Source organism: Escherichia sp. E2562 (assembly GCF_005781075.1).
Taxonomy (GTDB): domain Bacteria; phylum Pseudomonadota; class Gammaproteobacteria; order Enterobacterales; family Enterobacteriaceae; genus Escherichia.
Genome location: NZ_VATM01000010.1, coordinates 115,344 through 172,590, shown reverse-complemented (window position 1 = coordinate 172,590; position 57,247 = coordinate 115,344). Strand labels below are relative to the sequence as shown.

At 50.1% G+C, this 57,247-nt stretch carries 59 protein-coding genes and 1 other annotated feature (1 of these 60 running past the window's edge); of the genes, 39 read left to right on the top strand and 20 right to left on the bottom strand.

Translation table 11 applies throughout. The features are described 5' to 3' along the window. Positions 1-441 precede the first annotated feature (441 nt). From atpI to phoU, 16 genes are all read left to right on the top strand, one after another. Positions 442-822, top strand: coding sequence for a F0F1 ATP synthase subunit I (atpI, locus tag FEK43_RS15960; RefSeq protein ID WP_130206826.1), 381 nt, complete (start codon positions 442-444; stop codon positions 820-822). Between the two features lie 8 nt (positions 823-830). Beyond that, positions 831-1,646 carry a F0F1 ATP synthase subunit A gene (gene atpB, locus FEK43_RS15955; protein ID WP_000135618.1) on the top strand — a complete coding sequence of 272 codons (816 nt, stop codon included), beginning with the start codon at positions 831-833 and terminating at the stop codon, positions 1,644-1,646. A 46-nt stretch (positions 1,647-1,692) separates the two neighbouring features. Further along, positions 1,693-1,932 (top strand): F0F1 ATP synthase subunit C, encoded by a 240-nt coding sequence (gene atpE / locus FEK43_RS15950; RefSeq protein ID WP_000429386.1) that lies wholly within the window; start codon positions 1,693-1,695, stop codon positions 1,930-1,932. Between the two features lie 61 nt (positions 1,933-1,993). After that, complete coding sequence (atpF, locus tag FEK43_RS15945) at positions 1,994-2,464, top strand: F0F1 ATP synthase subunit B (protein WP_001052219.1); 471 nt, start codon at positions 1,994-1,996, stop codon at positions 2,462-2,464. Positions 2,465-2,478: 14 nt separating this feature from the next. After that, entirely contained in the window at positions 2,479-3,012 is a 534-nt protein-coding gene (gene atpH, locus FEK43_RS15940) for a F0F1 ATP synthase subunit delta (RefSeq protein ID WP_001288587.1), read from the top strand. 12 nt (positions 3,013-3,024) lie between these two features. Then, positions 3,025-4,566, top strand: coding sequence for a F0F1 ATP synthase subunit alpha (gene atpA, locus FEK43_RS15935; protein WP_001176745.1), 1,542 nt, complete (start codon positions 3,025-3,027; stop codon positions 4,564-4,566). Between the two features lie 50 nt (positions 4,567-4,616). After that, the gene (gene atpG / locus FEK43_RS15930; protein WP_000896501.1) at positions 4,617-5,480 is read left to right on the top strand and encodes a F0F1 ATP synthase subunit gamma; all 864 of its coding nucleotides are present in this window, start codon (positions 4,617-4,619) and stop codon (positions 5,478-5,480) included. Positions 5,481-5,506: 26 nt separating this feature from the next. Beyond that, positions 5,507-6,889, top strand: coding sequence for a F0F1 ATP synthase subunit beta (gene atpD / locus FEK43_RS15925; RefSeq protein ID WP_000190506.1), 1,383 nt, complete (start codon positions 5,507-5,509; stop codon positions 6,887-6,889). A gap of 20 nt (positions 6,890-6,909) precedes the next feature. Continuing rightward, positions 6,910-7,329, top strand: a complete 420-nt coding sequence (locus tag FEK43_RS15920; protein ID WP_001251965.1) for a F0F1 ATP synthase subunit epsilon — start codon at positions 6,910-6,912, stop codon at positions 7,327-7,329. A gap of 386 nt (positions 7,330-7,715) precedes the next feature. Further along, complete coding sequence (gene glmU, locus FEK43_RS15915) at positions 7,716-9,086, top strand: bifunctional UDP-N-acetylglucosamine diphosphorylase/glucosamine-1-phosphate N-acetyltransferase GlmU (RefSeq protein ID WP_130261122.1); 1,371 nt, start codon at positions 7,716-7,718, stop codon at positions 9,084-9,086. Positions 9,087-9,248: 162 nt separating this feature from the next. Next, positions 9,249-11,078, top strand: a complete 1,830-nt coding sequence (glmS, locus tag FEK43_RS15910) for a glutamine--fructose-6-phosphate transaminase (isomerizing) (RefSeq protein ID WP_131161515.1) — start codon at positions 9,249-9,251, stop codon at positions 11,076-11,078. Positions 11,079-11,522: 444 nt separating this feature from the next. After that, positions 11,523-12,563 carry a phosphate ABC transporter substrate-binding protein PstS gene (gene pstS, locus FEK43_RS15905; RefSeq protein WP_135408384.1) on the top strand — a complete coding sequence of 347 codons (1,041 nt, stop codon included), beginning with the start codon at positions 11,523-11,525 and terminating at the stop codon, positions 12,561-12,563. A gap of 85 nt (positions 12,564-12,648) precedes the next feature. Next, the gene (gene pstC / locus FEK43_RS15900) at positions 12,649-13,608 is read left to right on the top strand and encodes a phosphate ABC transporter permease PstC (RefSeq protein ID WP_000741620.1); all 960 of its coding nucleotides are present in this window, start codon (positions 12,649-12,651) and stop codon (positions 13,606-13,608) included. Beyond that, complete coding sequence (gene pstA / locus FEK43_RS15895; protein ID WP_001251991.1) at positions 13,608-14,498, top strand: phosphate ABC transporter permease PstA; 891 nt, start codon at positions 13,608-13,610, stop codon at positions 14,496-14,498. The genes pstC and pstA overlap by 1 nt, the downstream gene beginning before the upstream one ends. A gap of 90 nt (positions 14,499-14,588) precedes the next feature. After that, positions 14,589-15,362 carry a phosphate ABC transporter ATP-binding protein PstB gene (pstB, locus tag FEK43_RS15890; RefSeq protein ID WP_000063126.1) on the top strand — a complete coding sequence of 258 codons (774 nt, stop codon included), beginning with the start codon at positions 14,589-14,591 and terminating at the stop codon, positions 15,360-15,362. A gap of 14 nt (positions 15,363-15,376) precedes the next feature. Then, positions 15,377-16,102 (top strand): phosphate signaling complex protein PhoU, encoded by a 726-nt coding sequence (gene phoU / locus FEK43_RS15885; protein WP_130206818.1) that lies wholly within the window; start codon positions 15,377-15,379, stop codon positions 16,100-16,102. 59 nt (positions 16,103-16,161) lie between these two features. On the opposite strand, the gene cbrC is transcribed toward phoU, so the two are convergent. Further along, complete coding sequence (gene cbrC / locus FEK43_RS15880; protein WP_135408386.1) at positions 16,162-16,749, bottom strand: PF03691 family colicin E2 tolerance protein CbrC; 588 nt, start codon at positions 16,747-16,749, stop codon at positions 16,162-16,164. 196 nt (positions 16,750-16,945) lie between these two features. After that, on the bottom strand, positions 16,946-17,611 hold the full coding sequence (yieH, locus tag FEK43_RS15875; RefSeq protein ID WP_135408388.1) for a 6-phosphogluconate phosphatase: 666 nt from the start codon (positions 17,609-17,611) through the stop codon (positions 16,946-16,948). Positions 17,612-17,777: 166 nt separating this feature from the next. Here yieH and adeP point away from each other — a divergent pair, with 166 nt between their 5' ends. Beyond that, complete coding sequence (gene adeP / locus FEK43_RS15870; RefSeq protein WP_064525932.1) at positions 17,778-19,115, top strand: adenine permease AdeP; 1,338 nt, start codon at positions 17,778-17,780, stop codon at positions 19,113-19,115. A gap of 53 nt (positions 19,116-19,168) precedes the next feature. On the opposite strand, the gene yieF is transcribed toward adeP, so the two are convergent. The 12 genes from yieF to rpmH form a co-directional block, all read right to left on the bottom strand. Beyond that, the gene (yieF, locus tag FEK43_RS15865) at positions 19,169-19,735 is read right to left on the bottom strand and encodes a class I chromate reductase YieF (RefSeq protein WP_135408389.1); all 567 of its coding nucleotides are present in this window, start codon (positions 19,733-19,735) and stop codon (positions 19,169-19,171) included. 21 nt (positions 19,736-19,756) lie between these two features. Next, the gene (locus tag FEK43_RS15860; RefSeq protein WP_135408390.1) at positions 19,757-20,506 is read right to left on the bottom strand and encodes a 4'-phosphopantetheinyl transferase superfamily protein; all 750 of its coding nucleotides are present in this window, start codon (positions 20,504-20,506) and stop codon (positions 19,757-19,759) included. A 155-nt stretch (positions 20,507-20,661) separates the two neighbouring features. After that, entirely contained in the window at positions 20,662-21,621 is a 960-nt protein-coding gene (gene yidZ / locus FEK43_RS15855) for an HTH-type transcriptional regulator YidZ (protein ID WP_135408391.1), read from the bottom strand. Next, on the bottom strand, positions 21,596-22,771 hold the full coding sequence (gene mdtL, locus FEK43_RS15850) for a multidrug efflux MFS transporter MdtL (protein ID WP_131161519.1): 1,176 nt from the start codon (positions 22,769-22,771) through the stop codon (positions 21,596-21,598). The genes yidZ and mdtL overlap by 26 nt, the downstream gene beginning before the upstream one ends. Positions 22,772-23,078: 307 nt before the next feature. Further along, positions 23,079-24,326 carry a low affinity tryptophan permease TnaB gene (tnaB, locus tag FEK43_RS15845; protein WP_135408393.1) on the bottom strand — a complete coding sequence of 416 codons (1,248 nt, stop codon included), beginning with the start codon at positions 24,324-24,326 and terminating at the stop codon, positions 23,079-23,081. Positions 24,327-24,417: 91 nt separating this feature from the next. Further along, positions 24,418-25,833 carry a tryptophanase gene (gene tnaA / locus FEK43_RS15840; RefSeq protein ID WP_130206804.1) on the bottom strand — a complete coding sequence of 472 codons (1,416 nt, stop codon included), beginning with the start codon at positions 25,831-25,833 and terminating at the stop codon, positions 24,418-24,420. Between the two features lie 222 nt (positions 25,834-26,055). Next, a complete protein-coding gene (gene tnaC / locus FEK43_RS15835; RefSeq protein ID WP_001364348.1) occupies positions 26,056-26,130 on the bottom strand; it encodes a tryptophanase leader peptide in 75 nt (24 codons plus the stop codon). Between the two features lie 243 nt (positions 26,131-26,373). Beyond that, positions 26,374-27,738 (bottom strand): tRNA uridine-5-carboxymethylaminomethyl(34) synthesis GTPase MnmE, encoded by a 1,365-nt coding sequence (mnmE, locus tag FEK43_RS15830; protein WP_001282361.1) that lies wholly within the window; start codon positions 27,736-27,738, stop codon positions 26,374-26,376. Between the two features lie 105 nt (positions 27,739-27,843). Continuing rightward, positions 27,844-29,490, bottom strand: coding sequence for a membrane protein insertase YidC (yidC, locus tag FEK43_RS15825; protein ID WP_064525945.1), 1,647 nt, complete (start codon positions 29,488-29,490; stop codon positions 27,844-27,846). Positions 29,491-29,492: 2 nt separating this feature from the next. Then, positions 29,493-29,750 carry a membrane protein insertion efficiency factor YidD gene (gene yidD / locus FEK43_RS15820; RefSeq protein WP_001307474.1) on the bottom strand — a complete coding sequence of 86 codons (258 nt, stop codon included), beginning with the start codon at positions 29,748-29,750 and terminating at the stop codon, positions 29,493-29,495. Further along, positions 29,714-30,073 (bottom strand): ribonuclease P protein component, encoded by a 360-nt coding sequence (gene rnpA / locus FEK43_RS15815; RefSeq protein WP_000239730.1) that lies wholly within the window; start codon positions 30,071-30,073, stop codon positions 29,714-29,716. The genes yidD and rnpA overlap by 37 nt, the downstream gene beginning before the upstream one ends. A 16-nt stretch (positions 30,074-30,089) precedes the next feature. After that, on the bottom strand, positions 30,090-30,230 hold the full coding sequence (gene rpmH / locus FEK43_RS15810; protein WP_000831330.1) for a 50S ribosomal protein L34: 141 nt from the start codon (positions 30,228-30,230) through the stop codon (positions 30,090-30,092). A gap of 606 nt (positions 30,231-30,836) precedes the next feature. Here rpmH and dnaA point away from each other — a divergent pair. The 6 genes from dnaA to yidA all read left to right on the top strand — a co-directional run bounded on the left by dnaA (position 30,837) and on the right by yidA (position 38,423). Continuing rightward, positions 30,837-32,237 carry a chromosomal replication initiator protein DnaA gene (dnaA, locus tag FEK43_RS15800; protein WP_000059100.1) on the top strand — a complete coding sequence of 467 codons (1,401 nt, stop codon included), beginning with the start codon at positions 30,837-30,839 and terminating at the stop codon, positions 32,235-32,237. 4 nt (positions 32,238-32,241) lie between these two features. After that, positions 32,242-33,342 carry a DNA polymerase III subunit beta gene (dnaN, locus tag FEK43_RS15795; protein WP_000673464.1) on the top strand — a complete coding sequence of 367 codons (1,101 nt, stop codon included), beginning with the start codon at positions 32,242-32,244 and terminating at the stop codon, positions 33,340-33,342. Next, positions 33,342-34,415 carry a DNA replication/repair protein RecF gene (recF, locus tag FEK43_RS15790; RefSeq protein ID WP_130261115.1) on the top strand — a complete coding sequence of 358 codons (1,074 nt, stop codon included), beginning with the start codon at positions 33,342-33,344 and terminating at the stop codon, positions 34,413-34,415. The genes dnaN and recF overlap by 1 nt, the downstream gene beginning before the upstream one ends. Positions 34,416-34,443: 28 nt before the next feature. Continuing rightward, positions 34,444-36,858, top strand: coding sequence for a DNA topoisomerase (ATP-hydrolyzing) subunit B (gene gyrB / locus FEK43_RS15785; RefSeq protein WP_130206798.1), 2,415 nt, complete (start codon positions 34,444-34,446; stop codon positions 36,856-36,858). Between the two features lie 239 nt (positions 36,859-37,097). Then, positions 37,098-37,496, top strand: coding sequence for a YidB family protein (locus tag FEK43_RS15780; protein WP_205712815.1), 399 nt, complete (start codon positions 37,098-37,100; stop codon positions 37,494-37,496). 114 nt (positions 37,497-37,610) lie between these two features. Further along, positions 37,611-38,423: a sugar-phosphatase gene (gene yidA / locus FEK43_RS15775; RefSeq protein ID WP_130215106.1), complete on the top strand. Its 813-nt coding sequence runs from the start codon at positions 37,611-37,613 to the stop codon at positions 38,421-38,423. Positions 38,424-38,466: 43 nt separating this feature from the next. Here yidA and FEK43_RS15770 read toward each other — a convergent pair whose 3' ends face one another. Next, the gene (locus FEK43_RS15770) at positions 38,467-39,123 is read right to left on the bottom strand and encodes a hypothetical protein (protein WP_135408395.1); all 657 of its coding nucleotides are present in this window, start codon (positions 39,121-39,123) and stop codon (positions 38,467-38,469) included. Between the two features lie 277 nt (positions 39,124-39,400). On the opposite strand from FEK43_RS15770, the gene dgoR reads away from it, so the two are divergent. The 7 genes from dgoR to FEK43_RS15735 all read left to right on the top strand — a co-directional run bounded on the left by dgoR (position 39,401) and on the right by FEK43_RS15735 (position 46,342). After that, a complete protein-coding gene (dgoR, locus tag FEK43_RS15765) occupies positions 39,401-40,090 on the top strand; it encodes a D-galactonate utilization transcriptional regulator DgoR (protein ID WP_135408397.1) in 690 nt (229 codons plus the stop codon). Between the two features lie 75 nt (positions 40,091-40,165). Beyond that, a complete protein-coding gene (gene dgoD / locus FEK43_RS15760) occupies positions 40,166-41,314 on the top strand; it encodes a galactonate dehydratase (protein WP_135408399.1) in 1,149 nt (382 codons plus the stop codon). A 57-nt stretch (positions 41,315-41,371) separates the two neighbouring features. Further along, positions 41,372-42,427, top strand: coding sequence for an alcohol dehydrogenase catalytic domain-containing protein (locus tag FEK43_RS15755; protein WP_138158628.1), 1,056 nt, complete (start codon positions 41,372-41,374; stop codon positions 42,425-42,427). A 10-nt stretch (positions 42,428-42,437) separates the two neighbouring features. Further along, complete coding sequence (idnO, locus tag FEK43_RS15750; protein WP_135408403.1) at positions 42,438-43,205, top strand: gluconate 5-dehydrogenase; 768 nt, start codon at positions 42,438-42,440, stop codon at positions 43,203-43,205. Between the two features lie 64 nt (positions 43,206-43,269). Then, positions 43,270-44,289: a TRAP transporter substrate-binding protein gene (locus FEK43_RS15745; protein ID WP_135408405.1), complete on the top strand. Its 1,020-nt coding sequence runs from the start codon at positions 43,270-43,272 to the stop codon at positions 44,287-44,289. A gap of 89 nt (positions 44,290-44,378) precedes the next feature. Beyond that, positions 44,379-44,855: a TRAP transporter small permease gene (locus tag FEK43_RS15740; RefSeq protein WP_138158627.1), complete on the top strand. Its 477-nt coding sequence runs from the start codon at positions 44,379-44,381 to the stop codon at positions 44,853-44,855. 206 nt (positions 44,856-45,061) lie between these two features. Beyond that, complete coding sequence (locus FEK43_RS15735; protein WP_135408409.1) at positions 45,062-46,342, top strand: TRAP transporter large permease subunit; 1,281 nt, start codon at positions 45,062-45,064, stop codon at positions 46,340-46,342. 2 nt (positions 46,343-46,344) lie between these two features. On the opposite strand, the gene cbrA is transcribed toward FEK43_RS15735, so the two are convergent. After that, entirely contained in the window at positions 46,345-47,415 is a 1,071-nt protein-coding gene (gene cbrA / locus FEK43_RS15730; protein WP_135408411.1) for a colicin M resistance lipid reductase CbrA, read from the bottom strand. 100 nt (positions 47,416-47,515) lie between these two features. Between cbrA and FEK43_RS15725 the strand changes: the two genes are divergently transcribed. Continuing rightward, a complete protein-coding gene (locus FEK43_RS15725; RefSeq protein ID WP_205713173.1) occupies positions 47,516-48,730 on the top strand; it encodes a DUF3748 domain-containing protein in 1,215 nt (404 codons plus the stop codon). A 1-nt stretch (position 48,731) separates the two neighbouring features. On the opposite strand, the gene FEK43_RS15720 is transcribed toward FEK43_RS15725, so the two are convergent. Continuing rightward, positions 48,732-49,064, bottom strand: coding sequence for a YceK/YidQ family lipoprotein (locus tag FEK43_RS15720; RefSeq protein ID WP_130206784.1), 333 nt, complete (start codon positions 49,062-49,064; stop codon positions 48,732-48,734). A 238-nt stretch (positions 49,065-49,302) separates the two neighbouring features. Further along, positions 49,303-49,375: a sequence feature (ROSE (Repression Of Heat Shock gene Expression) occurs in the 5'-region of heat shock genes and acts as an RNA thermometer to modulate expression.), on the top strand. Here FEK43_RS15720 and ibpA point away from each other — a divergent pair. The 3 genes from ibpA (at position 49,369) to FEK43_RS15705 (ending at position 52,178) form a co-directional block, all read left to right on the top strand. Next, positions 49,369-49,782, top strand: a complete 414-nt coding sequence (ibpA, locus tag FEK43_RS15715) for a small heat shock chaperone IbpA (RefSeq protein WP_001243437.1) — start codon at positions 49,369-49,371, stop codon at positions 49,780-49,782. Its footprint overlaps the feature before it by 7 nt. A 110-nt stretch (positions 49,783-49,892) precedes the next feature. Continuing rightward, the gene (gene ibpB / locus FEK43_RS15710; RefSeq protein WP_138158625.1) at positions 49,893-50,321 is read left to right on the top strand and encodes a small heat shock chaperone IbpB; all 429 of its coding nucleotides are present in this window, start codon (positions 49,893-49,895) and stop codon (positions 50,319-50,321) included. 195 nt (positions 50,322-50,516) lie between these two features. Beyond that, positions 50,517-52,178: a putative transporter gene (locus FEK43_RS15705; protein WP_135408413.1), complete on the top strand. Its 1,662-nt coding sequence runs from the start codon at positions 50,517-50,519 to the stop codon at positions 52,176-52,178. 77 nt (positions 52,179-52,255) lie between these two features. Here the strand turns inward: FEK43_RS15705 and yidI are convergent, their stop codons facing one another. Then, positions 52,256-52,705 (bottom strand): protein YidI, encoded by a 450-nt coding sequence (yidI, locus tag FEK43_RS15700; RefSeq protein ID WP_130206780.1) that lies wholly within the window; start codon positions 52,703-52,705, stop codon positions 52,256-52,258. 108 nt (positions 52,706-52,813) lie between these two features. Between yidI and FEK43_RS15695 the strand changes: the two genes are divergently transcribed. Genes FEK43_RS15695 through FEK43_RS15685 form a run of 3 tightly spaced genes read left to right on the top strand, consistent with a single transcriptional unit; the run spans position 52,814 to position 54,007 of the window. Next, complete coding sequence (locus FEK43_RS15695) at positions 52,814-53,161, top strand: YidH family protein (RefSeq protein WP_000703955.1); 348 nt, start codon at positions 52,814-52,816, stop codon at positions 53,159-53,161. Then, the gene (locus FEK43_RS15690) at positions 53,151-53,513 is read left to right on the top strand and encodes a DUF202 domain-containing protein (protein ID WP_135408415.1); all 363 of its coding nucleotides are present in this window, start codon (positions 53,151-53,153) and stop codon (positions 53,511-53,513) included. The genes FEK43_RS15695 and FEK43_RS15690 overlap by 11 nt, the downstream gene beginning before the upstream one ends. After that, a complete protein-coding gene (locus tag FEK43_RS15685) occupies positions 53,510-54,007 on the top strand; it encodes a radical SAM protein (RefSeq protein ID WP_130261105.1) in 498 nt (165 codons plus the stop codon). The genes FEK43_RS15690 and FEK43_RS15685 overlap by 4 nt, the downstream gene beginning before the upstream one ends. Positions 54,008-54,014: 7 nt before the next feature. On the opposite strand, the gene emrD is transcribed toward FEK43_RS15685, so the two are convergent. Together emrD and tisB are read right to left on the bottom strand one after the other, a co-directional pair. Beyond that, positions 54,015-55,199: a multidrug efflux MFS transporter EmrD gene (gene emrD / locus FEK43_RS15680; protein ID WP_130206777.1), complete on the bottom strand. Its 1,185-nt coding sequence runs from the start codon at positions 55,197-55,199 to the stop codon at positions 54,015-54,017. A 296-nt stretch (positions 55,200-55,495) separates the two neighbouring features. Continuing rightward, the gene (gene tisB, locus FEK43_RS15675; protein ID WP_135408417.1) at positions 55,496-55,585 is read right to left on the bottom strand and encodes a type I toxin-antitoxin system toxin TisB; all 90 of its coding nucleotides are present in this window, start codon (positions 55,583-55,585) and stop codon (positions 55,496-55,498) included. Between the two features lie 306 nt (positions 55,586-55,891). Here tisB and ivbL point away from each other — a divergent pair, with 306 nt between their 5' ends. Continuing rightward, entirely contained in the window at positions 55,892-55,990 is a 99-nt protein-coding gene (gene ivbL, locus FEK43_RS15670) for an ilvB operon leader peptide IvbL (RefSeq protein ID WP_001300753.1), read from the top strand. A 105-nt stretch (positions 55,991-56,095) separates the two neighbouring features. Further along, on the top strand, positions 56,096-57,247 hold the 5' portion of the coding sequence (gene ilvB, locus FEK43_RS15665) for an acetolactate synthase large subunit (RefSeq protein ID WP_135408419.1). Its footprint extends 537 nt past the window's final position; the window shows 1,152 of its 1,689 coding nt (coding positions 1-1,152); it begins with the start codon at positions 56,096-56,098; its stop codon lies beyond the right edge, outside the window.

Below are 57,247 nucleotides of genomic sequence, written 5' to 3'. Positions count from 1 at the left end.
AAAATCGGCGCTAAGAACCATAATTGTCTGTTAAAGTTTTATTAAGAATGTCAATGGGTGGTTTTTGTTGTGTAAATGCTATTTGTGAAAAGAGTATCTGTTTTTAGACTTAAATATCAGAAGCTTGCAAAGGCATCATTTGCCAAGTAAATAAATATGCTACGGGTGAACATGCTCGATATGTGATCTGAAGCACGCTTTACCACTAGTGTTTACGCGTTATTTACAGTTTTTCATGATCCACCACGGTTAGCAGAAAAGTCGCAATTGTATGCACTGGAAAAATATTTAAACATTTATTCACCTTTTGGCTACTTATTGTTTGAAATCACGGGGGCGCACCGTATAATTTGACCGCTTTTTGATGCTTGACTCTAAGCCTTAAAGAAAGTTTTATACGACACGCGGCATACCTCGAAGGGAGCAGGAGTGAAAAACGTGATGTCTGTGTCGCTCTTGAGTCGAAACGTTGCTCGGAAGCTTCTGCTCGTTCAGTTACTGGTGGTGATAGCAAGTGGATTGCTGTTCAGCCTCAAAGACCCCTTCTGGGGCGTCTCTGCGTTAAGTGGAGGCCTGGCAGTCTTTCTGCCTAACGTTTTTTTTATGATATTTGCCTGGCGTCACCAGGCGCATACACCAGCGAAAGGCCGGGTGGCCTGGACGTTCGCATTTGGCGAAGCTTTCAAAGTTCTGGCTATGTTGGTGTTACTGGTGGTGGCGTTGGCTGTTTTAAAGGCGGTATTCTTGCCGCTGATCGTTACGTGGGTTTTGGTGCTGGTGGTTCAGATACTGGCACCGGCTGTAATTAACAACAAAGGGTAAAAGGCATCATGGCTTCAGAAAATATGACGCCGCAGGATTACATAGGACACCACCTGAATAACCTTCAGCTGGACCTGCGTACATTCTCGCTGGTGGATCCGCATAACCCCCCAGCCACCTTCTGGACAATTAATATTGACTCCATGTTCTTCTCGGTGGTGCTGGGTCTGTTGTTCCTGGTTTTATTCCGTAGCGTAGCCAAAAAGGCAACCAGCGGCGTGCCAGGTAAGTTTCAGACCGCGATTGAGCTGGTGATCGGCTTTGTTAATGGTAGCGTGAAAGACATGTACCATGGCAAAAGCAAGCTGATTGCTCCGCTGGCCCTGACGATCTTCGTCTGGGTGTTCCTGATGAACCTGATGGATTTACTGCCTATCGACCTGCTGCCGTACATTGCTGAACATGTACTGGGTCTGCCTGCACTGCGTGTGGTTCCGTCTGCGGACGTGAACGTAACACTGTCTATGGCACTGGGCGTATTTATCCTGATTCTGTTCTACAGCATCAAAATGAAAGGCATCGGCGGCTTCACGAAAGAGTTGACGCTGCAGCCGTTCAATCACTGGGCGTTCATTCCTGTCAACTTAATCCTTGAAGGGGTAAGCCTGCTGTCCAAACCAGTTTCACTCGGTTTGCGACTGTTCGGTAACATGTATGCCGGTGAGCTGATTTTCATTCTGATTGCTGGTCTGTTGCCGTGGTGGTCACAGTGGATCCTGAATGTGCCGTGGGCCATTTTCCACATCCTGATCATTACGCTGCAAGCCTTCATCTTCATGGTTCTGACGATCGTCTATCTGTCGATGGCGTCTGAAGAGCATTAATTTACCAACACTACTACGTTTTAACTGAAACAAACTGGAGACTGTCATGGAAAACCTGAATATGGATCTGCTGTACATGGCTGCCGCTGTGATGATGGGTCTGGCGGCAATCGGTGCTGCGATCGGTATCGGCATCCTCGGGGGTAAATTCCTGGAAGGCGCAGCGCGTCAACCTGATCTGATTCCTCTGCTGCGTACTCAGTTCTTTATCGTTATGGGTCTGGTGGATGCTATCCCGATGATCGCTGTAGGTCTGGGTCTGTACGTGATGTTCGCTGTCGCGTAGTAAGCGTTGCTTTTATTTAAAGAGCAATATCAGAACGTTAACTAAATAGAGGCATTGTGCTGTGAATCTTAACGCAACAATCCTCGGCCAGGCCATCGCGTTTGTCCTGTTCGTTCTGTTCTGCATGAAGTACGTATGGCCGCCATTAATGGCAGCCATCGAAAAACGTCAAAAAGAAATTGCTGACGGCCTTGCTTCTGCAGAACGAGCACATAAGGACCTTGACCTTGCAAAGGCCAGCGCGACCGACCAGCTGAAAAAAGCGAAAGCGGAAGCCCAGGTAATCATCGAGCAGGCGAACAAACGCCGCTCGCAGATTCTGGACGAAGCGAAAGCTGAGGCAGAACAGGAACGTACTAAAATCGTGGCCCAGGCGCAGGCGGAAATTGAAGCCGAGCGTAAACGTGCCCGTGAAGAGCTGCGTAAGCAAGTTGCTATCCTGGCTGTTGCTGGCGCCGAGAAGATCATCGAACGTTCCGTGGATGAAGCTGCTAACAGCGACATCGTGGATAAACTTGTCGCTGAACTGTAAGGAGGGAGGGGCTGATGTCTGAATTTATTACGGTAGCTCGCCCCTACGCCAAAGCAGCTTTTGACTTTGCCGTCGAACACCAAAGTGTAGAACGCTGGCAGGACATGCTGGCGTTTGCCGCCGAGGTAACCAAAAACGAACAGATGGCAGAGCTTCTCTCTGGTGCACTGGCGCCAGAAACGCTCGCCGAGTCGTTTATCGCAGTTTGTGGTGAGCAACTGGACGAAAACGGTCAGAACCTGATTCGGGTTATGGCTGAAAATGGTCGTCTTAACGCGCTCCCGGATGTTCTGGAGCAGTTTATTCACCTGCGTGCCGTGAGTGAGGCTACCGCTGAGGTAGACGTCATTTCCGCTGCTGCATTGAGTGAACAACAGCTCGCGAAAATTTCTGCTGCGATGGAAAAACGTCTGTCACGCAAAGTTAAGCTGAATTGCAAAATCGATAAGTCTGTAATGGCAGGCGTTATCATCCGAGCGGGTGATATGGTCATTGATGGCAGCGTACGCGGTCGTCTTGAGCGCCTTGCAGACGTCTTGCAGTCTTAAGGGGACTGGAGCATGCAACTGAATTCCACCGAAATCAGCGAACTGATCAAGCAGCGCATTGCTCAGTTCAATGTTGTGAGTGAAGCTCACAACGAAGGTACTATTGTTTCTGTAAGTGACGGTGTTATCCGCATTCACGGCCTGGCCGATTGTATGCAGGGTGAAATGATCTCCCTGCCGGGTAACCGTTACGCTATCGCACTGAACCTCGAGCGCGACTCTGTAGGTGCGGTTGTTATGGGTCCGTACGCTGACCTTGCCGAAGGCATGAAAGTTAAGTGTACTGGCCGTATCCTGGAAGTTCCGGTTGGCCGTGGCCTGCTGGGCCGTGTGGTTAACACTCTGGGTGCACCAATCGACGGTAAAGGTCCGCTGGATCACGACGGCTTCTCTGCTGTAGAAGCAATCGCTCCGGGCGTTATCGAACGTCAGTCCGTAGATCAGCCGGTACAGACCGGTTATAAAGCCGTTGACTCCATGATCCCAATCGGTCGTGGTCAGCGTGAATTGATCATCGGTGACCGTCAGACCGGTAAAACCGCACTGGCAATCGATGCCATCATCAACCAGCGCGATTCCGGTATCAAATGTATCTATGTCGCTATCGGCCAGAAAGCGTCCACCATTTCTAACGTGGTACGTAAACTGGAAGAGCACGGCGCTCTGGCTAACACCATTGTTGTGGTAGCAACCGCGTCTGAATCCGCTGCACTGCAATACCTGGCGCCATATGCCGGTTGCGCAATGGGCGAATACTTCCGTGACCGCGGTGAAGATGCGCTGATCATTTACGATGACCTGTCTAAACAGGCTGTTGCTTACCGTCAGATTTCCCTGCTGCTCCGTCGTCCGCCAGGACGTGAAGCATTCCCGGGCGACGTATTCTACCTCCACTCTCGTCTGCTGGAGCGTGCTGCGCGTGTTAACGCCGAATACGTTGAAGCCTTCACCAAAGGTGAAGTGAAAGGGAAAACCGGTTCTCTGACCGCACTGCCGATTATCGAAACTCAGGCGGGTGACGTTTCTGCGTTCGTTCCGACCAACGTAATCTCCATTACCGATGGTCAGATCTTCCTGGAAACCAACCTGTTCAACGCCGGTATTCGTCCTGCGGTTAACCCGGGTATCTCCGTATCCCGTGTTGGTGGTGCAGCACAGACCAAGATCATGAAAAAACTGTCCGGTGGTATCCGTACCGCTCTGGCGCAGTATCGTGAACTGGCAGCGTTCTCTCAGTTTGCATCCGACCTTGACGATGCAACTCGTAAGCAGCTTGACCACGGTCAGAAAGTGACCGAACTGTTGAAACAGAAACAGTATGCGCCGATGTCCGTTGCGCAGCAGTCTCTGGTTCTGTTCGCAGCAGAACGTGGTTACCTGGCGGATGTTGAACTGTCGAAAATCGGCAGCTTCGAAGCCGCTCTGCTGGCTTACGTCGACCGTGATCACGCTCCGTTGATGCAAGAGATCAACCAGACCGGTGGCTACAACGACGAAATCGAAGGCAAGCTGAAAGGCATCCTCGATTCCTTCAAAGCAACCCAATCCTGGTAACGTCTGGCGGCTTGCCTTAGGGCAGGCCGCAAGGCATTGAGGAGAAGCTCATGGCCGGCGCAAAAGAGATACGTAGTAAGATCGCAAGCGTCCAGAACACGCAAAAGATCACTAAAGCGATGGAGATGGTCGCCGCTTCCAAAATGCGTAAATCGCAGGATCGCATGGCGGCCAGCCGTCCTTATGCAGAAACCATGCGCAAAGTGATTGGTCACCTTGCGCACGGTAATCTGGAATATAAGCACCCATACCTGGAAGAACGCGACGTTAAACGCGTGGGCTACCTGGTGGTGTCGACCGACCGTGGTTTGTGCGGTGGTTTGAACATTAACCTGTTCAAAAAACTGCTGGCGGAAATGAAGACCTGGACCGATAAAGGCGTTCAATGCGACCTCGCAATGATCGGCTCGAAAGGTGTGTCGTTCTTCAACTCCGTGGGCGGCAATGTTGTTGCCCAGGTTACAGGCATGGGGGATAACCCTTCCCTGTCCGAACTGATCGGTCCGGTAAAAGTGATGTTGCAGGCCTACGACGAAGGCCGTCTGGACAAGCTTTACATTGTCAGCAACAAATTTATTAACACCATGTCTCAGGTTCCGACCATCAGCCAGCTGCTGCCGTTACCGGCATCAGATGATGATGATCTGAAACACAAATCCTGGGATTACCTGTACGAACCCGATCCGAAGGCGTTGCTGGATACCCTGCTGCGTCGTTATGTCGAATCTCAGGTTTATCAGGGCGTGGTTGAAAACCTGGCCAGCGAGCAGGCCGCCCGTATGGTGGCGATGAAAGCCGCGACCGACAATGGCGGCAGCCTGATTAAAGAGCTGCAGTTGGTATACAACAAAGCTCGTCAGGCCAGCATTACTCAGGAACTCACCGAGATCGTCTCGGGGGCCGCCGCGGTTTAAACAGGTTATTTCGTAGAGGATTTAAGATGGCTACTGGAAAGATTGTCCAGGTAATCGGCGCCGTAGTTGACGTCGAATTCCCTCAGGATGCCGTACCGCGCGTGTACGATGCTCTTGAGGTGCAAAATGGTAATGAGCGTCTGGTGCTGGAAGTTCAGCAGCAGCTCGGCGGCGGTATCGTGCGTACCATCGCAATGGGTTCCTCCGACGGTCTGCGTCGCGGTCTGGATGTAAAAGACCTCGAACACCCGATCGAAGTCCCGGTAGGTAAAGCGACTCTGGGCCGTATCATGAACGTACTGGGCGAACCGGTCGACATGAAAGGCGAGATCGGTGAAGAAGAGCGTTGGGCGATTCACCGCGCAGCACCTTCCTACGAAGAGCTGTCAAACTCTCAGGAACTGCTGGAAACCGGTATCAAAGTTATCGACCTGATGTGTCCGTTCGCTAAGGGCGGTAAAGTTGGTCTGTTCGGTGGTGCGGGTGTAGGTAAAACCGTAAACATGATGGAGCTTATTCGTAACATCGCGATCGAGCACTCCGGTTACTCTGTGTTTGCGGGCGTAGGTGAACGTACTCGTGAGGGTAACGACTTCTACCACGAAATGACCGACTCCAACGTTATTGACAAAGTATCCCTGGTGTATGGCCAGATGAACGAGCCGCCGGGAAACCGTCTGCGCGTTGCTCTGACCGGTCTGACCATGGCTGAGAAATTCCGTGACGAAGGTCGTGACGTACTGCTGTTCGTTGACAACATCTATCGTTACACCCTGGCCGGTACGGAAGTATCTGCACTGCTGGGCCGTATGCCTTCAGCGGTAGGTTATCAGCCGACCCTGGCGGAAGAGATGGGCGTTCTGCAAGAACGTATCACCTCCACCAAAACTGGTTCTATCACCTCCGTACAGGCAGTATACGTACCTGCGGATGACTTGACTGACCCGTCTCCGGCAACCACCTTTGCGCACCTTGACGCAACCGTGGTACTGAGCCGTCAGATCGCGTCTCTGGGTATCTACCCGGCCGTTGACCCGCTGGACTCCACCAGCCGTCAGCTGGACCCGCTGGTAGTTGGTCAGGAACACTACGACACCGCGCGTGGCGTTCAGTCCATCCTGCAACGTTATCAGGAACTGAAAGACATTATCGCCATCCTGGGTATGGATGAACTGTCTGAAGAAGACAAACTGGTGGTAGCGCGTGCTCGTAAGATCCAGCGCTTCTTGTCCCAGCCGTTCTTCGTGGCAGAAGTATTCACCGGTTCTCCGGGTAAATACGTCTCCCTGAAAGACACCATCCGTGGCTTTAAAGGCATCATGGAAGGCGAATACGATCACCTGCCGGAGCAGGCGTTCTACATGGTCGGTTCCATCGAAGAAGCTGTGGAAAAAGCCAAAAAACTTTAACGCCTTAATCGGAGGGTGATATGGCAATGACTTACCACCTGGACGTCGTCAGCGCAGAGCAACAAATGTTCTCTGGTCTGGTCGAGAAAATCCAGGTAACGGGTAGCGAAGGTGAACTGGGAATTTACCCGGGCCACGCACCGCTGCTCACCGCCATTAAGCCTGGTATGATTCGCATCGTGAAACAGCACGGTCACGAAGAGTTTATCTATCTGTCTGGCGGCATTCTTGAAGTGCAGCCTGGCAACGTGACCGTTCTGGCCGACACCGCAATTCGCGGCCAGGATCTCGACGAAGCGCGAGCCATGGAAGCGAAACGTAAGGCTGAAGAGCACATTAGCAGCTCTCACGGCGACGTAGATTACGCTCAGGCGTCTGCGGAACTGGCCAAAGCGATCGCGCAGCTGCGCGTTATCGAGTTGACCAAAAAAGCGATGTAACACCGGCTTGAAAAGCACAAAAGCCAGTCTGGAAACAGGCTGGCTTTTTTTCGCGCGCCGCAGCGAGATTGGTTCTGCTATATCCTGCGCATTTTTATATCCCGCAATTAAACTCATTTTTATAATTACGCGAAATCCTTCGCTGATTTTCCTGTTTATTCATTGATCGAAATAAGAGCAAAAACATCAGCCTGACGCTTAAATGAAGGTGGTGTCTTACATTTATGAAGACAAAAGGCGTGACGATGGTCGAAAATGGCTCTTTCGCCAGCGGGGATAATCCGTTATTGAGCAATTTATCCCCTGTCCATTTCACGATGAAAAAAATGTAGTTTTTTCAATGTGAAGCGGTTTAAATTCGTTCTCAAATTACAGTCAGGACGCGTATGTTGAATAATGCTATGAGCGTAGTGATCCTTGCAGCAGGCAAAGGCACTCGCATGTATTCCGATCTTCCGAAAGTGCTGCATACCCTTGCCGGGAAAGCGATGGTTCAGCATGTCATTGATGCCGCGAATGAATTAGGTGCAGCGCACGTTCACCTGGTTTACGGCCACGGCGGCGATCTGCTTAAACAGGCGCTGAAAGATGACAACCTTAACTGGGTGCTTCAGGCAGAACAGCTGGGTACGGGTCATGCAATGCAGCAGGCCGCACCTTTCTTTGCCGATGATGAAGACATTTTAATGCTCTATGGCGACGTGCCGCTGATCTCTGTTGAAACACTCCAGCGCCTGCGTGATGCTAAACCGCAGGGCGGCATTGGCCTGCTGACAGTGAAACTGGATGATCCGACCGGTTATGGACGTATCACCCGTGAAAACGGCAAAGTTACCGGCATTGTTGAGCACAAAGATGCCACCGACGAGCAGCGTCAGATTCAGGAGATCAACACCGGCATTCTGATCGCCAACGGCGCAGATATGAAACGCTGGCTGGCGAAGCTGACCAACAATAACGCTCAGGGCGAATACTACATCACCGATATTATTTCGCTGGCGTATCAGGAAGGACGTGAAATCGTTGCCGTTCACCCGCAACGTTTAAGCGAAGTTGAAGGCGTGAATAACCGCCTGCAACTCTCTCGTCTGGAGCGCGTTTACCAGTCCGAACAGGCTGAAAAACTGTTGTTAGCAGGCGTTATGTTGCGCGATCCAGCCCGTTTTGATCTGCGCGGTACGCTAACTCACGGGCGCGATGTTGAAATTGATACTAACGTTATCATCGAGGGCAACGTTACTCTCGGTAATCGCGTGAAAATCGGCACCGGATGCGTGATTAAAAATAGCGTGATTGGCGATGATTGCGAAATTAGCCCGTATACCGTAGTGGAAGATGCTAATCTGGCAGCAGCCTGTACCATCGGCCCGTTTGCCCGTCTGCGCCCCGGTGCTGAGTTGCTGGAAGGCGCACACGTCGGTAACTTCGTTGAGATGAAAAAAGCGCGTCTGGGTAAAGGTTCGAAAGCCGGTCATCTGACTTACCTGGGCGATGCGGAGATCGGCGATAACGTTAACATCGGTGCGGGAACCATTACCTGCAACTATGATGGAGCGAATAAATTCAAAACCATTATCGGCGATGATGTCTTTGTCGGTTCCGACACCCAGCTGGTGGCTCCTGTAACGGTGGGTAAAGGTGCGACGATTGCTGCCGGTACAACTGTGACGCGTAATGTTGGCGAAAACGCCCTGGCGATCAGCCGCGTGCCGCAGTCGCAAAAAGAAGGCTGGCGTCGTCCGGTAAAGAAAAAGTAATTCTGGCTGGGTAAATCCGGCCTCCAGGGATGAGGAGATAACATAATCTCCCTCCCACAAGCAGTAACTATAAAAATAACCCCACTCTCTACAAGGCTCGGGGCGCCCGAAAAAACGGGCATACAGGTTGACCGACAACGATATAAACCGGAATCAAAAACTATGTGTGGAATTGTTGGCGCGATCGCGCAACGTGATGTAGCAGAAATCCTTCTTGAAGGTTTACGTCGTCTGGAATACCGCGGTTATGACTCTGCTGGTCTGGCCGTTGTTGACGCAGAAGGTCATATGACCCGTCTGCGTCGTCTCGGTAAAGTCCAGATGCTGGCTCAGGCAGCGGAAGAACATCCTCTGCATGGCGGTACGGGTATTGCTCATACTCGCTGGGCGACGCACGGCGAACCTTCAGAAGTGAATGCGCATCCGCATGTTTCTGAACACATTGTGGTGGTGCATAACGGCATCATCGAAAATCATGAACCGCTGCGTGAAGAGTTAAAAGCGCGTGGTTATACCTTCGTGTCTGAAACCGACACCGAAGTTATTGCTCATCTGGTGAACTGGGAACTGAAACAGGGCGGCACTCTGCGTGAAGCTGTTCTGCGCGCTATTCCGCAGCTGCGTGGCGCTTATGGCACGGTAATTATGGATACCCGTCACCCGGATACCCTGCTGGCGGCACGTTCTGGTAGTCCGTTGGTTATTGGCCTCGGTATGGGCGAAAACTTTATCGCTTCTGACCAGCTGGCGCTGCTGCCGGTGACCCGTCGCTTTATCTTCCTCGAAGAGGGCGATATTGCCGAAGTGACTCGCCGTTCGGTAACCATCTTCGATAAATCTGGCGCGGAAGTGAAACGTCAGGATATCGAATCCAATCTGCAATATGACGCGGGCGATAAAGGTATTTACCGTCACTACATGCAGAAAGAGATCTACGAACAGCCGAACGCGATCAAAAACACCCTTACCGGGCGTATCAGCCACGGCCAGGTGGATTTAAGCGAGCTGGGGCCGAACGCGGATGAACTGCTGTCGAAGGTTGAGCATATTCAGATCCTCGCCTGCGGTACTTCTTATAACTCCGGTATGGTTTCCCGCTACTGGTTTGAATCGCTGGCAGGTATTCCGTGCGACGTCGAAATCGCCTCTGAATTCCGCTATCGCAAATCTGCAGTACGCCGCAATAGCCTGATGATCACCCTGTCGCAGTCTGGCGAAACCGCGGATACCCTGGCTGGCCTGCGTCTGTCGAAAGAGCTGGGATATTTGGGCTCGCTGGCAATCTGTAACGTTCCGGGTTCTTCTCTGGTACGTGAATCCGATCTGGCGCTGATGACTAATGCGGGTACTGAAATTGGCGTGGCGTCCACCAAAGCATTCACCACTCAGTTAACCGTGCTGTTGATGCTGGTGGCGAAACTGTCTCGCCTGAAAGGTCTGGATGCCTCCATTGAGCATGATATCGTGCATGGTCTGCAGGCGCTGCCGAACCGTATTGAGCAGATGCTGTCTCAGGACAAACGAATTGAAGCCCTGGCGGAAGATTTCTCTGACAAACATCACGCGCTGTTCCTGGGCCGTGGCGATCAGTACCCGATCGCGCTGGAAGGCGCATTGAAGCTGAAAGAGATCTCTTACATTCACGCTGAAGCCTACGCTGCAGGCGAACTGAAACACGGTCCGCTGGCGCTGATTGACGCGAATATGCCGGTTATCGTCGTTGCACCGAACAACGAACTGTTGGAAAAACTGAAATCCAACATTGAAGAAGTTCGTGCGCGTGGCGGTCAGTTGTACGTCTTCGCCGATGAGGATGCAGGTTTTGTCGGTAGCGATAACATGCACATCATTGAGATGCCGCATGTGGAAGAGGTTATTGCACCGATCTTCTACACCGTTCCGCTGCAGCTACTGGCTTACCACGTCGCGCTGATCAAAGGCACCGACGTTGACCAGCCGCGTAACCTGGCAAAATCGGTTACGGTTGAGTAATTAATGGATGCCCTGCGTAAGCAGGGCATGTGACTGCTGACAAACGCAAAACTGCCTGATGCGCTACGCTTATCAGGCCTACGTGGTTACTGCAATATATTGAATTTGCACTATTTTGTAGACCGAATAAGAGGTTCACGCCGCATCCGGCATGAACAACGCGCACTTTGTCAATAATCTGATGCCCTGCTTTCGCAGGGCATTTTTCGATCCCCTCTCTCATCGTCTCATCTTCAGCTATTTTTAAACTGTCACAGAAAGAAAATTTTTCTGCCAAGCTATTGTCACTTTCACTTCTAACTTATTGATTTTTCACCAGCCAAAAAGAGTTTTCTTTCGTGTCATAAAACTGTCATAAACCTTACATATAACTGTCACCTGTTTGTCCTATTTTGCTTCTCGTAGCCAACAAACAATGCTTTATGAATCCTCCCAGGAGACATTATGAAAGTTATGCGTACCACCGTCGCAACTGTTGTCGCCGCGACCTTATCGATGAGCGCTTTCTCTGTATTTGCAGAAGCAAGCCTGACAGGCGCAGGTGCAACCTTCCCTGCGCCGGTGTATGCCAAATGGGCTGACACTTACCAGAAAGAAACCGGTAATAAAGTTAACTACCAGGGTATCGGTTCTTCTGGTGGCGTAAAACAGATTATCGCCAACACCGTTGATTTTGGTGCTTCTGACGCGCCGCTGTCTGACGAAAAACTGGCTCAGGAAGGTCTGTTCCAGTTTCCGACCGTAATTGGCGGCGTGGTGCTGGCGGTTAACCTGCCTGGTCTGAAATCTGGTGAACTGGTTCTGGATGGTAAAACCCTCGGTGACATCTACCTGGGTAAAATTAAAAAGTGGGATGACGAAGCGATCGTCAAACTGAATCCGGGTCTGAAACTGCCTTCACAGAACATCGCCGTGGTGCGCCGCGCAGATGGCTCCGGGACTTCCTTCGTCTTCACCAGCTACCTGGCAAAAGTGAACGAAGAGTGGAAAAACAAAATTGGTTCTGGCTCTACCGTAAACTGGCCAACCGGTCTGGGCGGCAAAGGTAATGACGGTATTGCTGCGTTCGTTCAGCGTCTGCCGGGTGCGATTGGTTACGTTGAATATGCTTACGCTAAACAGAACAACCTAGCGTACACCAAACTGATCTCCGCTGATGGTAAACCGGTTAGTCCGACCGAAGAAAACTTCGCTAATGCAGCAAAAGGCGCAGACTGGAGCAAAACATTCGCTCAGGATCTGACCAACCAGAAAGGCGAAGATGCGTGGCCTATTACCTCTACCACGTTCATTCTGATCCACAAAGATCAGAAGAAACCAGAACAAGGCACAGAAGTGCTGAAATTCTTCGACTGGGCGTACAAAACCGGGGCTAAACAGGCTAACGACCTGGATTATGCCAGTCTGCCGGATAGCGTAGTTGAACAGGTTCGCGTTGCGTGGAAGACCAATATTAAAGACAGTAGCGGTAAGCCGCTGTACTAATAAAACTCCAGGCCGGATGAGGCGTTAACGCCGCATCCGGCATTACAAAATGACTTTGTAAACGCGTTTAACTGAAGAGTAACTTATGGCTGCAACCAAGCCTGCTTTTAACCCACCGGGTAAAAAGGGCGACATAATTTTCAGCGTGCTGGTAAAACTGGCGGCGCTGATTGTGCTATTGATGTTGGGTGGCATTATTGTCTCTCTGATCATCTCCTCCTGGCCGAGCATTCAGAAATTTGGTCTGGCTTTCCTGTGGACCAAAGAGTGGGATGCACCGAACGATATCTACGGGGCGCTGGTGCCGATCTACGGTACGCTGGTGACTTCGTTTATCGCGCTGCTGATCGCCGTTCCGGTGAGTTTCGGTATCGCCCTGTTCCTGACTGAGCTTGCGCCTGGCTGGCTGAAACGCCCGCTGGGTATCGCCATTGAGCTGCTGGCAGCCATTCCAAGTATCGTTTACGGCATGTGGGGCCTGTTTATCTTCGCGCCGCTATTTGCTGTTTACTTCCAGGAGCCGGTCGGCAATATCATGTCGAATATCCCGATTGTCGGCGCGCTGTTCTCCGGCCCGGCCTTTGGTATCGGTATCCTCGCAGCAGGCGTGATCCTCGCCATCATGATCATTCCGTACATTGCGGCAGTTATGCGCGATGTGTTTGAACAAACCCCGGTGATGATGAAAGAGTCGGCCTACGGTATCGGCTGCACCACCTGGGAAGTTATCTGGCGTATCGTTCTTCCGTTCACCAAAAATGGGGTCATCGGCGGCATTATGCTGGGTCTGGGGCGCGCGCTCGGTGAAACTATGGCAGTGACCTTTATCATCGGTAACACCTACCAGCTCGACAGCGCCTCTCTGTACATGCCGGGCAACAGTATCACCTCTGCGCTGGCCAACGAATTTGCGGAAGCGGAATCCGGTCTGCACGTTGCCGCACTGATGGAACTGGGCCTGATCCTGTTTGTGATTACCTTCATCGTCCTCGCTGCATCGAAATTTATGATTATGCGCCTGGCTAAGAATGAGGGGGCTCGCTAATGGCTATGGTTGAAATGCAAACCACTGCGGCGCTGGCAGAATCCCGCCGCAAAATGCAGGCGCGTCGCCGCCTTAAAAATCGTATTGCACTGACGCTCTCGATGGCGACGATGGCCTTCGGTCTGTTCTGGCTGATCTGGATTTTAATGTCCACCATCACTCGCGGTATCGACGGTATGTCGCTGGCGCTGTTCACTGAAATGACGCCGCCGCCAAATACGGAAGGCGGTGGTCTGGCGAACGCCCTGGCGGGTAGCGGGCTGTTAATTTTGTGGGCCACGGTATTCGGTACGCCGCTGGGCATTATGGCTGGGATTTATCTGGCGGAATATGGTCGTAAATCCTGGCTGGCAGAAGTGATTCGCTTTATTAACGACATTCTGCTCTCCGCGCCGTCGATTGTGGTTGGTCTGTTTGTTTACACCATCGTGGTGGCGCAGATGGAGCACTTCTCCGGCTGGGCGGGTGTGATTGCACTGGCGCTGTTACAGGTGCCGATTGTTATCCGCACCACCGAGAACATGCTGAAACTGGTGCCGGACAGCCTGCGTGAAGCGGCTTATGCGCTGGGTACGCCGAAGTGGAAGATGATCTCCGCGATTACGCTGAAAGCGTCGGTGTCCGGGATTATGACCGGTATCCTGCTGGCGATTGCCCGTATTGCTGGTGAAACCGCGCCGCTGCTGTTTACCGCGCTCTCCAACCAGTTCTGGAGCACGGACATGATGCAACCGATCGCCAACCTGCCGGTAACGATCTTTAAGTTTGCGATGAGTCCGTTTGCGGAATGGCAGCAACTAGCCTGGGCCGGGGTGTTGATCATTACCCTGTGCGTACTGCTGCTGAACATTCTGGCGCGCGTTGTATTTGCGAAGAATAAACACGGTTAACACTTTGCCGGATGCGGCGTGAACGCCTTATCCGGCCTACGGTAAGCCTGATTAGCGAAGTGCATCAGGCACGATGAGGAAAAGATTGCAATGAGTATGGTTGAAACTGCCCCGAGTAAAATTCAGGTTCGTAATTTGAACTTCTACTACGGCAAATTCCATGCCCTGAAAAACATCAACCTGGATATCGCTAAAAACCAGGTTACGGCGTTTATCGGGCCGTCCGGCTGCGGTAAATCGACGCTGCTGCGTACCTTCAACAAAATGTTTGAACTGTATCCAGAGCAGCGCGCGGAAGGTGAAATTCTGCTCGATGGCGACAACATCCTGACCAACACTCAGGATATCGCTCTGCTGCGTGCGAAAGTGGGCATGGTGTTCCAGAAACCGACGCCGTTCCCGATGTCCATTTACGACAACATCGCCTTTGGCGTGCGTCTGTTTGAGAAGCTCTCCCGTGCTGACATGGACGAGCGCGTGCAGTGGGCATTGACCAAAGCCGCATTGTGGAACGAAACCAAAGATAAATTGCACCAGAGCGGTTACTCTCTCTCTGGCGGTCAGCAACAGCGTCTGTGTATTGCGCGTGGTATCGCCATTCGCCCGGAAGTGCTGCTGCTCGACGAACCGTGTTCGGCGCTCGACCCCATCTCTACCGGGCGTATTGAAGAGCTGATCACCGAACTGAAGCAGGATTACACCGTGGTGATCGTAACCCACAACATGCAGCAGGCCGCGCGTTGTTCCGACCACACGGCGTTTATGTATCTGGGCGAATTGATTGAGTTCAGCAACACGGACGATCTGTTCACCAAGCCAGCGAAGAAACAAACAGAAGACTACATCACCGGTCGTTACGGTTGATTCAGGAGTGCGTTATGGACAGTCTCAATCTTAATAAACATATTTCCGGCCAGTTCAACGCCGAACTGGAAAGCATCCGTACGCAGGTGATGACCATGGGCGGCATGGTGGAGCAGCAGCTTTCTGATGCAATCACCGCGATGCACAACCAGGACAGCGATCTGGCGAAGCGGGTCATCGAAGGCGATAAAAACGTCAACATGATGGAAGTGGCAATCGATGAAGCCTGCGTGCGCATTATTGCCAAACGTCAGCCGACGGCGAGCGACCTGCGTCTGGTGATGGTTATCAGTAAAACCATTTCCGAGCTGGAGCGTATTGGCGACGTGGCGGATAAAATCTGTCGCACTGCACTGGAGAAATTCTCCCAGCAGCATCAGCCGTTGCTGGTAAGCCTGGAATCACTGGGGCGTCACACTATCCAGATGTTGCATGACGTGCTGGACGCGTTTGCGCGCATGGATATTGACGAAGCGGTGCGTATTTATCGTGAAGATAAAAAAGTCGATCAGGAGTACGAAGGTATCGTGCGCCAGCTGATGACTTACATGATGGAAGATTCGCGCACCATTCCGAGCGTACTTACTGCGCTGTTTTGCGCACGTTCAATCGAACGTATCGGTGACCGCTGCCAGAATATCTGCGAATACATCTTCTACTACGTGAAGGGTCAGGATTTCCGTCACGTCGGCGGCGATGAGTTGGATAAATTGCTGGCAGAGAAAGATTCGAAAGCGTAACGCTAAGCGTGCGCTGCACCAGGCACTCTGTCCGGTAAAACTTACCGGACAGAGTAGCATTACGAAAAATCGCCCCACAGTCTCAGCTTGCCGCAGTGGAGACAGCGGAACAGATACCCCTGACAATCACCGCCGTTTTGCAAACATTTAGCTAGATCTGAATTTTTAATACCGAAATTTTCACAATCTTCTTCAAGATTGGCAAATTCATCGAGGCGATCTTTTATCTCATTCCAGCCCACATAGCCGATAAAAGCACAGAAATCGCCACAATGTGCGAGCCAGAATTCCTGCTGCCATCCATGATAACCTGGCGTGCGTTCAACCAACTCTTTCAGCATTTCGTCAGGATATGTGTTCTTAACACCAGCAAATTCGTCCTCTTCATCATACTCAAATTCAACGCCTTCGATGTTTGTATCATCCTGAAAACTACCTGCAAACTTTTCTGCCGCAGAACCGTCCGCAATGCACCACGGACAGAGATATTCAACTTCATTAACACAATAAAAAGGACCAGAGTAATAAACTGACGTCGGTTGTTCACAGCAATCGCACTCTACGGTTTTATCCTGCTTAAACGCGCCTGTTTCCAGTGATTTTGGATGATATTTGAATAGGGGTAACGGCCTGATATTTTGAGTCATAGAAACATCCTGTCTGCTTTTGAGTAGCCCCAAGATAAAGTATCCCGCTTAGCTTAAAGAGTCTGTTTTCGGACATTAAATACCGAATCCTGGTAGACGCGTGATGCATTACCCGACGTTGAACTGACATATCAAACTCCCTTTGCTTACCTTTGAGCGCCTTGCCGGGTGGAGTAAGTGAAGGGAGTTTGAAGCGTTATGCCGTAATATCCCAGCCTCGTGCCTTCCAGAGTGCAGGTAACTGCGCCAACTCGGTAAAGGTGGTGACTTTCGGATGAACGATCGGCTTATTGTGCGGGTCAGCGCAGAAGTAAAACACCTCCATACCGGCATCGATTCCTGACTGCGCACCGGCGCTGGAGTCATCGACCAGAATGCAGTTTTCAACGTTCACATTCATCGCTTTTGCCGCATGGAACATTAACGCCGGGTCGGGCTTCCAGCGTTGGATGTCATAGCCACTGAACAACTTTTTCGGGAAATAGTGCAGCATATTGAGCTTACCAAGCGAATGCTGCATCTTGCTGACCGGACCGTTAGAGACGACGCACATCGGCACTTTCACACTAGCCAGCAATTCGTTCGCTCCTGCAATCACCTCAAGCTCGCTATCAAACAGGCGCGCCACTTCCGCACGGTAAACGTGTTCGGCATCGGCACGGACTATTTCTACGCCCTGTTCTTTGCTAATGATGTCGATGATTTCGTAGAGTTTTACGCCTTTAAAGCGGGTAAAAATTTCTTCAAGGTCAACGTTAATGCCAAATTCCCTGAACATCGTGACATAGGCTCGAGAGCAAATAACCTCACTGTCGACCAGCGTACCGTCGCAGTCGAAAAATACCGCTTCTATCTGGGATATGTCTTTCCTTTATCGTTAGTTTAACGTTTTCGTCATGCATATTCGCATGACGCAATCGTTGCCGTATAAGCAAATACAATGAAAAAAAGTTATCTTCAGCCGTCCATATTGTCTCATTTTGGTATACGATAGCGACGTATTTTCCCTCCTTGTTCGGAAATAGATAATGAGTCAACAACACACAACCCAGGCTTCTGGCCAGGGGATGCTGGAACGCGTGTTTAAACTGCGCGAACATGGCACGACGGCACGGACCGAAGTGATCGCCGGTTTTACCACCTTCCTGACGATGGTTTACATCGTTTTTGTTAACCCGCAAATTCTCGGCGTTGCTGGCATGGACACCAGCGCCGTCTTCGTCACCACCTGTCTGATTGCTGCGTTCGGCAGTATTCTGATGGGGCTGTTTGCTAATCTTCCAGTTGCGCTAGCACCAGCTATGGGCCTGAACGCATTCTTCGCCTTTGTCGTTGTGCAGGCGATGGGCTTACCGTGGCAGGTCGGGATGGGTGCAATCTTCTGGGGCGCAATTGGTCTGCTGTTACTGACAATCTTCCGTGTTCGCTACTGGATGATTGCCAACATTCCGGTGAGTCTGCGTGTGGGGATCACCAGCGGTATCGGCCTGTTCATTGGCATGATGGGGCTGAAAAACGCAGGTGTGATTGTCGCTAATCCGGAAACGCTGGTGAGTATCGGTAATCTGACTTCTCACAGTGTGCTGCTGGGTATCCTCGGCTTCTTCATCATCGCCATTCTGGCTTCACGTAACATTCACGCAGCGGTGCTGGTTTCTATCGTGGTGACAACGCTGCTGGGCTGGATGTTGGGTGATGTGCACTACAACGGCATTGTCTCCGCGCCGCCGAGCGTGATGACCGTGGTGGGGCATGTGGATTTAGCTGGTTCATTCAACCTCGGACTGGCTGGCGTGATTTTCTCTTTCATGCTGGTTAACCTGTTTGACTCCTCCGGTACGCTGATTGGCGTAACCGATAAAGCGGGTCTGGCGGATGAAAAGGGTAAATTCCCGCGTATGAAGCAGGCGCTGTATGTCGACAGTATCTCTTCAGTCACCGGTTCGTTTATCGGTACGTCTTCTGTTACGGCGTATATTGAATCTTCTTCCGGCGTTTCCGTTGGTGGGCGTACTGGTCTGACGGCAGTGGTTGTTGGTTTGCTGTTCCTGCTGGTTATCTTCCTGTCGCCGCTGGCGGGGATGGTGCCTGGCTACGCCGCGGCTGGCGCGCTGATTTACGTTGGCGTACTGATGACATCAAGTCTTGCGCGTGTGAAATGGCAGGATCTCACCGAATCCGTTCCGGCGTTTATTACTGCCGTGATGATGCCGTTTAGCTTCTCGATTACCGAAGGTATTGCGCTGGGCTTTATCTCCTACTGCGTGATGAAAATCGGTACAGGCCGTCTGCGCGACCTTAGCCCGTGCGTGATTATCGTGGCGCTGCTTTTTGTGCTGAAAATTGTCTTTATCGACGCCCACTAAAATCGATAGCGCCTTAAAAACCCGCCATGCATGATTGCTGGTGGGTTTTTTATTTAGATCTTAACGCGTTGAATAAACTCTCCAAATGCGGTCAACTGCCCGGTCAGGTGGTCTAGCGTTCCCTGATCAATCACTTCTCCTGTCTGCGGATCGACTTTGTTCTGAATCACACCGCCCATAAACTCTGGTTTGTTCATCACCATTGCATCCAGGAAGACCAGAATCTGGCGCAGATGATACTGACAGCGTGCGCCGCCAATTACGCCCATTGAGCTGGTCTGAATCAACACCGGTTTACCGGCCAATGGCTGATCGGGCAGGCGGGAAAGCCAGTCGATGGCATTTTTCAGTCCACCCGGCACCGAGTAGTTATATTCCGGCGTCACGATCACCACACCATCTGCCTGACGAATCTGTTCCGCCAGAGCTTCAACCGTTACTGGAAAACCGTCTTCCTGCTGTACGTCTGCGTCATATAAGGGAATGTCAGCAATAGATGGCAACGCGTTAACTTCCATACCCGCTGGGGCAATTTTCGGCAGCGTACGTGCAACCATGCCATTAAATGAACCTTTGCGCAGGCTTCCCAATAACGTAACCACCTTCAATTTTTCAGACATGATGACTCCTGTGGTTGTCTATCAATTTGGCAAAAATGACTTCACGGTAGAGAGCTGGGCAAAACGCATCATCCGGCTGGTTGGATTATTGGCGCGGCTGTGAATATCCGGCAGGCTTTTCCAGCCTTGCTTGCCATCAAACTCCCAGACATTGAGCTTTTCAATCGCTGGGCTGACCGCCACGGACCATACCAGCACTTCCTCTGCGTCGCATATCGCTTCTACATGATTTACATGGGCACATTTCAGGCGTCCCGCAATGGGCATCAACTGCAGATTTCGCGGGTCGTCATTCAAAACATCACCGGTAAGTTTTAGCACGCTTCGGCGCAGCGTGATGAGCTGCGCTCGCGCTTCGTTAGGATCATTTTGCTTACTGATCCATAGTGATTCATTGCTGGAAAAAGCATGGTTATCGGGCGCGTGAGGGCTATGAAACCCGCGAGTCGCGCGCTGTAGTTCCATATCGAGGCCACATTCACCTTCAGTTGTTAACGCCACTCCGACCATGTTTCCGGTATAGGCTATTGAAAATGATGGTAAATTTTTATCGTGGAAAACCGGTTTTCCTTTAGCCTGGGTGACGATTTCCGGCAATTCACTAATGCCGTACAGCAAGAACATCAGTTCTGCGAGTAAACCTCTGGACGCCAGGAAACGACTTTGACGATGAGGGGGAAGATTTAGGGCTTCTTGATGACACTGGGAGGGTAGACGAACAGATATCAGGTGTCCTTCCGTTAAAATCCCTCGGGCAAAGTGAGTCGCCATTTTTCGCTCCATGCTTAATGGTCCATTATGAATACAGAGTAATCATTTACTAAAATTATGGACAGACTAAAGCGGCGAAAAGTTCGATTCAGACAAATTTATTACATGTTTTTTACATTTCATCGCGAAATGTGGTCGCATTTTATACGATTTAATTATGCCATCGAGGCGTAAAGATTTTTAATGGTTTCCCGTAACCAGACGATCTTCGGGTTATGGCTGTTCCGTTTGTGCCACAGCAGAGTAAACGGCACTTCCAGCTTTTTTTGCTGGATTTCGTCAAACGGGAGAGGGAGTGCAACCAGTGGAAGCTGGTGGAGTTGGTTGTAGTACTGACAGTAGCGCGGTGCGGTCGCCAGTAGCAGATTGTCGGGCTGCGCCGCCATAAATAGTGACTGCTCGAATTCCGGCAGACTCATGGCAATCGTGCGTTCGCGTCCTGATTCCTGCAACACATTGTCCAGCGCCCAGGTATCGCTCAGTTCCCAGCAAATGCTGATATGTGGATAACGTAAAAAAGTATCCAGATCCCATTCTTCACGCAGCGCCGGATGATCTTTGCGCAACCAGACGCACGGTAAGTCTGTAAATAATACGTCATAATCAATAGACAACGGCAGAAGACTAAGCTGTTCTCGCGAGCGGGGGTGGCTTTCTCGTCCGGTAAAGCCGATATCCACTTCGCCACGAATAATTGCATCCAACGAGTCATAATCCCAGTTGCGCAGTTTAATCGTCGCCTGTGGGTAACGTTGGTAAATATGTTTCGACAGCGCATTAAACATAATCATCATCAGCGGCGATTCTGCTGCCAGCTCAAACTTCAGACCACGTGGCGTTTGGTGGTGCGGTTTATCCAGCAGCAGATTGCTCATTTGCATCCACTCCGCCAGATTTTGCTCCATGCTGACCATCAGCGGCGTTGGCGTCAGGCCCAGCGGTGAGTTCACAAAGAGCAGGTCATCAAACCATATCCGAAGCTTTGCCAGAGATTTGCTCACCGCCGAAGGCGTCACATTCATCCGCTTCGCAGCTTTGGTCACGCTGCGCTCCTGCATCAGCAGTTGCAGGCAGAGCAGCAAATTCAGATCAAGTGTGGTGATGGATTTCTTCATGAGCGGTAACGGGGCGTCCAGGCGCGACGAGCATAATCAGCAACAGGCTCACTATGCTACAGGCAATCAGAATCCCGATCAGCATATTCCATGCGCCTACGCCGACTACCGCCGCTAGCCAAATCCACAGTGATGAACCGCAAACCTGTGCAATGCCTAATGTCGAACTGGCTACGCCCGCGCGTAATGAAAACGGCCCTAATGCCTGACTCATTGCCACGCCGAATCCCACCGAAAAACCAGCGCAAATCAACGTGATGCCAAACAGCGAAACTGCATGGGAAGGCGAAACCGCAAGGATGATTCCCGCCGCCAGAAATAACACCTGCGAGGTGATCATCAACGTACGTGGCTTAAAAATTCCCAGCGCAAATGGCGTAGAAAATGAAACGGTCATGCTGACGCCAGCGGTCAACGCCATAATGGTGGCGTATTCTCCGCGCGCAAAGCCCATGATTTCCATCAGCAATACTGGCGACGTATTCACGAAGGTAAGGATGACTGAGACGCTGAGGGTGGTGATAAGCACTCGGCTGAGGAAAAAGCGGTTAAGCAACGACTCGGTATTTTCTCGTGTTTTGCCCGAAGCGGCAGGTGCCGCAGGGCGGGTTTCTTTTAAAATAAACAATGACAACATGAGTACCGCGACACCCATCAGCGCCATTACCCAGAACAGGCTCTGCCACGGGAACTTAAGCATAATCAGGTGGCCAAGCACTGGCGCTAACACCGGAATGATGCAGGTAATGCCGTTGAGTAATGACAGCACTTTTGCCCGACGTCGATCGTCCAGCGTGTCGCGTAAAATCGCGAATGCCACCACGTAACAACAGCCCGCGCCGAGTCCCTGCAGAAAGCGTCCTGCAAGAAATAACGCGCTGGTTTCAGCCAGTGAACAGAGCACAGAGGCGATAATAAATAGCGCCGCGCCGGGGATGGCGACAGGTTTTCTCCCTGAACGGTCGGCCACTTTACCGGCAAATAACATTGCTGCTGCCATCCCCGCAAGGTAAACGGAGAACGCAATATGCAACTGCGCTTCGCTGGCATTGAGATCGGCGGCGATGCGCGGTAAGCCGACCAGGTACATATCAATACCTGCGGGATAGAGTAAAACCAGGGCAAAACTACAAATTAAAAAGCGGGACATGGGATAAAGCGTCCTGACGGGAAGGTGACGCAAAGCATACGTGGTGAAGGAGAATCAGGCGAGTTGCCATTTGGACAAAAGAGATTTCCTTTCAGGCAAGAAGCCAGTGGATGGCTGGCTTCAGGTTGTTGATAAAGTGCACTTTATTCATGCCGGATGCGGCGTGGACGCCCTATCCGGCCTACGAAAATACGCAAATTCAAAACATTACAGAGATAAGGTAGGCCTGATAAGCGTAGCGCATCAGGCAATTTTACGTTTGTCATCAGTCTTAAGCCAGCGAATGACCGCTGGCTTCTTTAAGGGCTTAGCCAAATTTAGGTAACACGTTAAATACGTTGCCGAACCAGCACAAAATCACGGTGATACCAAAGAGAATGACAATCGCCGGAATAAGATTGCCGCCCCAGACCGTGAATATCTGATTGGGAAACTTCTTGCGAGCTTTGATTGCCAGTACCGCAGGGATAATGACCGCCCAGATGGTGGCGCACAGTCCGGCACCGCCAATCCCGTAAATAAAGCCATTCGGGAAGATGAGATACAACAAAGCGGGTGGCAGGAAGGTTAACAGCACGGTTTTGAAACGTCCGCCGTGGGAGTTATCAATCTTAAACAGATCCGCCAGGTAATCGAACAGCCCAAGCGTGACGCCAAAAAACGAACTGGCGACAGCTAAGTTGGAGAACACCAGCAGGCAAAATTCGATAATGCCATGCTGTTTGGTGCCGAGGAACGTTTTTACCAGTGAATCAACGTTGCCGCCCGAGGAGATGATCGCTTTAAAACTTTCTCGCGAGATATTCCCCATCGTGCAATAAAGCCAGAAGAGATAAATCACCAGTGCCAGCAGCGAGCCGAAAACCACGCTTTTGATTAGTTTATCTTTCTTTTTGCCATAGCAAATAATCAGACTGGGAATATTGCCGTGGAAACCAAATGACGCCAGACACACCGGCAAAGCCATAAAGATATACGGGAAGTAAGACGTCCCCGCCGTCGTGCTGGTGGAATCGCGCAGAATGGAATAATCGACCTGGAAGAAGAAAGAACCAAACACGATCACAAAGGAGATAATCTTCAGCCCGAGGAACAACGAGGTAATACGACTGGCGGCTAAAGAGCTTATCCACAATACGCTGGCAACGAAAATGGCCGTACAGATCCCGACAATGCGTGGATTAGCGTGATAACCCAAATTCATCGATATCGTTTCGCTAATGATTGCGCCGTTAGCAGAGATATAAGCATAAGTGAGAATATAGAGAACGAAGGCAACGGTAATACCGCTAATAATGTTCCAGGTGTTGCCAATTAAATCTTTGGTGATGGTGTTAAAACTGGAGCCGACGGGATAATTTAAGTTTGCTTCTAATAATAATAGCCCTGAATGTAACATTGAAAACCAGGCGATAATAAGAATAAAAGCGCCCCAAAAAAACCAGGCACCGGCAAGGTCAACAGGTAAAGCAAACATCCCACCGCCAATTACTGTACCGGCTATAACCATAACACCCCAAAATGCAGAGTGCTTTTTTTCTGATTGATCAGTCATGATGCCACCTTTAGAGGAAGGCTATTTTTGTTATTGAGGATGTAGGGGAAATAGAGTGGCTAACATCCTTATAGCCACTCTGTAGTGTTAATTAAACTTCTTTCAGTTTTGCGGTGAAGTGACGCAATACTTTTGGTTCGTAGGTAAAGGTTAATCCTTTAATATTTGTCGCGTTCTCTTTCACATGTTTGAAGGCTTCAATAATGAAGTCCATATGTGTTTGGGTATATGTTGCGCGTGGAATGGTTAAACGCAGCAGTTCTGCCGGGCAAGGCAGTTGTTTACCGGTTTTCGGATCGCGACCTAACAGGAAGGAACCAATTTCTACCGCACGGATACCGGCAACTTTATACAGCTCGCACGCCAGTGCCTGTGCCGGGAATTGATCTGCCGGGATATGTGGCAACAGTTTACCGGCATCAACGAACGCCGCATGACCGCCCGCCTGCTGGCATACTACGCCAATCTCTTCCAGACCATCGACCAGATACTGCACCTGCGCAATACGATAAGCCAGCCAGTCATGGTTCATGCCGTCATACAGCCCCACCGCCAGACGCTCCATCGCACCGCCTTCCAGACCACCATAAGTCGGGAAGCCTTCCTGCACTACGCACAGCGTTCTGCATTCGGTGTAGACATCGAAGAAGCTGTCGTCTTTCACGCACAGCAGGCCGCCCATCGGCACCATCGCATCTTTCTTGGCGGACATCGCCAGCATATCGGCATATTTATAGGTTTCGCGAGTGATCTGCTCGATAGTCCAGTCTTTATATTCCGCTTCACGCTGTTTGATGAAATAGGCGTTTTCGGCAAAGCGTGCGGAGTCCATTACCACCGGAATATCGTATTTCTTCGCAATGCTGTACATCGCTTTCATATTTGCCAGTGAAACCGGCTGGCCGCCTGCGGAGTTGCTGGTAATGGTCGCAACGATATACGGCACGTTATTCGGGCCAACTTCTTCAATACCGCGTTCTAATCCTTCGAGGTCAAAGTTGCCTTTAAAGTCGTAACGTACGCCAGTATCGAAGGCTTCTTTGATATAGACGTTACGCACGGTACAGCCGTTAATCTGGCTATGGCCCTGAGTGGTATCGAAGAAATAGTTAGAGAACGCCACCATTTTGCTGCGATCCAGACCTTTTTCCTGCTCGCGTTTTTTAATCAGTACTGGAATATAGATTTGCTCTGCGCCACGGCCCTGGTGGGTCGGAATAGTATATTGATAACCAAAGATATTTTTTACTGACTCGGCTAACGCATAGTAGCTGCGGCTGCCACTGTAGGCTTCGTCGCCGCGCATCATCGCAGCCTGCATACTCTGCGTTACCGCCCCGGTGCCGCTGTCGGTCAGTAAATCGATAAACACATCTTCGCTATCCAGCAGGAACGGATTCATACCAGATTTAATAATCGCTTCTTCACGGTAAGCGCGAGTCGTACGTTTTACTGGCTCAATAACACGAATGCGGAACGGTTCAGGGAGATGTTTAAAGTTTTCCATTGCATAATCCTTCATTTATTTTAATTACAGTGATCCCTGTGAATATTGCGTCTGCAATAACCATTAATTCACCATAATTATGTATACGAGTACATTTATTTAGACGAGCAAATAGATAAAACAATAATGGCTTGTCTAAAAGGTAAAATTAAGGCATGGCAAACTAATAGATCACATTGAATCTAATTGGTTTGGCTCTGGTGATGGCTACAGAAGGGCAAATTAAGGGCGGTGATCGACAATCTTGTTGTCAATATTGAACCACTTTGAGGTCACACATATATGTAAGATATTCATAATGCACTTATCCTCGAAAGACATGTTGCTACACTATTACATTAAGATTTTTATATCTATTCCTAAGTTTATTAAATGTGAATCGAATCACAATCGTTCGAGATGCATTATTAAATGTTTTTTTTCAGAAAAATACGCGGCATTAAAATTTTAATGTTTATAAGATGAATTGATTAATAAAAAGAATGCAAACAGGAAAACAAAGCCGCATCCTGACTACCAGATGCGGCTTCGTAAGTGCGGTTACTTACCGATACAGAAGCTGGAGAAAATCCGCCCCAGTAGGTCGTCAGAGGTAAACTCCCCGGTAATCTCGCTCAAGTTCTGCTGCGCCAGGCGCAGCTCTTCCGCCAGCAATTCGCCCGCCCATGCGCCCAACAGCTGTGCTTTACCTTGCTGCAAATGCTCCGCTGCCTGTTCCAGTGCCTGTAGGTGGCGACGACGCGCCAGGAAGCCGCCTTCCATGTTGGTGTCAAAGCCCATGCTCTGTTTGAGATGGTTACGCAGCACGTCCACACCTTCACCAGTTCTTGCCGAGAGACGAATTAACGCGTGACCGTTCACTTCGCTCATTCCCAGCGTTTCGCCGGTGATATCGGCTTTATTGCGCACGACGGTGATCGGTAGTTTCGCAGGCAGACGGGCGATAAATTCCGGCCAGATCTCTGCCGGATCCACGGCGTCTGTCGTGGTGCCATCGACCATAAACAGCACGCGGTCGGCCTGTTCAATTTCCTGCCACGCACGCTCGATACCAATACGTTCCACTTCGTCACTGGCTTCACGTAGCCCGGCGGTGTCGATGATATGCAGCGGCATTCCGTCAATGTGGATATGCTCACGCAGCACGTCACGCGTGGTTCCGGCGATATCAGTTACGATCGCCGCTTCACGGCCCGCCAGCGCGTTTAACAGGCTCGATTTACCGGCGTTAGGACGTCCGGCAATCACCACTTTCATCCCTTCGCGCAACAGGCTGCCCTGACGAGCTTCGGCGCGTACCGCGTCAAGATCGGCAATCACGTCATTGAGCTGGGCTTCAATTTTGCCGTCGGAGAGGAAATCGATCTCTTCATCGGGGAAATCAATCGCCGCTTCGACGTAAATACGCAGGTGGGTAAGGGCTTCTACCAGATGATTAACCCGTGCGGAGAACGCGCCTTGCAGCGAATTAAGCGCCGAACGGGCTGCCTGTTCCGAGCTGGCATCGATCAGATCGGCAATCGCTTCTGCCTGGGCTAAATCAAGTTTATCGTTAAGAAACGCGCGTTCTGAAAACTCGCCAGGGCGGGCAATTCGCAGGCCGGGAATGGTCAGAATACGTTTTAACAGCAGGTCGAGGATCACCGGACCGCCATGACCCTGCAGTTCCAGCACATCTTCGCCGGTGAACGAGTTCGGGCCAGGGAACCATAGCGCAATCCCCTGATCGAGCACGCTGCCGTCGGCGTCTTTAAACGGAAGATAATCGGCGTAGCGCGGCTTAGGCAGTTTACCCAGCACGGTTTCGGCAACTTCACGGGCTTTGAGGCCGGAGATGCGCAGGATGCCAACGCCGCCACGTCCCGGAGGCGTGGCCTGGGCTACGATAGTGTCATTATCGCTCATGATGTTCCTGTTGCTTTGTGTGGCGGATGCGCGGTGCTTATCCGCCCTACGAAAAGAAAAAAGGCGGTCAACTGACCGCCCTTATTTTAGCGAAAACTCACCGAATCAGGATTTTTTCTTCTCGCGGCTATGCAGGCCACGTTTTTCCAGACCACGGTAAATCAGCTGCTGCTGAATAATGGTAACCAGGTTGCTGACGATATAGTACAGCACCAGACCTGACGGGAACCACAGGAAGAACACGGTGAAGATGACCGGCATAAAGGTCATGATCTTCTGCTGCATCGGGTCGGTCACAGTGGTCGGCGACATCTTCTGAATGAAGAACATCGTTACGCCCATCAGGATCGGCAGGATGTAGTACGGGTCCTGTGCAGACAGGTCATGGATCCACAGTGCAAACGGCGCCTGACGCAGTTCAACGGAACCCATCAGCATGTAGTACAACGCCAGGAAGATTGGCATCTGGATAATCAGCGGGAAGCAGCCGCCCAGCGGGTTAACCTTCTCAGCTTTGTACAGCGCCATCATTTCCTGGCTGATACGCTGTTTGTCATCGCCCAGACGCTCACGCATAGCCTGAATCTTCGGCTGCAGCATACGCATCTTCGCCATGGAGGTGTACTGCGCTTTGGTCAGCGGGTACATGATGCCACGAACGATAAAGGTGATGATGATAATGGAGAAGCCCCAGTTACCCACAAAGCTATGGATCCATTTCAGCAGTTTGAACAGCGGCTGAGAAATGAACCACAACCAACCGTAATCAACGGTCAGATCCAGGTGCGGAGCAACAGCTGCCATTTTGTCCTGGATTTCTGGGCCAACCCACAGGGTGCTGTTCATCGCGCCAGTCTGACCAGGCTGAACCAGTACCGGCTGAGATTTATAGCCGATAGCGGCGATGCCGTTACCCAGATTAGCAGTGTAGAAGTTGTTGGTGCCGTCGTTATGCGGGATCCACGCAGTCGCGAAATACTGTTGCAGCATCGCCACCCAACCACCTTTCGAAGAGATGTTCAGGTTTTCGTTATCGGCAATGGTATCGAACTTGTATTTCTCGTACTTCTCGTCAGGCGTGGAGTACGCTGCGCCACGGAAGGTATGCAGTGCGAAGTTGCTGCTTCCAGTGTCGAGATGCGGTGGCAGATTGATGGATTGCTTCAACTGACCAAAGGTGGAGATCTCCAGCGGTTTTTCGCCAGCGTTCTGCACGTTGTAGTTGACGTTGACAGCGTAATCACCACGTTTCAGGACAAACGTTTTGGTAAACGTGTTGCCTGCCGCGTCGGTATACGTCATCGGCACCTGCAGTTCGTTTTGGCCTTCAGCCAGCACATAAGCGTCTTTTTCAACGTTATACAGCGGACGCGGGCCGTTAGCCGGGTTATCCGGGCCATCACGACCGGTCAGACCGCTCTGTGCCTGATAAATAAACTGCGGTGAAGTTTCCAGCAGCTGGAACGGCTGGGTAGAGTTCAGCTCTTTCGGGTAAGCCGGGAGCAGAGCCTGTTCAACATCACCACCACGGGTGTTGATGGTCAGATCAAGCACGTCGGTCTTAACCGAAATCAGTTTCCCCTGGCCACTGGCCGGTACGCCCTGGTCGGCGGCGCTACCCGCTGCGGTGGTCGTTGTCTGCGTGGTCTGTTGGGCCTGAGGTTGCGGGTTTTTATCCTGCTCCCAAGCTTGCCAGATCATGAAAGACACGAACAGCAAAGCGATGACTAAAAGATTGCGTTGCGAATCCATCGTTAGTGTTCTCTGGTATCAAATGGTCCGGGCGGGACGGGATCGTCACCACCAGGGTGTAAAGGGTGGCATTTTAATACGCGTTTCACCGTCAACCAACTGCCTTTTATCACTCCAAACCTGCGCAATGCCTCAATTCCGTAGCTTGAACAGGTTGGAGTGAAACGACAATGCGGCCCGAGTAGCGGACTAATCAGGCGTTGATAGACCCGAATGAGGGCTATCAGGACCCGCGAGCCAGGCGACAGTGGCGGCGCCATAATTTTTCCAACGCTTCCGAGAGAGCACGGTTATCGAGGTCGGCAACCCCTTTTTTCGCCACCACCACGAAATCCATAGCCGGGAGTTCATGTTGGCGCAGACGGAAGCTTTCACGCGTCAGACGTTTAATCCGATTGCGTTCATGCGCGCGTCGAACGTTTTTCTTGGCGACAGTAAGACCGATACGGGGATGCCCCAGCGAATTCAGGCGGCCGAGAATGGTAATTTGCGGCGTGCCAGCCCGTTGTGGCTGCTGGAAGACGAATGTGAATTGACTGGGAGTTAACAAACGTAACTCCCTGGGAAATGCGAGCTTAACCACGCAGGGGTTAGCTATATTACTTAGAAACGGTCAGACGAGCGCGGCCTTTAGCACGACGACGTGCCAGAACCTGACGACCATTTTTAGTAGCCATACGAGCACGGAAGCCGTGAGAACGGTTGCGCTTCAGTACAGACGGTTGAAAAGTGCGTTTCATGGCGATTTCTACCTAAACTTGAATAAATTCAATGGCTTTATTGGATATCCGCCGAAAAATGAAACGATGGACACCGAAGCCATGGGTGATTAAAGAGGCCGGATTGTAATAATTGTACACTCCGGAGTCAATTCTCTTTCCTTATTTACCGCGCTTTTCCGCACCTTTTCGCTGGGAAAATGTACGGCCTCACACCAGTGAAAACCAGCATGGCGCGCCGGGGCGAGGATTATACGGGCTACCGGGTAAAGCGCAAGGATCGTCCAGGATCTTTCTTAGATCGATTAAGCCTAATTTTGTCTAAGGTCATTAAATTTTCCAATATGCGGCGTAAATCGTGCCCGCCTTGCGGCAGGATCGTTTACACTTAGCGAGTTCTGGAAAGCCCTGTGGATAAATCGGGAAAATCTGTGAGAAACAGAAGATCTCTTGCGCAGTTTAGGCTATGATCCGCGGTCCCGATCGTTTTGCAGGATCTTGATCGGGCATATAACCGCAGACAGCGGTTCGTGCGTCACCCTCATGCAGGGTCTTTTCGACGTGCGTCAACAATCATGAATGTTTCAGCCTTAGTCATAATCGACTTTTGTTCGAGTGGAGTCCGCCGTGTCACTTTCGCTTTGGCAGCAGTGTCTTGCCCGATTGCAGGATGAGTTACCAGCCACAGAATTCAGTATGTGGATACGCCCATTGCAGGCGGAACTGAGCGATAACACGCTGGCCTTGTACGCGCCAAACCGTTTTGTCCTCGATTGGGTAAGGGACAAGTACCTTAATAATATCAATGGACTGCTAACCAGTTTCTGCGGAGCGGATGCCCCACAGCTGCGTTTTGAAGTGGGCACAAAGCCCGTGACACAAACGCTGAAAGTCCCTGCCAGCAATACAGTTGCACCCGCTCAGGCAGCGCAGGTGCAGCCGCAACGTGCTGCGCCTTCTACGCGCTCAGGCTGGGATAATGTTCCGGCTCCGGCAGAACCGACCTATCGTTCCAACGTCAACGTTAAACATACGTTTGATAACTTCGTCGAAGGTAAATCTAACCAGCTGGCGCGCGCGGCGGCTCGCCAGGTGGCAGACAACCCGGGCGGTGCCTATAACCCGCTGTTCCTTTATGGCGGCACGGGGCTGGGTAAAACCCACCTGCTTCATGCGGTGGGTAATGGCATTATGGCGCGCAAGCCGAATGCCAAAGTGGTTTATATGCACTCCGAACGCTTTGTTCAGGACATGGTAAAAGCCCTGCAAAACAATGCGATCGAAGAGTTTAAACGCTACTACCGTTCCGTTGATGCGCTGCTGATCGACGATATTCAGTTTTTCGCCAATAAAGAACGATCCCAGGAAGAGTTTTTCCATACCTTTAACGCCCTGCTGGAAGGTAATCAGCAGATCATCCTCACGTCGGATCGCTATCCGAAAGAGATCAACGGTGTTGAGGATCGTTTGAAATCTCGCTTCGGCTGGGGGCTGACTGTGGCGATCGAACCGCCAGAGCTGGAAACCCGCGTGGCGATCCTGATGAAAAAGGCCGACGAAAACGACATTCGTTTGCCGGGCGAAGTCGCGTTCTTTATTGCCAAGCGTCTACGATCTAACGTACGTGAGCTGGAAGGGGCGCTGAACCGCGTCATTGCTAACGCCAACTTTACCGGACGGGCGATCACGATTGACTTCGTACGTGAGGCGCTGCGCGACTTACTGGCTTTGCAGGAAAAACTGGTCACTATCGACAATATTCAGAAGACGGTGGCAGAGTACTACAAGATCAAAGTCGCGGATCTCCTTTCCAAACGTCGATCCCGTTCGGTAGCGCGTCCACGTCAGATGGCGATGGCGCTGGCGAAAGAGCTGACTAACCACAGTCTGCCGGAGATTGGCGATGCGTTTGGTGGTCGTGACCACACGACGGTGCTTCATGCCTGCCGTAAGATCGAGCAATTGCGTGAAGAGAGTCACGATATCAAAGAAGATTTCTCTAATTTAATCAGAACATTGTCATCGTAAACCTATGAAATTTACCGTAGAACGTGAGCATTTATTAAAACCGCTACAACAGGTGAGCGGTCCGTTAGGTGGTCGTCCTACGCTACCGATTCTCGGTAATCTGCTGTTACAGGTTGCTGACGGTACGTTGTCGCTGACCGGTACTGATCTCGAGATGGAAATGGTGGCACGCGTTGCGCTGGTTCAGCCGCACGAACCAGGGGCGACGACCGTTCCGGCGCGCAAATTCTTTGATATCTGCCGTGGTCTGCCTGAAGGCGCGGAAATTGCCGTGCAGCTGGAAGGTGAGCGAATGTTGGTGCGCTCCGGGCGTAGCCGTTTTTCGCTTTCCACTCTGCCTGCGGCGGATTTCCCGAACCTCGATGACTGGCAGAGCGAAGTCGAATTTACCCTGCCACAGGCGACGATGAAGCGTCTGATTGAAGCGACCCAGTTTTCTATGGCGCATCAGGACGTTCGCTATTACTTAAACGGTATGCTGTTTGAAACCGAAGGTGAAGAACTGCGCACCGTGGCGACCGACGGCCACCGTCTGGCGGTCTGTTCAATGCCAATTGGTCAGTCTTTGCCGAGCCATTCGGTGATCGTGCCGCGTAAAGGTGTGATTGAACTGATGCGTATGCTCGACGGCGGCGACAATCCGCTGCGCGTGCAGATTGGTAGCAACAATATTCGCGCCCACGTTGGTGACTTTATCTTCACCTCGAAACTGGTGGATGGTCGCTTCCCGGATTACCGCCGCGTTCTGCCGAAGAACCCGGACAAACATCTGGAAGCAGGCTGCGATCTGCTCAAGCAGGCGTTTGCTCGCGCGGCAATTCTCTCTAACGAGAAATTCCGTGGCGTGCGCCTGTATGTCAGCGAAAACCAGCTGAAAATCACCGCCAACAACCCGGAACAGGAAGAAGCGGAAGAGATCCTCGACGTTACCTATAGCGGTGCGGAGATGGAAATCGGCTTCAACGTCAGCTATGTGCTGGATGTCCTGAACGCACTGAAATGCGAAAACGTCCGCATGATGCTGACCGATTCGGTTTCCAGCGTGCAGATTGAAGATGCGGCTAGCCAGAGCGCGGCTTATGTTGTCATGCCAATGAGACTGTAATGTCCCTCACCCGCTTGTTGATCCGCGATTTCCGCAATATCGAAACCGCGGATCTCGCTTTATCTCCTGGCTTTAACTTTCTGGTAGGTGCCAACGGCAGTGGCAAAACCAGCGTGCTGGAAGCCATCTATACGCTCGGCCACGGTCGGGCGTTTCGTAGTTTGCAGATTGGTCGCGTTATTCGCCATGAGCAGGAAGCATTTGTGCTCCACGGGCGTTTGCAGGGCGAAGAGCGCGAGACGGCAATTGGCTTAACCAAAGACAAACAGGGCGACAGCAAAGTCCGCATCGACGGTACTGACGGGCATAAAGTCGCGGAGCTGGCGCATCTGATGCCGATGCAGTTGATCACGCCAGAAGGGTTTACTTTACTCAACGGCGGCCCCAAATACAGAAGAGCATTCCTCGACTGGGGATGCTTTCACAACGAACCTGGATTTTTCACCGCCTGGAGCAATCTCAAGCGGTTGCTCAAGCAGCGTAATGCGGCGCTGCGCCAGGTGACACGTTACGAACAGCTACGCCCGTGGGATAAAGAATTGATCCCGCTGGCGGAGCAAATCAGCACCTGGCGCGCGGAGTATAGCGCCGGTATTGCGGCCGATATGGCCGATACCTGTAAGCAATTTCTCCCTGAGTTTTCTCTGACTTTCTCTTTTCAGCGCGGCTGGGAGAAAGAGACAGAGTACGCTGAGGTGCTGGAACGTAATTTTGACCGCGATCGCCAGCTAACCTACACCGCGCACGGCCCGCATAAAGCGGACTTACGCATTCGCGCCGACGGTGCGCCGGTGGAAGATACCTTATCGCGTGGGCAGCTTAAGCTGCTGATGTGCGCCTTACGTCTGGCGCAAGGAGAGTTCCTCACCCGTGAAAGCGGGCGGCGGTGTCTCTACCTGATAGATGATTTTGCCTCTGAGCTTGATGATGAGCGTCGCGGGCTGCTTGCCAGCCGCTTAAAAGCGACGCAATCACAGGTCTTTGTCAGCGCGATCAGTGCTGAACACGTTATAGACATGTCGGACGAAAATTCGAAGATGTTTACCGTGGAAAAGGGTAAAATAACGGATTAACCCAAGTATAAATGAGCGAGAAACGTTGATGTCGAATTCTTATGACTCCTCCAGTATCAAAGTCCTGAAAGGGCTGGATGCGGTGCGTAAGCGCCCGGGTATGTATATCGGCGACACGGATGACGGCACCGGTCTGCACCACATGGTATTCGAGGTGGTAGATAACGCTATCGACGAAGCGCTCGCGGGTCACTGTAAAGAAATTATCGTCACCATTCACGCCGATAACTCTGTCTCTGTACAGGACGACGGGCGCGGTATTCCGACCGGTATTCACCCGGAAGAGGGCGTATCGGCGGCGGAAGTGATCATGACCGTCCTGCACGCAGGCGGTAAATTTGACGATAACTCCTATAAAGTGTCCGGCGGTCTGCACGGCGTTGGTGTTTCGGTAGTAAACGCCCTGTCGCAAAAACTGGAGCTGGTTATCCAGCGCGAGGGTAAAATTCACCGTCAGATCTACGAACACGGTGTACCGCAGGCTCCGCTGGCGGTTACTGGCGACACCGATAAAACCGGTACGATGGTGCGTTTCTGGCCCAGCCTCGAAACCTTCACCAATGTGACCGAGTTCGAATATGAAATTCTGGCGAAACGTCTGCGTGAGTTGTCGTTCCTCAACTCCGGCGTTTCCATTCGTCTGAAAGACAAGCGTGATGGTAAAGAAGACCACTTCCACTATGAAGGCGGTATCAAGGCGTTCGTTGAGTATCTGAACAAGAACAAAACGCCGATCCACCCAAATATCTTCTATTTCTCAACCGAAAAAGACGGTATCGGCGTTGAAGTGGCGCTGCAGTGGAACGATGGCTTCCAGGAAAACATCTACTGCTTTACCAACAACATTCCGCAGCGTGACGGCGGTACTCACCTGGCAGGCTTCCGTGCGGCGATGACCCGTACTCTGAACGCCTACATGGACAAAGAAGGCTACAGCAAAAAAGCCAAAGTCAGCGCCACCGGTGACGATGCGCGTGAAGGCCTGATTGCGGTCGTTTCCGTGAAAGTGCCGGACCCGAAATTCTCCTCCCAGACCAAAGACAAACTGGTTTCTTCTGAGGTGAAATCGGCGGTTGAACAGCAGATGAACGAACTGCTGGCGGAATACCTGCTGGAAAATCCGACCGACGCGAAAATCGTGGTTGGCAAAATTATCGATGCTGCCCGCGCCCGTGAAGCTGCGCGTCGCGCTCGTGAAATGACCCGTCGTAAAGGTGCGCTGGATTTAGCTGGCCTGCCGGGCAAACTGGCGGACTGTCAGGAACGCGATCCGGCGCTCTCTGAACTGTACCTTGTGGAAGGGGACTCTGCGGGCGGCTCTGCAAAACAGGGGCGTAACCGCAAGAACCAGGCGATTCTGCCGTTGAAAGGTAAAATCCTCAACGTCGAGAAAGCCCGCTTCGATAAGATGCTGGCCTCCCAGGAAGTGGCGACGCTGATCACCGCGCTTGGCTGCGGGATTGGTCGTGACGAGTACAACCCGGACAAACTGCGTTATCACAGCATCATCATCATGACCGATGCGGACGTCGACGGCTCGCACATTCGTACGCTGCTGTTGACCTTCTTCTATCGTCAGATGCCAGAAATCATCGAACGTGGTCACGTTTACATTGCCCAACCGCCGCTGTACAAAGTGAAGAAAGGTAAGCAGGAACAGTACATTAAAGACGATGAAGCGATGGATCAGTACCAAATCTCCATCGCACTGGATGGTGCTTCCTTACATACCAACGCCAGCGCACCAGCTTTAGCGGGCGAAGCGTTAGAAAAACTGGTGTCTGAGTACAATGCGGCGCAGAAAATGATCGTGCGTATGGAGCGTCGTTATCCGAAAGCAATGCTGAAAGAGCTTATTTATCAGCCGACGCTGACGGAAGCCGACCTCTCTGATGAGCAGACCGTTACCCGTTGGGTGAACGCGCTGGTCAGCGAACTGAACGACAAAGAGCAGCACGGCAGCCAGTGGAAGTTTGATGTCCACACCAATGCCGAGAAAAACCTGTTCGAGCCGATTGTTCGCGTGCGTACCCACGGCGTGGATACTGACTACCCGCTGGATCACGAGTTCATCACCGGTGGCGAATATCGTCGTATCTGCACTCTGGGCGAGAAACTGCGTGGCTTGCTGGAAGAAGATGCGTTTATAGAACGTGGTGAGCGTCGTCAGCCGGTAGCCAGCTTCGAGCAGGCGCTGGACTGGCTGGTGAAAGAGTCCCGTCGCGGCCTCTCCATCCAGCGTTATAAAGGTCTGGGCGAGATGAACCCGGAACAGCTGTGGGAAACCACTATGGACCCGGAAAGCCGTCGTATGCTGCGCGTTACCGTTAAGGATGCGATTGCCGCCGACCAGCTGTTCACCACGCTGATGGGCGACGCCGTTGAACCGCGTCGTGCATTTATCGAAGAGAACGCACTGAAAGCGGCGAATATCGATATTTAATGGCGTTAACAATGCGAGCGTGCCTGATGCGCTACGCTTATCAGACTTACAAGACTCATGCAATATATTGAATTTTCATGATTTTGTAGGCCGGAGAAGGCGTTAACGCCGCATCCGGCAAGAAGCTATAAGAAAAGGGCGGAGATCATCTCCGCCCTTTTTATTCCTGTAATCCGCAATTATCATCCCGCAGAACTATACTTTTTGAGTCAACACGTAACGCTTTACAGGTGATTATCATGGGGCTTTTTGATGAAGTTGTAGGTGCCTTTTTGAAAGGCGATGCGGGGAAATATCAGGCGATTTTAAGTTGGGTCGAGGAGCAGGGCGGCGTTCAGGTACTGCTGGAAAAACTGCAAAGTGGCGGCTTAGGTGCCATTCTCACAACCTGGTTGAGTAATCAACAAAGCAATCAACCGGTGAGCGGCGAACAACTGGAATCGGCACTTGGCACAAATGCGGTGTCCGATCTTGGACAAAAACTCGGTGTTGATACCAGTGCTGCTTCCAACATGCTGGCGGAACAATTACCGAAGATTATTGATGCTCTATCGCCGCAGGGCGAAGTTTCGCCGCAAGCCAATAACGATCTGCTTTCCGCAGGCATGGAGTTGCTAAAAGGAAAACTTTTCAGCTAAGCAAAAGGGGGACACGCAACGCGCGTTGCATCCCCCTTTTCCCTCGGGTGTTGTACTGATTTTTGAGCGCAATCGCGTTAGCATGGGTCAGGAATCAATCTACCTGGGGAACTCATGGCTATCAAACTCATTGCTATCGATATGGATGGCACCCTTCTGCTGCCCGATCACACCATTTCACCCGCCGTTAAAAATGCGATTGCCGCAGCTCGCGCCCGTGGCGTGAATGTTGTGCTAACGACGGGCCGCCCTTATGCAGGCGTTCACAACTACCTGAAAGAACTGCACATGGAACAGCCAGGCGACTACTGCATTACTTACAACGGCGCGCTGGTACAGAAGGCTGCTGATGGCAGCACCGTAGCGCAAACCGCTCTCAGCTATGACGACTACCGTTTCCTGGAAAAACTCTCTCGCGAAGTCGGTTCCCATTTCCACGCGCTGGACCGCACCACGCTGTACACCGCTAACCGTGATATCAGCTATTACACGGTGCATGAATCATTTGTGGCTACCATTCCGCTGGTATTCTGCGAAGCGGAAAGAATGGACCCCAATATACAGCTCCTGAAAGTGATGATGATTGATGAACCCGCCATCCTCGACCAGGCGATCGCGCGTATTCCGCAGGAAGTGAAAGAGAAATATACCGTGCTGAAAAGTGCGCCGTACTTCCTCGAAATCCTCGATAAACGCGTTAACAAAGGTACGGGTGTGAAATCATTGGCCGACGTGTTAGGTATTAAACCGGAAGAAATCATGGCGATTGGCGATCAGGAAAACGACATCGCAATGATTGAATATGCAGGTGTTGGTGTGGCAATGGATAACGCTATTCCTTCGGTGAAAGAAGTGGCGAACTTTGTCACCAAATCCAACCTTGAAGATGGCGTGGCGTTTGCTATTGAGAAATATGTGCTGAATTAATCTGTGGGCGGGCAAACAGCATGAATGCGTTTGCCCGCAGCGATTAACAATTTCTGGTAGTGCATAAAATCAGGAACTGGAGTGGTGATGTTACTATATCCAGCGTAAGAGTGACTGGTAGCAGCGCATTAACGAGGCCGCGTGGGACTCCATCTGTTGCTTTGTACTCATAAAATCCCACCGTAAAGGGTTGATGGAAAACCATCACGTTTGAGTAATCCGCTTTTTTATTTTTCTGGTGGATAGAGCCTTTCAGGCCGTCCAGCATCCATGTACAACGGCGGGTATCACAAATAAAACCATATTGTGTTGCCAGTGCCTTATCTTCTTCGTTGTTCCAGTCGTAATAGAGCGTAATAGCACCAGAGAAATTCTTATTACTGCTGCTTAAAATAAATTTCGCGTTATCATGGACGGTGATTCTTTCACCATGAATTGCCGGATCGTTCAGCATTTTAACCACCTCATCGCCGCCGTTGGTCAACAGGTAGTCCAGCGATTCTCCTACAAAAACAAAGCCTTTCGTACCATTACTATCCTCTGCCAGCGATAAACCCTTAATCGTGTCTGACCGCCATTGCTCGGCATGTGAAGGGCTTGCGGTATTAAAAACCAGTCCTGCGGTGATACATCCGGTCAACGCAAATGCCAAAGAACACAAACCGGCAGCCTTAAAAAATCCCTTAAAATTCAACTTCATGATTAATCCTTTAAACAAGAGTGCTAATCCGTTGAAAGCATACTCTTCTTTCCCTCCTGTTTAGCGCCTGATACCCCTTTTCAGATTTCTGCCCGGCGCATGTCATTTTTTATGTATTGTTCTTTTTGTGATCTAAATTGTAGTACAACAATATAAATTTGTACTACATTACGCGCACAGCAAACGCGAATGTCATCACGTTGGTACTACAAAGTTGCCGCGTTATGCATCGATCGGGGTAAAGTAGAGAAGAACATACAGAGCACAAGGACTCTCCATGACTCTCAATAAAACCGATCGCATCGTCATTACACTGGGTAAACAGATCGTTCACGGCAAATACGTGCCTGGCTCACCGCTTCCGGCCGAGGCGGAACTCTGTGAGGAGTTTGCAACCTCGCGCAACATCATCCGTGAAGTGTTCCGTTCGCTGATGGCGAAGCGGCTGATTGAAATGAAACGTTATCGCGGGGCGTTTGTGGCAGCACGTAACCAGTGGAATTACCTCGACACTGACGTACTGCAATGGGTGCTGGAAAACGACTACGATCCACGGCTTATCAGTGCAATGAGCGAAGTACGAAATCTGGTGGAACCTGCGATTGCCCGCTGGGCGGCGGAGCGCGCGACTTCCAGCGATCTGGCGCAGATTGAATCGGCGCTGAACGAGATGATAGCCAACAATCAGGATCGCGAGGCGTTTAACGAAGCGGATATTCGCTATCACGAGGCGGTACTGCAATCGGTGCATAACCCGGTGTTACAGCAACTTAGCATCGCGATCAGTTCGTTGCAGCGAGCGGTTTTTGAACGAACCTGGCGAGGGGATGAGGCCAACATGCCACAAACTCTCCTGGAACATAAAGTGTTATTCGATGCGATACGGCATCAGGACGGTGATGCGGCAGAGCAGGCAGCACTCAGCATGATTGCCAGTTCGACACGCAGGCTGAAAGAGATTACGTAATAGCGTGTTGCACTGCCTCTAACCAGGGCGCGTCCTTGCCGCGTTATTTATCACGGTGTATTGAGAGGCAGTGCAATGAAAATAACTAATATCACCACATATCGTTTACCTCCCCGCTGGATGTTCCTCAAAGTTGAAACAGACGAAGGGGTAGTAGGTTGGGGGGAACCGGTCATTGAAGGCCGTGCCCGCACGGTTGAAGCGGCGGTACATGAACTAGGTGATTATCTGATAGGTCAGGATCCATCCCGCCTCAACGATTTATGGCAAGTGATGTACCGCGGCGGATTTTATCGCGGTGGCCCCATTTTAATGAGTGCCATCGCCGGAATTGACCAGGCGCTGTGGGATATTAAAGGTAAGGTACTGAACGCTCCGGTTTCACAACTTTTAGGTGGTCCGGTTCGTGACAAAATTAAAGCCTATAGCTGGGTAGGCGGCGATCGTCCGGCAGATGTTATCTCCGGTATCCAGACTCTGCGTGAGATTGGCTTTGATACCTTCAAACTGAACGGCTGTGAAGAACTGGCGCAGGTTGATAATTCCCGTGCGATTGATGCCGCGGTGAACACCGTAGCGCAAATCCGTGAAGCATTTGGCAATGAAATTGAATTTGGTCTTGATTTTCATGGTCGCGTTAGCGCACCGATGGCGAAAGTGTTGATCAAAGAACTGGAGCCGTATCGCCCACTGTTTATTGAAGAACCTGTTCTGGCAGAACAAGCCGAGTATTATCCCAAACTGGCAGCGGCAACGCATATTCCGATTGCTGCAGGGGAACGTATGTTCTCGCGTTTCGATTTCAAACGCGTTCTGGAAGCAGGTGGTATTTCTATTCTGCAACCAGACCTGTCCCACGCCGGTGGTATTTCCGAGTGCTACAAAATTGCCAGTATGGCGGAAGCCTATGACGTAATGATTGCGCCACATTGTCCTCTGGGACCCATTGCACTGGCAGCCTGCCTGCATATCGATTTTGTCTCCTGGAATGCAGTATTTCAGGAGCAGAGTATGGGGATTCACTACAATAAAGGCGCGGAATTACTCGATTTTGTGAAAAACAAAGAGGATTTTAATATGGTTGGCGGTTATTTTAAGTTGCTAACCAAACCAGGGCTTGGTGTGGACATTGACGAAGAAAAAGTCATTAACTTTAGTAAAAATGCCCCAGACTGGCGTAATCCATTGTGGCGTCATAACGATGGTAGTGTTGCCGAATGGTAATATTCTAAACCATATTAATAATATAATTAATATGAATATATCACTAAGGAATGGTTTATGTCTTATCAGGAAAAAACATTTACTGGACTGGCATGTTATATCAAAGGTGAACAGGATCTGGTTGTTGAACAAAAAATAACATCAATTGAAAAAGGTCATGTTGCTATTAAAATTAACCGTGGTGGAATTTGCGGTTCAGATATTCATTATTTTTATCATGGTGGTGTTGGTGATATAAAATTACAGCCCCCGATGTTATTAGGCCATGAGATTATTGGTACGGTAATTGATTTTGGTGAATCACAAACCTTGATGGTTGGACAAAAGGTAGCAATTAATCCGTCTCTATCTTGTGGTCACTGTAATTATTGCCTGGAAGGTAAAGGTAATCACTGTACAGATATGCTTTTCTTTGGAAGCGCAATGCGCACTCCCCATATTCATGGGGGCTTTGCTGACTATTTATCTGTGGCTCCTATGCGCTGTGTACCCTATGATTGTAACTGCTCTGACAAGGTTATGGTTTTTGCGGAACCTCTTGCGGTTGCTTTACATGCGATTAATCAAGCCGGAAGTCTTGTGGGGAAAAATATATTAGTAAGTGGGGCCGGTCCCATCGGATGTCTCATTATTGCAGCAGCTAAAGCGTGCGGCGCACTTTCTGTTACTGCATTTGATGTAAGTGAAAAGAGTTGCGGTCTGGCCAGTACTATGGGGGCAGATGAAGTAATTAACCCTGTTGATGAGGAATTGTTGTCGCCATATCTGAACAATAAAGGTTTCTTTGATATTTCCTTTGAGGCATCAGGTGTGGAGTCTGCACTACAGGGCGTTATTCATGTCACTAAACCAACAGGTATTATTGTACAGGTAGGTAATAGTCGGGGATTGCCAGGTGTTCCGGTAATGCAAATTGTTGCAAAGGAGTTAACGCTCAAAGGTACTTTTCGTTTTTGTAGTGAGTTTAATAACGCTGTACGTTGGCTTGAAACTGGGCGTATTGATCCCTCCCCGTTAATATCAGCTGAATTACCGGCATTACAGATTCATGAGGCAATCAGATTAGCTGCTGATAAAACACGCTCTGCAAAAGTCCAGATTATCTTTAATTAAGGATACGAAAATGGAAAAGGATATTTTTGACCTGACAGGAAAAAGAGCATTGATTACTGGTTCAGCGCAAGGAATCGGTTATCTACTGGCGAAGGGGCTTGGTAAGCGTGGCACAGAAATTATTATTAATGATTGCAGTGCTGAAAAAGCTGAAAAAACGGCATTAGAGTTATGCTCTATGGGGATTTCTGCTCATTCCTTTCCCTTTGATGTGACGAATTTTTCTCAAATAGAAACTGAGATAGCGCGTATAGAGGATGAAATCGGTCCTGTTGATATTCTTATTAATAATGCTGGGATTCAGCGTCGCCACCCATTTATAGAGTTCCCTGAGTCAGATTGGGATAGCATAATTAATGTAAATCAAAAAGCTGTTTTTATGCTTTCTAAATACGTTGCCAGATATATGATACAACGTAAATCAGGGAAGATAATAAATATCTGTTCGATGCAAAGTGAATTAGGACGAGCAACCATTATCCCATATGCAGCATCGAAAGGTGCGGTAAAAATGCTTACCAGAGGGATGTGTGCTGAGCTGGCTAAATATAATATTCAGGTTAATGGTATTGCGCCGGGATATTTTGATACTGAAATGAATAAGGCGCTGGTGAATAATCATGAATTTACTCAGTGGTTATGTCAAAGAACACCTGCAGGGCGTTGGGGTAAATCAGATGAACTCATTGGCGCAGCAGTATTTCTGGCAGCGGATGCGTCAAATTTTGTTAATGGTCATATGATTTTTGTTGATGGTGGAATGTTGGCTGTTGTTTGACGATGTACTGAGATTACTCAGATGTAATTAGAGGAAGTTAACGATATCTAAAGGAGAGTATCTAATGAATTTTATGCAAAGTATTAAAGCTATTGCTTGTTCTTGCCTGTTAGTTTCCAGTTTTTCCAGTACATCGTGGGCTGCAGAATTTGTAGCTAAAATGGGGCATTCAATGCCAAATGAGCATCCGCAATCCAGAACGGTGGAAAGGTTTGCAGAGTTGGTTAAAAAAGGAACGGATGGTCGAGTTAATATTCAGGTTTATTCCGGTGGTGTGCTTGGTGGCGATGAAAAAATGCTGCGTGCGACTCAGGCCGGAACACAGGAAATTTATTATGGTTCTTTAGCCCCAATCTCTGGTCGAGTTAAAGAACTTCAAATTTTTGATTTCCCTTTTGTTTTTAATAACATGGATGAAGTTGACTATGTTTTCCAGGGCGCTATGGGGCAAAGGCTGTTCAAACTTCTTGAACCGTTGGGATTAGTTGGCCTTGCATGGGTAGAAACCGGTTTCCGGCAAGTATCAAATAATAAACGACCTATTAATAAAGTCGAAGATATGAAGGGGCTGAAAATTCGCGTTATGCAAAACCAGGTCGCCCTTGAGACGTTTAAAGCAATGGGGATTAATGCGTTGCCTATGGATTTCGCCGAAGTCTTCACTGCTCTTGAAACGGGGGTGATTGATGGTCAGGAAAACCCGCTAATCCATATGTACGCAAATAAAATGCAAGAAGTACAGAAATACGTCACCATTACTAATCACGTTTATACTTCAAGTATTATCATAGTTTCAAAGAAATTCTGGGATAAATTATCTCCTGTAGATCAACAGGTTATTGAAAAATCTGCGAAAGAAGTACAACAATTTCATCGTAATATTATGAGTGAAGCTGATAAAGATGTTGTCAAGAAATTAACTGACGCGGGCGTTCAGGTTGTAACACTACCACCGGAGGAAGTAGATAAGTTGCGTATAGCAGTAAAACCGGTAGTGGCAAAATATACTCCAATGGTTGGAGAAACCTTTGTTAAAGAGTTTTATGCTGAAGTTGAGAAAGCTCGAGCACAAAAAAATCATTAACGATCCGATATCCAGGTAATTTTCTGACGAAATTACCTGGGTGTATATATTTCATTGCTGAATAAGTTAATGATATTCATGGAGGATTTATGTTATCAGTGCTAAAAAAACTCAATGATTTTTTTTATGCCTTTATGGATTTTATTCTTGTTGCTTGTATGGTTGTGATGTTTCTTCTTATTTTTATAAATGTCATGATGCGTTTCATTTTTAATGATTCTATTGATATTGCTGAGGAGTTGCCCCGTTTTCTTTTTGTCTGGATGACATTTATTGGTGCCGTAATTGCATTGAGAGAAAAAACACATATCAATGTAAACATCATTACTGCAAGGTTATCTCTCTTGGGAAAAATGACGTGTTGGGTCATTTGTCAGATAATAATAATAATCTGTGCTGGATATATGTTCTACAGTACGTTACTGCAGCATGAGATATTGTTTTTTAATTTATCTCCAGTAATGATGATTAGTATGATTTTTGTCTATGGCGTTAGCTATATTTCAGGTCTTGCCATGCTGTTTAATGCTGCTGGTAATCTGATGCAATTTTTTCTGGAAAATTAACAGAAAAAGATATAGATGTAAGTCTATAACGTGTTTTTAATAATTATGAGCAACTTGCGCCAACGACACTTAATGTTATATGTATGTTGGCAAATTTCATTCACCCTAATAATTTGCTTCGGTAAATTAATCTGCGCACTTGTATCTGTCGCTTTATCGGAATGTAAATTCACTGGGATGAAAATTATATCATGTGAGAGAATAATATGACTATTTTGATATTTGTCGGTTCTCTGCTGAGTTTGATAGCACTCGGATTACCTATAGCATTTGCGTTAATGGCCTGTGGTATTATTCTAATGTACTGGCTCGGCTTTACCGACCCACAAATTGTTATGCAAAATATGTGGGATGGTGCCAATAGTTTCCCGTTACTGGCCGTACCCTTTTTTATGTTAGCTGGCGAGTTTATGAACCATGGAGGAATAACTCGGAGAATTATTGAAATAGCCAGTGCTTGTGTTGGTCATATTCGTGGTGGATTAGGATATGTTGTTATTTTTACCGGCTTAATCATGGGCGCATTATCAGGGTCAGCAGTTGCAGATACGGCAGCATTGACAGCGATGCTATTACCCCTGATGAAATCATCTGGTTATAACACAAATCGCTCAGGTGGATTAATTGGTTGTAGTGGTATTATTGCGACTATTGTTCCACCATCAATACCTATGATTTTGTATGGTGTAAGTGGGCAGGTTTCTATTACAAAACTTTTTATGGCAGGAATTGTCCCCGGTATCTTAATGGCGGTTGCATTAGTGTTAACCTGGAAATTTTTTGGGGTTAAAAATGAAAATGTAGAGCCTGCCGCCAGAGTTCCGATGAAAAAAAGGTGGCGTATTATTGCTAAAGGATTTTTGGCATTATTATTACCTGTTATTATCATCGGTGGATTACGCTTGGGAGTTTTTTCTCCAACTGAGGCAGCAATAATAGCGGCAGCGTACTCCTTATTTGTTGGAATGGTCATTTATCGTGAGATCACAATCAAAGATCTCTACGCCTTATTTTTAAATGCAGCAAAAACAACATCGATTGTTATGTTCCTTGTTTGTGCAGCATCCCTCTCAGCCTGGCTTATTACGGCGGCCAATATTCCTCTTCAATTGATAGAGATTCTTGAGCCGGTAATGGACAATCGAATACTACTCACATTCACCCTAATGTTGCTGATTCTGGCGATTGGTTCTGCTATGGATTTAACACCAACTGTTCTGGTGCTAACACCCATTTTAATGCCAGTATTGAAAATGGCACATATTGATCCCGTATATTTCGGGGTGTTATTTATCATGAACGTGTCAATTGGATTATTAACACCGCCAGTTGGTTCAATTCTCAATGTTGTTAGTGGTGTTGGTAAAATACCGATTGAGAAATTAATAAAAGGTGTTTTACCTTTTTTACTGGCAGAAGCTGCAGTGATGTTTTTACTGGTATTGTTCCCTGATATCGTCTTAATGCCACTAAAATGGATGATGTGATTTTATCCATTATTCAAATTAGACGGAATATGCGCCACACCACTGCGCATAATCCACTTTCTTAAAGCCGGTGCGGTCAGGCATCGGCTTTTTACTATCTTGCCGAAGAGTTTTAAACGCAGTTTGCGGGTGGCGCGCCAGTAGGCGGCGTTGCTCTTCTCCGGCTGCTTCAGTAACACCGAACGCAGAATGTCTGCACTATCCAGCGCATAGCTAATCCCCTCCAGCGAGCTGGCGCTGATAAATCCCGCCGCTTCACCAATCAGAAAGGCGTTGTCCTTACCGCAGACAAAATCCTGCCAGCGTGAGGGAAACAGCACCGTGCATTTTTCGCTTTTCACCGCCTTACCAAACTGGAACTGAAAGGCGCTCATTTTCTCTTTCAGCGCCGTGAAACGTGTCTGACCGTCTTTCATCGGATAGGCACCGCCAAAGATAAAATAACCGTCTTTGCTGATACTCCATGAATAACAGTCAGTTATCGCATTATCAAAGATGCAGGAGTAGAACGGCACAGGATGTTTCTCTGCGAACCACTGCTGGATAGCGACATATTTACGAATTTGATGGCCCGGGTAGAGATGTCGCCGCACCATCGAGTTGGCACCATCGGCACCGACCAGATAGCGGGCAGTAATATGCTGCTCCCAGCCGTCTGCACGAAAAATGACATGCCATTTGTCATCCTCACGCCAGATTTTCCGGCACAGGCTATCGTGATAAACCTCAACGCTGGCGGGGATCAGCGATTTCATCCACAAGTCGAAAGCGTGGCGATTAATATTGATATAGCTTCGCTGGTAGTTACGCGTGAGCGATGCGGCGACGTCGACGGTTTTGACGCTGAAAATCTGCGGGTTGGCGATCACATCGACAGGAAGCGTCAGTCCATCGCGAATAAAAGATCGCTGCGCGTCCGGTGCCAGCAGACCGCCACAAGGTTTGCTGAAACCTTCAGTCCCATGCTGGTGCTTTTTATCCAGCGCGATCACCTGCATTTTGCCTGCTAACTTTCGCGCCAACGCCAACCCTGCCGGGCCGAGGCCAATAATCGCCACGTCAAAATGTTCCATCTTTTCACTCACATTCATCACGATGGCAAAAGACTATTGTCTGAAAGTGAAGTCCTTGTGAAGTATGATGGCGGGAACCGTTTTGTATCAGGACCGCGCCATGAAACAGATAACCTTTGCTCCCCGTAATCACCTGCTCACCAATACCAATACCTGGACGCCCGACAGCCAGTGGCTGGTATTTGACGTGCGTCCTTCTGGCGCGTCGTTTACCGGTGAAACCATTGAGCGTGTGAATATCCATACCGGCGAGGTCGAGGTTATCTACCGCGCGTCACAGGGCGCGCATGTCGGCGTGGTGACCGTTCATCCGAAGTCAGAGAAGTATGTCTTTATCCACGGACCTGAAAATCCTGATGAAACATGGCATTACGACTTCCATCACCGGCGCGGAGTGATTGCTGAAAGCGGCAAGGTGAGCAATCTCGATGCAATGGATATTACCGTTCCGTACACTCCAGGGGCGTTACGCGGCGGCAGTCATGTACATGTCTTTAGCCCAAACGGTGAAATGGTGAGTTTTACCTATAACGACCACGTGCTGCATGAACGCGATCCCGCGCTGGATTTGCGAAACGTCGGGGTGGCAGCGCCGTTTGGTCCGGTCAATGTGCAAAAGCAGCATCCGCGTGAATACAGCGGTAGCCACTGGTGCGTGCTGGTGAGTAAAACAACGCCCACGCCGCAGCCTGGCAGTGATGAAATCAATCGTGCTTATGAAGAAGGATGGGTAGGAAACCACGCTCTGGCGTTTATTGGCGATACGCTTTCGCAAAAGGGCGAGAAAGTGCCGGAGCTGTTTATTGTTGAATTGCCGCAAGATGAAAACGGCTGGAAATTGCCGGGCGACGCGCCGTTAAGCGGAACGGAATCAACTCTGCCCGCGCCACCGCGTGGCGTCGTGCAGCGACGTTTAACCTTTACGCACCATCGTAATTACCCGGGGTTAGTCAACGTCCCGCGCCACTGGGTGCGGTGTAACCCACAAGGAACGCAAATCGCGTTTTTAATGCGTGATGATAACGGCATTGTGCAACTGTGGCTTATCTCGCCACAGGGGGGCGAACCGCGCCAGTTAACACATAACAAAACGGGTATTCAGTCAGCATTCAACTGGCATCCATCGGGAGAATGGCTGGGCGTTGTGCTGGATAACCGTATTGTCTGCGTACACGCGCAAAGCGGCGAAGTTGAGTATTTAACCGAAAATCACGCCAACTCACCTTCAGCGGACGCGGTGGTCTTCTCGCCGGATGGTCAATGGCTGGCGTGGATGGAAGCCGGCCAGTTGTGGATAACCAAAACTGGCCGCTAAATCAGTTCACGGGCATTCTGGCTGGTGGAATGACGGCATTGATGGCTTGCGCGTCGGCTTCGCTTTTTTCCACGCGCGAGCGCACTGAACTGTCTTTGCGGAACGCATCCCATGGCAGAAGTAGCGTATCCATGACTGCGGTAAATGGCATATCGAGAATTGCCAGCGATTTGGTTCCCCAGTTTGTTGTGTCATCACCAATCATGGTGGCACTGGCGCGGGTGCCGGGATACGTTCCCTCCTTCCCCCCGGTATGGGACATTACGCTGGAGCATCCTCCGAGTAACGTCATTCCGCTGCATATCATGAGCGCTAACAACACATTTCTTATCATAATAAATTCATCTGTTGATCGTTGGTGTTGGCATGATGTGTTATAGCGATCCCTTGCTGAAAATAACATCATCATCATGTCGCACTGTGGCGGCTATCGCACTTTAACGTTTCGTGCTGCCCCCCAGTCTATGCAATAGACCACAAACTGCAAAAAAAAGTCCGTCGAAAAGACTTGAAAAGTGCATATCCAGACCCATTTTTATACCGTAGCCAATGAGAACACGCCTGATGGGTGTTCTGGCTATCCGACCTGTCCATTGTGGAAGGTCTTACATTCTCGCTGATTTCAGGAGCTATTAATTATGCGTAACTTTGATTTATCCCCGCTTTACCGTTCTGCTATTGGATTTGATCGTTTGTTTAACCACTTAGAAAACAACCAGAGCCAGAGTAATGGCGGCTACCCTCCGTACAATGTTGAACTGGTAGACGAAAACCATTACCGCATTGCTATCGCGGTGGCTGGCTTTGCCGAAAGTGAACTGGAAATTACCGCCCAGGACAATCTGCTGGTAGTGAAAGGTGCTCACGCCGACGAACAAAAAGAGCGCACCTACCTGTACCAGGGCATCGCTGAACGCAACTTTGAACGTAAATTCCAGTTAGCTGAGAACATTCATGTTCGTGGCGCTAACCTGGTGAACGGTCTGCTGTATATCGATCTCGAACGCGTGATTCCTGAAGCGAAAAAACCGCGCCGTATCGAAATCAACTAATTCTCTAAGGCCGCAGTGCGCGGCCTGACATTTGATGCTCGCCGTCAGGGAGCATATGCGAATCTTCGGATTTGCAGGTACTTACTCGCTTCTTAGAAGGAGAAATGACTATGCGTAACTTCGATTTATCCCCACTGATGCGTCAATGGATCGGTTTTGACAAACTGGCCAACGCACTGCAAAACGCCGGTGAAAGCCAGAGTTTCCCGCCGTACAACATTGAGAAAAGCGACGATAACCACTACCGCATTACCCTTGCGCTGGCAGGTTTTCGTCAGGAAGATTTAGATATTCAACTGGAAGGAACGCGCCTGAGCGTAAAAGGCACGCCGGAGCAGCCAAAAGAAGAGAAGAAATGGCTGCATCAAGGGCTTATGAATCAGCCGTTTAGCCTGAGCTTTACGCTGGCTGAAAATATGGAAGTCTCTGGCGCAACCTTCGTTAATGGTTTACTGCATATTGATTTAATTCGTAATGAGCCTGAACCCAGCGCAGCGCAGCGTATCGCTATCAGCGAACGTCCCGCGTTAAATAGCTAATTAGCTATTCTCTTTGCCCCGCCAGTTTGGTGGGGCTTTTTTTGCCTGCAATCTTCAACAATGTTTTAATTTTCGCCAATTTAAGATGTTCCGGCACTTTCTTTACCGTGATAATGTGCGCCATAAGGCAAATCTGCTTCACCGATTCAGCCATAATCCGTAGCAATTAAAATGTTATTTCAAGAGAAATGGACGATGAGTGATATAGCATTAACGGTCAGTATTCTGGCTTTGGTGGCGGTCGTCGGGTTGTTTATCGGCAACGTCAAGTTTCGCGGTGTTGGATTGGGCATTGGCGGCGTGCTGTTCGGTGGGATCATCGTCGGCCATTTTGTTTCACAGGCGGGGATGACATTAAGCAGCGACATGCTGCATGTTATCCAGGAATTTGGTCTGATCCTGTTCGTTTATACTATCGGTATTCAGGTGGGGCCGGGCTTCTTTGCCTCGTTGCGTGTCTCCGGATTACGCCTCAATTTGTTTGCTGTTTTGGTTGTCATCCTCGGTGGTCTGGTCACCGCCATCCTGCATAAACTTTTCGATATTCCACTTCCCGTGGTACTGGGGATTTTCTCCGGCGCGGTCACCAATACACCAGCGCTGGGTGCAGGTCAGCAGATCTTACGCGACCTGGGGACACCGATGGAGATGGTCGATCAGATGGGGATGAGCTATGCGATGGCGTATCCATTTGGCATTTGCGGCATTTTGTTCACTATGTGGATGCTGCGGGTTATTTTCCGCGTCAATGTTGAGACTGAGGCGTTGCGACACGAGTCCACGCGGACTAACGGTAGCGTGCTGATCAGGACCATTAACATCCGTGTTGATAACCCTAACTTACATAATTTAGCGATTAAAGATGTACCGATTCTCAATGGTGATAAAGTTATCTGCTCGCGATTGAAACGAGAGGAAACCCTCAAAGTACCTTCTCCGGAAACCATTATTCAGTTGGGCGATTTGCTTCATCTGGTGGGGCAGCCTGCGGATTTACATAATGCGCAATTGGTGATTGGTCAGGAAGTGGATACCTCGCTGTCGACGAAAGGCACCGATCTGCGCGTCGAACGCGTGGTGGTCACCAATGAGAATGTGCTTGGTAAACGTATTCGCGACCTGCACTTTAAGGAGCGCTATGACGTCGTTATTTCGCGCCTGAACCGTGCTGGCGTTGAATTAGTTGCAAGTAGCGATATTAGCCTGCAATTTGGCGATATTCTCAACCTGGTTGGACGCCCGTCCGCGATTGATGCCGTTGCTAATGTATTAGGTAATGCGCAGCAAAAATTGCAACAGGTACAAATGTTACCGGTGTTTATTGGTATTGGGCTTGGCGTATTGTTGGGTTCCATTCCGGTGTTTGTGCCTGGATTCCCGGCTGCGTTGAAGTTGGGGCTGGCGGGTGGTCCGCTGATTATGGCGCTGATCCTCGGGCGTATCGGCAGCATTGGTAAGCTTTACTGGTTTATGCCGCCAAGTGCCAACCTGGCGCTGCGCGAACTGGGTATCGTACTGTTTCTCTCGGTAGTTGGCCTGAAATCCGGCGGCGATTTTATCCATACACTGGTGGATGGCGAAGGGTTAAGCTGGATAGGCTATGGCGCATTGATTACTGCAATTCCGCTGATCACGGCTGGCATTCTGGCGCGGATGTTAGTCAAAATGAATTATCTCACGATGTGCGGGATGCTCGCGGGTTCAATGACCGATCCTCCGGCACTGGCGTTTGCCAATAATCTTCATCCTACCAGTGGCGCGGCAGCGCTCTCTTACGCCACGGTGTATCCGTTAGTTATGTTCCTGCGCATTATCACACCACAGTTACTGGCGGTGCTTTTCTGGAGTATCGGCTAACGCTTTTCCGGGTGGAGTCGCCATAAATGGTTCTCCACCTGGCATTCACAATGCATTTCTGAACATTACCGCGTTGCTTAAACCAGTGAACCGCCGGTCAGGAAGGAAAAGATAAGGAATATCAGCAAAATGCTGCACACGATGCCGATACCAAAAAGCAAGGTATGGAAAGCCAGCGTCCCGCCGCCAAATACCAGTGCACCTCGAATGCCCCAGCGATTTTCCTTACGCATACCGCCAACAAATGCGCAGAGTAGCGCGGCAATGGCCAGTGCGATACCGCCTTGATCGAGGATTTTATCGACATCAACCGTCTCTTTTTTCTCTACCGTAGTAATTTTTTCACCTTTTATTCCGGCGAGAAGACCTCTTTTAATTTCAGCCGTTTTGTCCGCCACGATGCTTTCCAGCGTTGGTGGTGGCGCGGCAAAAGGGCCGAATGAAAAGTGGATAATACCCATCAATAAAGCGATGGCACCGAACAGCATGCCCAGTGAACTGCTTTTATTTTGCGCTATGATACCCATCAGACCTCCTTGTAGTGGATGGCAAAAGCATATCAGGAAACGGGTGGACGAAATTCTTAAAAATAACCGCTAAAGGTAGAGCGTTAGTGAAAGTGCAAAGGAGCAACAATGAAAATTTCCCGCCTTGGAGAAGCGCCTGATTACCGCTTTTCGTTGGCTAATGAACGTACATTTCTGGCATGGATCCGTACCGCGTTGGGATTTCTGGCGGCGGGCGTCGGGTTGGATCAACTTGCGCCAGACTTCGCCACGCCCGTCATTCGTGAGCTGCTGGCGTTATTGTTATGCCTGTTTTCCGGCGGATTAGCGATGTATGGCTATCTGCGCTGGTTACGCAATGAAAAAGCGATGCGTCTGAAAGAGGACTTACCCTATACCAACAGCTTATTAATCATCAGCTTAATATTGATGATCGTAGCGGTAATAGTCATGGGGCTGGTGCTGTATGCCGGATAGTCGCAAAGCCAGACGCATTGCTGATCCCGGACTTCAGCCAGAACGGACATCGTTGGCGTGGTTTCGCACCATGCTGGGTTATGGCGCGCTGATGGCGCTGGCAATTAAACACAACTGGCATCAGGCCGGCGCGTTGTTCTGGATTTCTATTGGCATCCTCGCCATTGTGGCATTAATACTTTGGCGCTATACCCGTAATCGTAATTTAATGGATGTGACTAATAGTGATTTTTCTCAATTTAACGTCATCCGTGACAAATTTATGATCTCCCTCGCGGTGTTATTTCTTGCAATACTGTTTGCTGTAACGCATATACATCAACTAATCGTATTGATTGAGAGAGTCGCATGACAGGAAGTCAGGTTGTAAATGCTGAAGAGGACAGGCATAAACTGGTTGTAGAGTATAAAGATGCGCTACAACCTGCCGATTTTTATCAGAATTTCAAACAGCGGGGTCTTCGCTCCGTGCAACTTATTCCCCATATAGAATTTGATGACCGGGGCGAGCTGACAGCTTCTTCGGTGACGGCTGAACTGTGGGGGCAATTTTTAATCGCTCTGTTCGAGCGTTGGGTGCGTGCAGATATTGGTCGTATATCAGTCGAACTTTTTGACGCCACGCTGCAAAAATGGTGCGGGAGCGAAAACGTACAACTTCGGCGGGAGTGTCAGGTGTGCGACTGGCGTCGCTTGTGCCGACATTCCCAGGAGGATTCTCCTGGCAACGTGCTTTGTGTTGGCTATCAAGCTTTTTATTCCCACTCTGCGCCGCACATGCGGGTGATGCGTGACCTGATAAAGCAGCATCGTTCTCCTATGGAGTTGATGACGATGCTGCGGTGACGTGAGCTTAAACAGGCTGCCCCTGATGCGACATCCGCGTCGCCAGCGGTAGCCAGCACAGCACGATCAACAATCCCATTAAGGTCATCAACAACCCCAGGCTGCCCTGACCGGTTTGCGGCAGCATCGCGGAGAGCGACGCCAGCACGCCGGAACCAATGTTTTGCAGGCCGCCGACCAGCGCACCAGCCGTGCCAGCAAGGAAGGGGAATGGCTCCATTGCGCCGCTGGTTGCCAGCGGAAACAGCATCCCGGCACCGAAAAAGAACAGCGCGGCGGGAACGAGCAACGTCCAGACATTCATCACGCTAAACCAGCCGGGGATCCACATCATCATTCCTGCCAACAGGCAACAGATAACCGACTGCCACATTAACGTAGAGAAACGTTTATTCGGTCGACCAGCAAACCATGCGCCGAAGAATGCCGCTGGAATTGGCAGAATAAACAAAATACTGACTGTCATGCTGCTCAACCCTAACACTGCCCCCATCAACACACCGGAACAGGCTTCGAAAGCGGCAATCCCTGCCAGACCACCAATTAACATCAGCAAATAGCAGTTAAAGCTGCCATTGCCAAAGAGTGTTTTATAACTGGTGAGCAGGCGCGTACGCGGCGCATCGACAGGGCGTGTTTCCGGCATCCAGCGCGCCATGCTGAACGTCACACTGGCACAAAGCACCAGCAAAAACAGATAACAGGCCCGCCAGCTCCACAGGGTATTCAGCAGGCCGCCAATGAGTGGTGCGAGCAACGGACTTACGAGAATCCCCATATTTAACATGCTATTAGCGTGACGAAGCTGTGTCCGTTCATATAAATCACGCGGCAATGTACGCGCCATTACGCCGCCGACCCCGGTCCCCATCCCCTGAATCGCACTGGCGGCAATTAACACCGTCAGGCTGGAAGTGGTGACTGCCACCAGTGTCGCCAACATAAAAATGGACATTCCGACGAGGATCACCGGGCGGCGTCCCACTCTGTCGGAAATTGGGCCATAAAATAGTTGTGAGATACCGTAGGTCAGCAGATAAGCGCCCATTACGCTCTGCACCGCCCCTTCACGGACGTTGAGATCTTGTGCCATATCGGCAATAGCAGGAATATAAATAGTTTGTGCCATCTGACCGACGGCCACGAGTAATACCAACATCAATAATAAATTGACGTTTCTATGCCTTTTCATTATCACGGACGCTTTTAAAAATATATTTAGAATAAGTTACTACGCATTCGAATAAATGCAGGAGAGGAATCTATCACATTGATAAATGTTAGCCAGATATATATACGGAATGATGAATAACAAAACGGCAGAAAATATAAACAACAGCGGCAATAAATGTTGCCGGAAGGGACTTTAGCTTAAATAAATACTGTAGGTCGGAAAGATGTGTCAGCATCGCATACGACACCAATCTGCCAGCAGAATATGAAAGGGGAGCGGTTTCCCGCTCCCCTTTGGTGCGACTTGAATCTGAATTACTTCGGGTATTTCAGAACAGCATCAAGCAGTTGCAGTGCAGCAACAATGAGTTTGAGGATAAGAATGGCAATATCCACCAGGCTCATACGCGTCTCCTGTGGTTCAGGAGCACTGCCAGCTGACGTACCTTTCCGCTGCCTGTTGCCAGCTGTTGCGCACGCAGCTTCTTCAGAAGAAACGTTGTGCTTGTTGACATAACACAGTGTGCTTTGCGGTTACCAGCCGCGGGCTGCTGACAAAACCTCGCTCCGGCGGGGTTTTTTGTTACCTGCATTTCAGTACAAAACGTGATCAACCCCCCAATTATTCCTTGATGAAAAATTTTCCATTGTCTCCCCTGTAAAGCTGTGCTTGTATAAATATTGTTAAACACAAAACCAACAAGGTCCCCAATGACTACTTCCATGCTCAACGCAAAACTACTACCAACTGCGCCATCCGCCGCAGTGGTCGTCGTGCGTGTGGTGGTGGTCGTCGGCAATGCGCCGTAGGGACTGGAACAACACACGATTCCAAAACCCCGCCGGCGCAAACCGGGCGGGGTTTTTCGTTTAAACACCTCCCGGAAAGTCGGCCCAGAAGAAAAGGACTGGAGCATGGCAAGTTCGGGCACAACATCGACACGTAAGCGTTTTACCGGCGCAGAATTTATCGTTCATTTCCTGGAACAGCAGGGTATTAAGATTGTGACGGGGATTCCGGGCGGTTCGATTCTCCCTGTTTACGACGCCTTAAGCCAAAGCACGCAAATCCGCCATATTCTGGCCCGTCATGAACAGGGCGCGGGCTTTATCGCCCAGGGAATGGCGCGTACCGACGGCAAACCTGCGGTCTGTATGGCCTGTAGCGGACCGGGTGCGACTAACCTGGTGACCGCCATTGCCGATGCGCGGCTGGACTCCATTCCGCTGATTTGCATCACCGGCCAGGTTCCCGCCTCGATGATCGGCACCGACGCCTTCCAGGAAGTGGACACCTACGGCATCTCTATCCCCATCACCAAACACAACTATCTGGTCAGACATATCGAAGAACTCCCGCAGGTCATGAGCGATGCCTTCCGCATTGCGCAATCAGGCCGCCCTGGCCCGGTGTGGATAGACATTCCTAAGGATGTGCAAACGGCGGTTTTTGAAATTGAAGAACAGCCCGCGGCGGCAGAAAAAGCCGCCGCGCCCGCCTTTAGCGAAGAAAGTATTCGTGACGCTGCGGCAATGATTAACGCCGCCAAACGCCCGGTGCTTTATCTGGGGGGCGGTGTCATTAACGCGCCCGCGCGGGTGCGTGAACTGGCTGAGAAAGCGCAGCTGCCCACCACCATGACCTTAATGGCGCTGGGCATGTTGCCAAAAGCACATCCGCTGTCGCTGGGCATGCTGGGGATGCACGGCGTGCGCAGCACCAACTATATCTTGCAGGAGGCGGACCTGCTGATTGTTCTCGGTGCGCGTTTTGATGACCGGGCAATTGGCAAAACGGAAGAGTTCTGCCCGAACGCCAAAATTATTCATGTGGATATCGATCGCGCGGAGCTGGGTAAAGTTAAGCAACCGCACGTGGCGATTCAGGCGGATGTTGATGATGTGCTGGCGCAGCTGATCCCGCAGGTGGAAGCCCAGCCGCGTGCAGAGTGGCACCAACTGGTGGCGGATTTACAGCGCGAGTTCCCGTGTCCTATCCCGAAAGCGTGCGATCCATTAACACATTACGGGCTGATTAATGCCGTTGCCGCCTGTGTCGATGACAAC

Bases quoted from the DNA above. Each gene is read 5' to 3' on its own strand.
- yidC (WP_064525945.1), bottom strand. From the start codon at position 29,490: ATGGATTCGCAACGCAATCTTTTAGTCATCGCTTTGCTGTTCGTGTCT.
- FEK43_RS15755 (WP_138158628.1), top strand. From the start codon at position 41,372: ATGTCTTATCAGGAAAAAACATTTACTGGACTGGCATGTTATATCAAA.
- pstS (WP_135408384.1), top strand. From the start codon at position 11,523: ATGAAAGTTATGCGTACCACCGTCGCAACTGTTGTCGCCGCGACCTTA.
- FEK43_RS15920 (WP_001251965.1), top strand. From the start codon at position 6,910: ATGGCAATGACTTACCACCTGGACGTCGTCAGCGCAGAGCAACAAATG.
- FEK43_RS15685 (WP_130261105.1), top strand. From the start codon at position 53,510: ATGACAGGAAGTCAGGTTGTAAATGCTGAAGAGGACAGGCATAAACTG.
- FEK43_RS15740 (WP_138158627.1), top strand. From the start codon at position 44,379: ATGTTATCAGTGCTAAAAAAACTCAATGATTTTTTTTATGCCTTTATG.
- ibpA (WP_001243437.1), top strand. From the start codon at position 49,369: ATGCGTAACTTTGATTTATCCCCGCTTTACCGTTCTGCTATTGGATTT.
- idnO (WP_135408403.1), top strand. From the start codon at position 42,438: ATGGAAAAGGATATTTTTGACCTGACAGGAAAAAGAGCATTGATTACT.
- atpE (WP_000429386.1), top strand. From the start codon at position 1,693: ATGGAAAACCTGAATATGGATCTGCTGTACATGGCTGCCGCTGTGATG.
- emrD (WP_130206777.1), bottom strand. From the start codon at position 55,199: ATGAAAAGGCATAGAAACGTCAATTTATTATTGATGTTGGTATTACTC.
- pstC (WP_000741620.1), top strand. From the start codon at position 12,649: ATGGCTGCAACCAAGCCTGCTTTTAACCCACCGGGTAAAAAGGGCGAC.
- pstA (WP_001251991.1), top strand. From the start codon at position 13,608: ATGGCTATGGTTGAAATGCAAACCACTGCGGCGCTGGCAGAATCCCGC.
- dgoR (WP_135408397.1), top strand. From the start codon at position 39,401: ATGACTCTCAATAAAACCGATCGCATCGTCATTACACTGGGTAAACAG.
- yidA (WP_130215106.1), top strand. From the start codon at position 37,611: ATGGCTATCAAACTCATTGCTATCGATATGGATGGCACCCTTCTGCTG.
- FEK43_RS15725 (WP_205713173.1), top strand. From the start codon at position 47,516: ATGAAACAGATAACCTTTGCTCCCCGTAATCACCTGCTCACCAATACC.
- atpH (WP_001288587.1), top strand. From the start codon at position 2,479: ATGTCTGAATTTATTACGGTAGCTCGCCCCTACGCCAAAGCAGCTTTT.
- FEK43_RS15860 (WP_135408390.1), bottom strand. From the start codon at position 20,506: ATGGCGACTCACTTTGCCCGAGGGATTTTAACGGAAGGACACCTGATA.
- rpmH (WP_000831330.1), bottom strand. From the start codon at position 30,230: ATGAAACGCACTTTTCAACCGTCTGTACTGAAGCGCAACCGTTCTCAC.
- atpG (WP_000896501.1), top strand. From the start codon at position 4,617: ATGGCCGGCGCAAAAGAGATACGTAGTAAGATCGCAAGCGTCCAGAAC.
- cbrA (WP_135408411.1), bottom strand. From the start codon at position 47,415: ATGGAACATTTTGACGTGGCGATTATTGGCCTCGGCCCGGCAGGGTTG.
- glmU (WP_130261122.1), top strand. From the start codon at position 7,716: ATGTTGAATAATGCTATGAGCGTAGTGATCCTTGCAGCAGGCAAAGGC.
- atpA (WP_001176745.1), top strand. From the start codon at position 3,025: ATGCAACTGAATTCCACCGAAATCAGCGAACTGATCAAGCAGCGCATT.
- dgoD (WP_135408399.1), top strand. From the start codon at position 40,166: ATGAAAATAACTAATATCACCACATATCGTTTACCTCCCCGCTGGATG.
- tnaB (WP_135408393.1), bottom strand. From the start codon at position 24,326: ATGACTGATCAATCAGAAAAAAAGCACTCTGCATTTTGGGGTGTTATG.
- yieF (WP_135408389.1), bottom strand. From the start codon at position 19,735: ATGTCTGAAAAATTGAAGGTGGTTACGTTATTGGGAAGCCTGCGCAAA.
- atpB (WP_000135618.1), top strand. From the start codon at position 831: ATGGCTTCAGAAAATATGACGCCGCAGGATTACATAGGACACCACCTG.
- mnmE (WP_001282361.1), bottom strand. From the start codon at position 27,738: ATGAGCGATAATGACACTATCGTAGCCCAGGCCACGCCTCCGGGACGT.
- dnaN (WP_000673464.1), top strand. From the start codon at position 32,242: ATGAAATTTACCGTAGAACGTGAGCATTTATTAAAACCGCTACAACAG.
- FEK43_RS15695 (WP_000703955.1), top strand. From the start codon at position 52,814: ATGAAAATTTCCCGCCTTGGAGAAGCGCCTGATTACCGCTTTTCGTTG.
- FEK43_RS15770 (WP_135408395.1), bottom strand. From the start codon at position 39,123: ATGAAGTTGAATTTTAAGGGATTTTTTAAGGCTGCCGGTTTGTGTTCT.
- FEK43_RS15720 (WP_130206784.1), bottom strand. From the start codon at position 49,064: ATGATAAGAAATGTGTTGTTAGCGCTCATGATATGCAGCGGAATGACG.
- ibpB (WP_138158625.1), top strand. From the start codon at position 49,893: ATGCGTAACTTCGATTTATCCCCACTGATGCGTCAATGGATCGGTTTT.
- yidD (WP_001307474.1), bottom strand. From the start codon at position 29,750: ATGGCGCCGCCACTGTCGCCTGGCTCGCGGGTCCTGATAGCCCTCATT.
- pstB (WP_000063126.1), top strand. From the start codon at position 14,589: ATGAGTATGGTTGAAACTGCCCCGAGTAAAATTCAGGTTCGTAATTTG.
- recF (WP_130261115.1), top strand. From the start codon at position 33,342: ATGTCCCTCACCCGCTTGTTGATCCGCGATTTCCGCAATATCGAAACC.
- atpD (WP_000190506.1), top strand. From the start codon at position 5,507: ATGGCTACTGGAAAGATTGTCCAGGTAATCGGCGCCGTAGTTGACGTC.
- atpI (WP_130206826.1), top strand. From the start codon at position 442: ATGTCTGTGTCGCTCTTGAGTCGAAACGTTGCTCGGAAGCTTCTGCTC.
- FEK43_RS15735 (WP_135408409.1), top strand. From the start codon at position 45,062: ATGACTATTTTGATATTTGTCGGTTCTCTGCTGAGTTTGATAGCACTC.
- gyrB (WP_130206798.1), top strand. From the start codon at position 34,444: ATGTCGAATTCTTATGACTCCTCCAGTATCAAAGTCCTGAAAGGGCTG.
- mdtL (WP_131161519.1), bottom strand. From the start codon at position 22,771: ATGTCCCGCTTTTTAATTTGTAGTTTTGCCCTGGTTTTACTCTATCCC.
- tisB (WP_135408417.1), bottom strand. From the start codon at position 55,585: ATGAGCCTGGTGGATATTGCCATTCTTATCCTCAAACTCATTGTTGCT.
- tnaA (WP_130206804.1), bottom strand. From the start codon at position 25,833: ATGGAAAACTTTAAACATCTCCCTGAACCGTTCCGCATTCGTGTTATT.
- glmS (WP_131161515.1), top strand. From the start codon at position 9,249: ATGTGTGGAATTGTTGGCGCGATCGCGCAACGTGATGTAGCAGAAATC.
- yidZ (WP_135408391.1), bottom strand. From the start codon at position 21,621: ATGAAGAAATCCATCACCACACTTGATCTGAATTTGCTGCTCTGCCTG.
- ivbL (WP_001300753.1), top strand. From the start codon at position 55,892: ATGACTACTTCCATGCTCAACGCAAAACTACTACCAACTGCGCCATCC.
- cbrC (WP_135408386.1), bottom strand. From the start codon at position 16,749: ATGACTCAAAATATCAGGCCGTTACCCCTATTCAAATATCATCCAAAA.
- adeP (WP_064525932.1), top strand. From the start codon at position 17,778: ATGAGTCAACAACACACAACCCAGGCTTCTGGCCAGGGGATGCTGGAA.
- FEK43_RS15780 (WP_205712815.1), top strand. From the start codon at position 37,098: ATGGGGCTTTTTGATGAAGTTGTAGGTGCCTTTTTGAAAGGCGATGCG.
- FEK43_RS15690 (WP_135408415.1), top strand. From the start codon at position 53,151: ATGCCGGATAGTCGCAAAGCCAGACGCATTGCTGATCCCGGACTTCAG.
- phoU (WP_130206818.1), top strand. From the start codon at position 15,377: ATGGACAGTCTCAATCTTAATAAACATATTTCCGGCCAGTTCAACGCC.
- FEK43_RS15745 (WP_135408405.1), top strand. From the start codon at position 43,270: ATGAATTTTATGCAAAGTATTAAAGCTATTGCTTGTTCTTGCCTGTTA.
- yidI (WP_130206780.1), bottom strand. From the start codon at position 52,705: ATGGGTATCATAGCGCAAAATAAAAGCAGTTCACTGGGCATGCTGTTC.
- FEK43_RS15705 (WP_135408413.1), top strand. From the start codon at position 50,517: ATGAGTGATATAGCATTAACGGTCAGTATTCTGGCTTTGGTGGCGGTC.